General features: G+C 69.2%; 53 protein-coding genes, 1 tRNA gene and 1 pseudogene (2 of these 55 only partly in view). 29 read left to right on the top strand and 26 right to left on the bottom strand.

Features of this window, described 5'->3' with window-relative positions; all coding sequences use genetic code 11:
• The 4 genes in view from QQZ11_RS06385 to ssd are tightly spaced (at most 13 nt apart) and all read right to left on the bottom strand, a layout consistent with a single transcriptional unit that may run on beyond the window.
• Positions 1–437, bottom strand: partial view of a type II secretion system F family protein gene (locus tag QQZ11_RS06385; protein ID WP_284549351.1) — the 5' portion only. 337 nt of this gene lie to the left of the window's left edge; only the first 437 of its 774 coding nucleotides appear in the window; the start codon lies at positions 435–437; its stop codon lies off the left edge, out of view.
• Entirely contained in the window at positions 437–1237 is an 801-nt protein-coding gene (locus QQZ11_RS06380; RefSeq protein ID WP_284549349.1) for a type II secretion system F family protein, read from the bottom strand. Before QQZ11_RS06380 ends, QQZ11_RS06385 begins: the two co-directional genes overlap by 1 nt.
• 13 nt (positions 1238–1250) lie before the next feature.
• Positions 1251–2414, bottom strand: coding sequence for a TadA family conjugal transfer-associated ATPase (locus QQZ11_RS06375; protein WP_284549347.1), 1164 nt, complete (start codon positions 2412–2414; stop codon positions 1251–1253).
• A complete protein-coding gene (ssd, locus tag QQZ11_RS06370) occupies positions 2411–3454 on the bottom strand; it encodes a septum site-determining protein Ssd (RefSeq protein WP_284549345.1) in 1044 nt (347 codons plus the stop codon). Before ssd ends, QQZ11_RS06375 begins: the two co-directional genes overlap by 4 nt.
• Before the next feature lie 121 nt (positions 3455–3575).
• Between ssd and QQZ11_RS06365 the strand changes: the two genes are divergently transcribed.
• From QQZ11_RS06365 to QQZ11_RS06355, 3 genes are all read left to right on the top strand, one after another.
• Entirely contained in the window at positions 3576–4319 is a 744-nt protein-coding gene (locus QQZ11_RS06365) for a class I SAM-dependent methyltransferase (protein ID WP_284549343.1), read from the top strand.
• 353 nt (positions 4320–4672) lie between these two features.
• Positions 4673–5884: a Na+/H+ antiporter NhaA gene (gene nhaA / locus QQZ11_RS06360; protein ID WP_026378231.1), complete on the top strand. Its 1212-nt coding sequence runs from the start codon at positions 4673–4675 to the stop codon at positions 5882–5884.
• Between the two features lie 61 nt (positions 5885–5945).
• Positions 5946–6425, top strand: coding sequence for a phage holin family protein (locus tag QQZ11_RS06355; RefSeq protein ID WP_284549327.1), 480 nt, complete (start codon positions 5946–5948; stop codon positions 6423–6425).
• A 61-nt stretch (positions 6426–6486) separates the two neighbouring features.
• Here the strand turns inward: QQZ11_RS06355 and QQZ11_RS06350 are convergent, their stop codons facing one another.
• Genes QQZ11_RS06350 through nth form a run of 3 tightly spaced genes read right to left on the bottom strand, consistent with a single transcriptional unit; the run spans position 6487 to position 8407 of the window.
• A complete protein-coding gene (locus QQZ11_RS06350) occupies positions 6487–7119 on the bottom strand; it encodes an NUDIX hydrolase (protein ID WP_284549325.1) in 633 nt (210 codons plus the stop codon).
• Complete coding sequence (locus tag QQZ11_RS06345) at positions 7116–7757, bottom strand: TlpA family protein disulfide reductase (protein WP_284549323.1); 642 nt, start codon at positions 7755–7757, stop codon at positions 7116–7118. The genes QQZ11_RS06350 and QQZ11_RS06345 overlap by 4 nt, the downstream gene beginning before the upstream one ends.
• Positions 7754–8407, bottom strand: a complete 654-nt coding sequence (gene nth / locus QQZ11_RS06340; protein WP_284550184.1) for an endonuclease III — start codon at positions 8405–8407, stop codon at positions 7754–7756. The genes QQZ11_RS06345 and nth overlap by 4 nt, the downstream gene beginning before the upstream one ends.
• A gap of 175 nt (positions 8408–8582) precedes the next feature.
• On the opposite strand from nth, the gene QQZ11_RS06335 reads away from it, so the two are divergent.
• A complete protein-coding gene (locus QQZ11_RS06335; protein ID WP_026377536.1) occupies positions 8583–9332 on the top strand; it encodes a Crp/Fnr family transcriptional regulator in 750 nt (249 codons plus the stop codon).
• Positions 9333–9358: 26 nt separating this feature from the next.
• On the opposite strand, the gene QQZ11_RS06330 is transcribed toward QQZ11_RS06335, so the two are convergent.
• A complete protein-coding gene (locus QQZ11_RS06330; RefSeq protein WP_284550182.1) occupies positions 9359–9841 on the bottom strand; it encodes a RidA family protein in 483 nt (160 codons plus the stop codon).
• Between the two features lie 29 nt (positions 9842–9870).
• Complete coding sequence (locus QQZ11_RS06325; RefSeq protein ID WP_022908669.1) at positions 9871–10035, bottom strand: DUF4177 domain-containing protein; 165 nt, start codon at positions 10033–10035, stop codon at positions 9871–9873.
• 148 nt (positions 10036–10183) lie between these two features.
• Here QQZ11_RS06325 and QQZ11_RS06320 point away from each other — a divergent pair, with 148 nt between their 5' ends.
• The 4 genes from QQZ11_RS06320 (at position 10184) to QQZ11_RS06305 (ending at position 14570) form a co-directional block, all read left to right on the top strand.
• Positions 10184–12622, top strand: a complete 2439-nt coding sequence (locus tag QQZ11_RS06320) for a transglycosylase domain-containing protein (protein WP_284549321.1) — start codon at positions 10184–10186, stop codon at positions 12620–12622.
• Positions 12622–13530 carry a metallophosphoesterase gene (locus QQZ11_RS06315; protein WP_284549318.1) on the top strand — a complete coding sequence of 303 codons (909 nt, stop codon included), beginning with the start codon at positions 12622–12624 and terminating at the stop codon, positions 13528–13530. The genes QQZ11_RS06320 and QQZ11_RS06315 overlap by 1 nt, the downstream gene beginning before the upstream one ends.
• 88 nt (positions 13531–13618) lie before the next feature.
• Positions 13619–13695 (top strand) — tRNA-Pro (locus tag QQZ11_RS06310).
• Between the two features lie 128 nt (positions 13696–13823).
• The gene (locus QQZ11_RS06305; protein ID WP_284549315.1) at positions 13824–14570 is read left to right on the top strand and encodes a carboxymuconolactone decarboxylase family protein; all 747 of its coding nucleotides are present in this window, start codon (positions 13824–13826) and stop codon (positions 14568–14570) included.
• A 13-nt stretch (positions 14571–14583) separates the two neighbouring features.
• Here QQZ11_RS06305 and QQZ11_RS06300 read toward each other — a convergent pair whose 3' ends face one another.
• A complete protein-coding gene (locus QQZ11_RS06300) occupies positions 14584–15252 on the bottom strand; it encodes a trimeric intracellular cation channel family protein (protein ID WP_022908673.1) in 669 nt (222 codons plus the stop codon).
• A gap of 202 nt (positions 15253–15454) precedes the next feature.
• Here QQZ11_RS06300 and QQZ11_RS06295 point away from each other — a divergent pair, with 202 nt between their 5' ends.
• The 8 genes and pseudogenes from QQZ11_RS06295 (at position 15455) to QQZ11_RS13645 (ending at position 23874) form a co-directional block, all read left to right on the top strand.
• Positions 15455–15895, top strand: a complete 441-nt coding sequence (locus QQZ11_RS06295) for a globin (RefSeq protein WP_284549313.1) — start codon at positions 15455–15457, stop codon at positions 15893–15895.
• A 129-nt stretch (positions 15896–16024) separates the two neighbouring features.
• Complete coding sequence (locus QQZ11_RS06290; RefSeq protein WP_022908675.1) at positions 16025–16744, top strand: FhaA domain-containing protein; 720 nt, start codon at positions 16025–16027, stop codon at positions 16742–16744.
• Positions 16745–16757: 13 nt separating this feature from the next.
• A complete protein-coding gene (locus QQZ11_RS06285) occupies positions 16758–17231 on the top strand; it encodes an FHA domain-containing protein FhaB/FipA (RefSeq protein WP_022908676.1) in 474 nt (157 codons plus the stop codon).
• The gene (locus tag QQZ11_RS06280) at positions 17228–18745 is read left to right on the top strand and encodes a PP2C family protein-serine/threonine phosphatase (protein WP_446698837.1); all 1518 of its coding nucleotides are present in this window, start codon (positions 17228–17230) and stop codon (positions 18743–18745) included. Before QQZ11_RS06285 ends, QQZ11_RS06280 begins: the two co-directional genes overlap by 4 nt.
• Positions 18745–20175, top strand: coding sequence for an FtsW/RodA/SpoVE family cell cycle protein (locus QQZ11_RS06275; RefSeq protein ID WP_284549309.1), 1431 nt, complete (start codon positions 18745–18747; stop codon positions 20173–20175). Before QQZ11_RS06280 ends, QQZ11_RS06275 begins: the two co-directional genes overlap by 1 nt.
• Positions 20172–21602, top strand: coding sequence for a peptidoglycan D,D-transpeptidase FtsI family protein (locus QQZ11_RS06270; protein WP_284549308.1), 1431 nt, complete (start codon positions 20172–20174; stop codon positions 21600–21602). Before QQZ11_RS06275 ends, QQZ11_RS06270 begins: the two co-directional genes overlap by 4 nt.
• A 91-nt stretch (positions 21603–21693) precedes the next feature.
• Positions 21694–22554, top strand: a pseudogene (gene pknB / locus QQZ11_RS13650) (Stk1 family PASTA domain-containing Ser/Thr kinase); the annotation flags it as partial.
• Positions 22555–22569: 15 nt separating this feature from the next.
• Positions 22570–23874, top strand: a complete 1305-nt coding sequence (locus QQZ11_RS13645) for a PASTA domain-containing protein (protein WP_446698836.1) — start codon at positions 22570–22572, stop codon at positions 23872–23874.
• 83 nt (positions 23875–23957) lie between these two features.
• Here QQZ11_RS13645 and QQZ11_RS06260 read toward each other — a convergent pair whose 3' ends face one another.
• Both QQZ11_RS06260 and QQZ11_RS06255 read right to left on the bottom strand, forming a co-directional pair.
• A complete protein-coding gene (locus QQZ11_RS06260) occupies positions 23958–24599 on the bottom strand; it encodes an aminodeoxychorismate/anthranilate synthase component II (RefSeq protein ID WP_022908681.1) in 642 nt (213 codons plus the stop codon).
• A gap of 143 nt (positions 24600–24742) precedes the next feature.
• A complete protein-coding gene (locus QQZ11_RS06255) occupies positions 24743–25573 on the bottom strand; it encodes a DUF881 domain-containing protein (protein ID WP_284549305.1) in 831 nt (276 codons plus the stop codon).
• Between the two features lie 130 nt (positions 25574–25703).
• On the opposite strand from QQZ11_RS06255, the gene QQZ11_RS06250 reads away from it, so the two are divergent.
• Entirely contained in the window at positions 25704–25985 is a 282-nt protein-coding gene (locus QQZ11_RS06250) for a cell division protein CrgA (RefSeq protein ID WP_022908683.1), read from the top strand.
• On the opposite strand, the gene QQZ11_RS06245 is transcribed toward QQZ11_RS06250, so the two are convergent.
• Together QQZ11_RS06245 and QQZ11_RS06240 are read right to left on the bottom strand one after the other, a co-directional pair.
• On the bottom strand, positions 25966–26571 hold the full coding sequence (locus QQZ11_RS06245) for a DinB family protein (RefSeq protein ID WP_284549303.1): 606 nt from the start codon (positions 26569–26571) through the stop codon (positions 25966–25968). The two genes, QQZ11_RS06250 and QQZ11_RS06245, sit on opposite strands and share 20 nt — an antisense overlap.
• 16 nt (positions 26572–26587) lie before the next feature.
• The gene (locus QQZ11_RS06240) at positions 26588–28054 is read right to left on the bottom strand and encodes a lysine--tRNA ligase (protein WP_284550180.1); all 1467 of its coding nucleotides are present in this window, start codon (positions 28052–28054) and stop codon (positions 26588–26590) included.
• Positions 28055–28528: 474 nt separating this feature from the next.
• Here QQZ11_RS06240 and QQZ11_RS06235 point away from each other — a divergent pair, with 474 nt between their 5' ends.
• The 3 genes from QQZ11_RS06235 (at position 28529) to QQZ11_RS06225 (ending at position 30894) form a co-directional block, all read left to right on the top strand.
• Positions 28529–28936: a heavy metal-binding domain-containing protein gene (locus QQZ11_RS06235; RefSeq protein WP_022908687.1), complete on the top strand. Its 408-nt coding sequence runs from the start codon at positions 28529–28531 to the stop codon at positions 28934–28936.
• A 246-nt stretch (positions 28937–29182) separates the two neighbouring features.
• Entirely contained in the window at positions 29183–30268 is a 1086-nt protein-coding gene (locus QQZ11_RS06230) for an S-(hydroxymethyl)mycothiol dehydrogenase (protein ID WP_022908688.1), read from the top strand.
• Entirely contained in the window at positions 30265–30894 is a 630-nt protein-coding gene (locus tag QQZ11_RS06225; RefSeq protein WP_284549301.1) for an MBL fold metallo-hydrolase, read from the top strand. The genes QQZ11_RS06230 and QQZ11_RS06225 overlap by 4 nt, the downstream gene beginning before the upstream one ends.
• A gap of 51 nt (positions 30895–30945) precedes the next feature.
• On the opposite strand, the gene QQZ11_RS06220 is transcribed toward QQZ11_RS06225, so the two are convergent.
• Both QQZ11_RS06220 and QQZ11_RS06215 read right to left on the bottom strand, forming a co-directional pair.
• Positions 30946–31608, bottom strand: coding sequence for an HAD-IA family hydrolase (locus QQZ11_RS06220; RefSeq protein WP_284549299.1), 663 nt, complete (start codon positions 31606–31608; stop codon positions 30946–30948).
• Positions 31609–31630: 22 nt separating this feature from the next.
• Positions 31631–32560, bottom strand: a complete 930-nt coding sequence (locus QQZ11_RS06215) for a pirin family protein (protein ID WP_284549298.1) — start codon at positions 32558–32560, stop codon at positions 31631–31633.
• A gap of 208 nt (positions 32561–32768) precedes the next feature.
• Here QQZ11_RS06215 and QQZ11_RS06210 point away from each other — a divergent pair, with 208 nt between their 5' ends.
• The 3 genes from QQZ11_RS06210 to QQZ11_RS06200 are packed head-to-tail and all read left to right on the top strand — an operon-like array spanning position 32769 to position 37203.
• Complete coding sequence (locus tag QQZ11_RS06210; RefSeq protein ID WP_284549297.1) at positions 32769–33455, top strand: TetR/AcrR family transcriptional regulator; 687 nt, start codon at positions 32769–32771, stop codon at positions 33453–33455.
• Positions 33455–35191, top strand: coding sequence for an ABC transporter ATP-binding protein (locus QQZ11_RS06205; protein WP_284549296.1), 1737 nt, complete (start codon positions 33455–33457; stop codon positions 35189–35191). The genes QQZ11_RS06210 and QQZ11_RS06205 overlap by 1 nt, the downstream gene beginning before the upstream one ends.
• Complete coding sequence (locus QQZ11_RS06200) at positions 35188–37203, top strand: ABC transporter ATP-binding protein (RefSeq protein WP_284549294.1); 2016 nt, start codon at positions 35188–35190, stop codon at positions 37201–37203. Before QQZ11_RS06205 ends, QQZ11_RS06200 begins: the two co-directional genes overlap by 4 nt.
• A 120-nt stretch (positions 37204–37323) precedes the next feature.
• Here the strand turns inward: QQZ11_RS06200 and QQZ11_RS06195 are convergent, their stop codons facing one another.
• Genes QQZ11_RS06195 through QQZ11_RS06185 form a run of 3 tightly spaced genes read right to left on the bottom strand, consistent with a single transcriptional unit; the run spans position 37324 to position 40324 of the window.
• Positions 37324–38412 carry a Gfo/Idh/MocA family protein gene (locus QQZ11_RS06195; protein ID WP_284549292.1) on the bottom strand — a complete coding sequence of 363 codons (1089 nt, stop codon included), beginning with the start codon at positions 38410–38412 and terminating at the stop codon, positions 37324–37326.
• On the bottom strand, positions 38409–39095 hold the full coding sequence (locus tag QQZ11_RS06190; RefSeq protein ID WP_284549291.1) for a ThuA domain-containing protein: 687 nt from the start codon (positions 39093–39095) through the stop codon (positions 38409–38411). The genes QQZ11_RS06195 and QQZ11_RS06190 overlap by 4 nt, the downstream gene beginning before the upstream one ends.
• 53 nt (positions 39096–39148) lie before the next feature.
• A complete protein-coding gene (locus tag QQZ11_RS06185; RefSeq protein ID WP_284549290.1) occupies positions 39149–40324 on the bottom strand; it encodes an MFS transporter in 1176 nt (391 codons plus the stop codon).
• A gap of 255 nt (positions 40325–40579) precedes the next feature.
• On the opposite strand from QQZ11_RS06185, the gene QQZ11_RS06180 reads away from it, so the two are divergent.
• Complete coding sequence (locus QQZ11_RS06180) at positions 40580–41548, top strand: aldo/keto reductase (protein WP_284549288.1); 969 nt, start codon at positions 40580–40582, stop codon at positions 41546–41548.
• A 56-nt stretch (positions 41549–41604) separates the two neighbouring features.
• Positions 41605–42201 (top strand): flavin reductase family protein, encoded by a 597-nt coding sequence (locus QQZ11_RS06175; protein ID WP_284549286.1) that lies wholly within the window; start codon positions 41605–41607, stop codon positions 42199–42201.
• Here the strand turns inward: QQZ11_RS06175 and QQZ11_RS06170 are convergent.
• The 3 genes from QQZ11_RS06170 to QQZ11_RS06160 form a co-directional block, all read right to left on the bottom strand.
• Entirely contained in the window at positions 42170–43069 is a 900-nt protein-coding gene (locus QQZ11_RS06170; RefSeq protein WP_284549285.1) for a hypothetical protein, read from the bottom strand. The genes QQZ11_RS06175 and QQZ11_RS06170 overlap by 32 nt on opposite strands.
• A 221-nt stretch (positions 43070–43290) precedes the next feature.
• Entirely contained in the window at positions 43291–44841 is a 1551-nt protein-coding gene (locus QQZ11_RS06165) for a M81 family metallopeptidase (protein WP_284549283.1), read from the bottom strand.
• A gap of 264 nt (positions 44842–45105) precedes the next feature.
• Positions 45106–45531 (bottom strand): BlaI/MecI/CopY family transcriptional regulator, encoded by a 426-nt coding sequence (locus QQZ11_RS06160; RefSeq protein ID WP_284549281.1) that lies wholly within the window; start codon positions 45529–45531, stop codon positions 45106–45108.
• Positions 45532–45589: 58 nt separating this feature from the next.
• Here QQZ11_RS06160 and QQZ11_RS06155 point away from each other — a divergent pair, with 58 nt between their 5' ends.
• The 4 genes from QQZ11_RS06155 (at position 45590) to cydC (ending at position 51612) form a co-directional block, all read left to right on the top strand.
• Positions 45590–47080: a cytochrome ubiquinol oxidase subunit I gene (locus QQZ11_RS06155; protein WP_284549279.1), complete on the top strand. Its 1491-nt coding sequence runs from the start codon at positions 45590–45592 to the stop codon at positions 47078–47080.
• A gap of 16 nt (positions 47081–47096) precedes the next feature.
• Positions 47097–48176 carry a cytochrome d ubiquinol oxidase subunit II gene (gene cydB, locus QQZ11_RS06150; protein ID WP_284549277.1) on the top strand — a complete coding sequence of 360 codons (1080 nt, stop codon included), beginning with the start codon at positions 47097–47099 and terminating at the stop codon, positions 48174–48176.
• Between the two features lie 69 nt (positions 48177–48245).
• On the top strand, positions 48246–49847 hold the full coding sequence (cydD, locus tag QQZ11_RS06145) for a thiol reductant ABC exporter subunit CydD (RefSeq protein WP_284550179.1): 1602 nt from the start codon (positions 48246–48248) through the stop codon (positions 49845–49847).
• A gap of 169 nt (positions 49848–50016) precedes the next feature.
• Complete coding sequence (gene cydC / locus QQZ11_RS06140) at positions 50017–51612, top strand: thiol reductant ABC exporter subunit CydC (RefSeq protein WP_446698835.1); 1596 nt, start codon at positions 50017–50019, stop codon at positions 51610–51612.
• Positions 51613–51617: 5 nt separating this feature from the next.
• On the opposite strand, the gene QQZ11_RS06135 is transcribed toward cydC, so the two are convergent.
• The 4 genes from QQZ11_RS06135 to QQZ11_RS06120 form a co-directional block, all read right to left on the bottom strand.
• Complete coding sequence (locus QQZ11_RS06135; protein WP_284549275.1) at positions 51618–52619, bottom strand: hydroxyacid dehydrogenase; 1002 nt, start codon at positions 52617–52619, stop codon at positions 51618–51620.
• Between the two features lie 97 nt (positions 52620–52716).
• Positions 52717–53361, bottom strand: a complete 645-nt coding sequence (locus QQZ11_RS06130) for a LutC/YkgG family protein (RefSeq protein ID WP_284549273.1) — start codon at positions 53359–53361, stop codon at positions 52717–52719.
• Positions 53358–54839, bottom strand: a complete 1482-nt coding sequence (locus QQZ11_RS06125) for a LutB/LldF family L-lactate oxidation iron-sulfur protein (RefSeq protein WP_284549271.1) — start codon at positions 54837–54839, stop codon at positions 53358–53360. The genes QQZ11_RS06130 and QQZ11_RS06125 overlap by 4 nt, the downstream gene beginning before the upstream one ends.
• Positions 54836–55565 carry the 3' portion of a (Fe-S)-binding protein gene (locus tag QQZ11_RS06120; RefSeq protein WP_284549268.1) on the bottom strand. Its footprint extends 23 nt past the window's final position, so 730 of the gene's 753 nt are visible here — the last part of the coding sequence; the start codon falls outside the window, past its right edge — the gene reads right to left on this strand; its stop codon occupies positions 54836–54838. The genes QQZ11_RS06125 and QQZ11_RS06120 overlap by 4 nt, the downstream gene beginning before the upstream one ends.

Here is a 55565-nt window from a genome sequence, read left to right as displayed (position 1 = left end):
GGTTCGGGCGAGACGGCCGCCACTTCCGCGGCAGCCACCCTGGCCGCGCAGCCCGCAGCCAGGGCCGCGGCGAGCAGGTCGAGGGTGCCCGGGAGCTGCGAGCGTTGACGTTCCCGGTCGTGTCGGGTCGACGGCGGTTCGATCCAGCCGAGCCCAAGGAGCACCCCCACCCCCAGGACGGCCCCGGGTGCCACTCGCCAGACCGGTACCTGACCCAGGTCGGGCAGCGCGAGTGCCACCACGGCGCAGACCAGCAACCCGGCCACCGCGCGGATCGGCAAGGACAGGGCATCGGTTCGTCCGGCGAGCAGGCGTCCGAAGCGCCCCCGGCGTGATCTCCCAGGGACGGACCACGCCCCGATCCGTCTCGGGTCGGGCAGCCCCGACATCGCCAGCCACACGGCGGTCGCAGCGGCCACGGCGCAGGTCATCACCATCACAGGCCCCCACCCGACCGCTCGGCCAACCGCTCCGTCCACACGATCCCAGCAGCCGTCAACGACGTGGCGACCAGCACACACAGTCGTCCCGGCCAGGTCGTGAGCAGGAAGTGAGCCGGGTCGGCACCCACCAGGGCCGCCATCAGCACCCCCACCACCGGCAGGAACGCAAGCATCGTGCTGGTCGCGCGCACGGCCGACAGCTCCGTGGCCACGGTCTCGCGCAGACGCTCCTCCCGGGCCAGACCGTCGGCGACGGCCTGGGCGAGCGCGGCGGCGGGTGCCCCCAGCCGGGTGGACAACTCCCACGCAGCGGCCAACTCGACCAGCCCTCCAGCACCTGCCGACGCACCTGCCCTGCGCAGGGCCTCGGGGGCAGATCCTCCCACCCGGACGGCAGCCAGGACCGGACGAACGACGTCACAGTCCTCCGCCGCGGCCTCGAGAGCCCGCTGGGGCAGGAGACCAATCGTGAGTTGTCCCGCCACCACCTGGCACGCCTCGGCCACCTGTTGTCGGGTGACACGGGCCAGCCTGCGCAGCCGGGAACGACGAACCAGCCACACCCCAAGACCGGTGGACATGCCGAGCACCAGCAGCCACAACGCGATCTCGGGTCCGACGACGGCGCCGACCCCCCACACCCCGGCGATCGCGCCGATCACCGCCGCCAGCCGGCGGACCATGCCCATCGCCGCCGCCGGTTGCCGCTCGACCAGGCGGCTGACCCCGACCGGGCGCCCCGGCACCAGCAGCCCAGCCGCCATCGCGAGGCAGCCAGCGACCACCCAGGTCATGCGGCCACCCAGGTCATGCGGCCACCTGGGCGAATCGGGCTATGCCGCACAGCGCCGCCAATTCCGCCCACCCGTTGGCCGTGGACTCCGCCCCCTCTTCGTCAAGGACCAAGCCGGATGCCACCTCGACCAGTCCCCCCGCGCGCCGCAACACCCCGATCTCGGCCACCCGCCGCAGCCCCCCGACCCTGGCCACGTGCACCACCACGCGCAGCGCCGAGGCGACCTGGGCATGGCAGGCATCACGCCCCAGACCCCCGAGCGCCGCGAGCGCCTCCAACCGTGCCGGCAGGTCGGCCACCGAGTTCGCGTGCACCGTGCCGCAGCCACCTTCGTGGCCGGTGTTCATCGCCATCAACAGGTCGACGAGTTCTGGCCCCCGCACCTCGCCCAGCACGACCCGGTCGGGACGCATCCGCAGTGACTGCCGCACCAGATCGGTGAGGCTGACCCGCCCGGCCCCCTCGGCGTTCGCCGCCCGCCCCTCGAGCCGGATCACGTGCGGATGCCGCGGCGACAGCTCCCGGGAATCCTCGATCACCACGACCCGCTCACCGGGGTCGACCAGGCCCAACAGCGCGGAGAGCAGCGTGGTCTTGCCGCTGCCGGTGCCGCCGGTGACCAGGAAGGGCACCCGGCGAACGATCACCTCCCTCAGCACCCGCTCGGCCAACGGCGTGAGTGATCCGGCAGCAACCAGTTCCTCGAACCCGAAGGACCGCCGGGCCGGAACACGCAGCGAGATGCAGGTGCCCGGATCGCTGAGGGTCGAGAGCACGGCATGCACCCGGACGCCGTCGGGCATCCGGGCGTCCACCCACGGGGTTGCCTCGTCCAGCCGCCGACCCGTGCTCGCGGCGAGCCTCACCGCCAGCTGGCGCACCTCGTCCTCGTCGGTGAAGCTCACGTCGGTGAGTTCGAGACCAGCGCCGCGGTCGATCCACACGCTGTCCGCTCCGTTGACGAGCACATCGGTGACCCCGTCGAGCGCCAGCAACTCGTCGAGTGGGCCGGCGCCGACGCTGGTTCGCCTCAACGTGTCGAGCGCCTGCACCACCAATTGGTCGGAGACCACCAGCCCGAGTCGGCGCAATGCCACCGCCACGTCGTCGGGTGTCCAGCCCCGCCCCAGGGCAGCGAGGGATGAGCGCAGCCGGTCCAGGTCGTCGGGGGTCATGCGGCGCCCTCCACCAACCGACCCAGCAGCGTGCTGCAGTCACGTGCGAACCACGATCGGGCTCGCCGGGCGGGGCGGTCACCGGCCTCCAGAGCTTGGGGGACACCGCGATCGTCCCGCACCACACCGAGCACCGGGAGCGAGAGGGCACGGCCGACCTCGTCGGCGGCGAGTCTGCGATCGCGGCCCGTACGCACCACCACCCGCACCCCCTCGGACCTGCCCTCACCCGCGGCCACCGCCAGTCTCGAGCGCGCCGCCACCACGCTGCGGACGTCGGCACCCACGACCAGCACGACGCTCGTCACCAACCCGCCGGGCAGGTCGACAGCCCCGAACAGACCCCCGTCGAGCAGCACTCGTTCGTGGCTGCGGGTCAGCGCCTGGGTGACAGCCACCATGGCCGACGTACCGACCTCGACCCCCGGTCGTCCCGACGACACCAAGTCGACGTCACCGGCCCTGGGAACCTGCCCCGAGAGGTCACCGACGTGGCCTGATGCCGAGGCGAGGTCGGGCCAGCGCCAGCCCGGCTGCCGTTCTACCCCCATCAACAGGTCGAGACCACCCGAGTGGTGGGGCAGTTCGACGGCAGCGACCCGCTGGCCGCGCCGCGCCGAGGCCTGGGCCAGCCCAGCCACCAGACTGCTCACGCCCAGACCGCCCGACGCACCCGTGACCTGCACCACCTCGCCCGTACCCGGGCCCGCCCCCAGCTCCGCCAACAGTCCCGCCAGCAGACCGGCCCCATCCGGCAACACCAGCGCGGGCGCCTGCAACGGTGTCGACCAGACCAGCGCTTCGTCCGCGCTGGCGGCCACCACGTGCACCCCGGCGCGAGGAGCCAGCCCCAGGCGGAGCACCATCGCGGCGCACTCCGCCCCGACCAGCACCAGTGGAGCCGCCCGCCACCGCCGGCGCACCGTGTCGGCATCGGCCACCACCTCGACCGGCCGACCGACCGCGGCCGCCGATGCCTGCACCGCCTCGACCAACCTCGTCTGCCTCGCCACCACCAGGGCGCCCGCCACCTCGTTCACGCAACAGTTGTGCGGCGCGGAACCCGCCGTGTTCCGGCCCGCCACCAATCTGTGGACGACACACCCACCGGGACCCTGCCTGTGGACAAACCAGCCCAGCCGGACGCCTACGATGGGCCCCATGCCACGCCCCTTCACCCTGCCCACCCAGGCACTGGAGTGGCTCGTACCGGCACCGAACATGAAGGTGCTCACCCTTGCCGGGCCCAGCTTGCCCGTCGCGCTGGCGAGGCAGGGCCACCAGGTCATCGCCATCGACAAGGACGTGGCCGTCGTCTCGCGGTTGCGGGAGGCAGGCATCGTGGCCGTCGTCGCGCAGGCCGAGTCGTTGCCCTTCGATCCGTGCCAGTTCGATGCCGTGCTCGCCCACCAGACCTTCCACCGATTCGCCCCGGGGCTGGTGCTCTCCGAGATGGCGCGGGTGCTTCGTCCCGGAGGCGCCGCCTGCGTCAGCCTGTTGGCCCGCGACGACTCGGTTCCGTGGGTGAGGCGTCTGATCGCACGACTGCGGGAACTCGATCCGCACGCGATGAGCGGCGACTACGGTCTGGACGCCGTCGGACACCTGCTCGACAGCAAGTACTTCCCCGAGCACGACGCCACCAGCTATCGGCACTGGGTGCCCACGAGTCGTCCCGACATGCTGGCCATGGTCGAGCGGCTCCCCGCCGCGCGCGGTCTCGACGAGGCCGACCGGGCCGCCCTGGTCGCCGACGTCGCGGCCCTGTACGACAACGCCGCCCCCAGCGGGAGGGACGCCCTGCGGCTGCCCTACCAGCTGCGCTGCTGGCGTGCCTGGGTCGACCACGTGGAACTGACGGCACCCATCGACATCGACGACGACGGCCTGAGCATCGCCCTCTGACACCGGCGTCCTGACATCGGCGTCCTGACATCGCGGTCCGGACAGCGATGTCCTGACATCGCGGTCCCAGACATGGAGGGCGCTGATACGGTGTGCACGGCGTGTCGGGAAGTCTGGTCGACCGTCGTCAGCGGACGTTGGCGACGACGACGCCCCGTTGCACCCCGATGCCCCAGCACTCGACGCCACCCGCACTCGACGCCACCCGCACTCGATGCCCCGGCCCACTCGATGCCCCGGCCAGGGATGCAGCCCACCCGAGACAGGTGAGTTCCGTGCCCGATCCCCTCGCCCCACCCGGCCCCGCAAGCCCGCACTCCCCAAGCCTTGACTCCCCGACCGACCGCCCCCACCTGCGACGGATCGCGTTCGGTGGTCCCACCTCAGGACCCGATGCCCTCCACCTGCCCGACGTGCTCCGGTCGGAGACCGTGGGTGGCTTCCTGATGGTCGCAGCCACCGTCGTGGCCCTCGTCTGGGCCAATGTCAGCCACGAGAGCTACGTGGCGGTGTCGCACGCGCACCTGGGACCGATGACCCTCGCCCACTGGGCGTCCGACGGCCTGTTGACCGTCTTCTTCTTCGTCGCCGGCCTCGAACTCAAACGCGAACTGGTCGAGGGCTCCCTGTCCCGGCCGGCCGACGCGCTGGTGCCGATCATCGCCGCGGTCTGCGGCATGGCGGTGCCGGCCGGCATCTACGTGGCCATCAACTCCTTCGGCGCGTCGGGGAGTCTTCAGGGGTGGGCGATCCCGATGGCGACCGACATCGCCTTCGCCCTCGCGGTGCTGGCCATCGTCGGCCGCAACCTGCCGTCGCCACTCCGCGCCTTCCTGCTGACGCTGGCGATCGTCGACGACCTCGGCGCGATCATCGTGATCGCGGTGGTCTACACCTCGTCCATCTCGGTGCTGTGGCTGCTCGGAGCGGCAGCGGCGATGGCCCTGTGGTGGGCTGGTCACCACTGGCGCATCAAGGTGCTGCCCGCCTACCTGGTGCTGTTCGTGGCGGCCTGGTGGTGCATGTACCAGTCGGGCATCCATGCCACCATCGCCGGAGTCGCGTTGGGACTGCTCACCTCCATCCGCAAGGACGAGCTGCACGACCCCGCCGACCGCTGGCAGCATGCCGTCCAGCCGTGGTCGGCCGGACTGTGCGTGCCGCTGTTCGCCGTCTTCGCCGCTGGGGTCCCCATCTCGGCGTCCTCACTCTCGGCCCTGTGGTCCGACCCGGTACCGCTGGGCATCATCGTCGGGCTCGTGCTGGGCAAGATCGTCGGAGTGTTCGGCGGTGCCTGGCTCGCCACCCGGCTCACCGCAGCCGAGCTCAGCCCCGAGGTCGGCTGGATCGACCTGGCCTCGGTCTCGGCGCTGGCCGGCATCGGGTTCACCGTCTCGATGCTGATCAGTGAACTGAGTTTCGCCACGGACCTCACCAGACTGGACGAGGCCAAGACCGCCGTGCTGACCGCCTCCCTGATCGCAGCCCTGGTGGGTGGGATCCTGGTCACCTTGCGGTCGAGGGTGCACGGGCGGCGCCAGGGGCTGGCTGCATCCGGCTCCTGACGGGCGCAGCCATCGCCACTAGGCTGTTCCCGAGCACCACACACCCGAGCAAGGAGCCACAATGACTGATCGTCTGCAGGTTGGTGACGTCATCAACAACCTCAAGACCGACGTGCCACAGATGCTCAACGACAACGTGGCACTCGCGAAGGCCGAGATCCAGCCCGCCGTGAAGCACGCGGGCATCGGGTCGGGAATGTTCGGGACCGCTGGCTACTTCGCCATGAATGCCCTGTCGTTGCTGTTCCTCACCGGCGCCTTCGCGTTCTCGTTGTTGTTCAACGCTGCGGTCGGACTCGGCGTGCTGCTCAGCCTGATCATCGGCTTCGCCCTGATGGCGGTGGTCTGTCTGCTGGTCGCAGGAGTGCTCGGAATGATCGGCATGAAGCAGTTCAAGCAGGTGAAGAAGCCCGAGGCCACGATCGCCGAGCTGCAGACGACGGCCCAGGCCCTCGGCGCCGCCATCAAGCAGGGACAGGCCGCCGTCAACGGCAACACCCTCGCCAAGGCTGCCGTCCGTCACGCCCGCCGCGCCCTCTGAGCCGCGCCCTCTGAGCCGCGACTTCTGAGCCGCGACTGGGGGGCCGGACGTCTGACGCCGCTCACAATCCCGAGCGGAGGAATCTCTCGGGGATCTCGACGACCCGTCGCGGCCAGGGCCGTTCCCAGCCGCCCAGCCGCAGCAGTTCGTCGACCAGGTGAGCGGTGAAACCCCACACCATGTAGTCGCCGAACACGAAGGCCGGCCCGACCCCTCCGCGGGGATGATGGACGACCACCCGGTGCTCCGGTGAGACGAGGTCGTCGATGGCGAACCGGTGGATCGACTCCACTTCCGCGGTGTCCATCACCGCCACGGGCTCGTCCCCCGACCAGGTTGCGACCACGGGGGTCACATTGAACACGGCAGTGGTGAGTCGGGTCGGCGGCAACTCGCCCAAGGGGCCCACCGCGGACGGATCGAGACCGATCTCCTCATGGGTCTCGCGCAGGGCCGCCGCCACGGCATCGGCATCGCCGGGGTCGATCCGGCCGCCGGGGAACGACATCTGGCCCGCGTGGTTGCGCAGGGTCGAGGCCCGTTCGGTGAACACCAGATCCGGACGATCCCCGCTGGTCAGCAGGGCCAGCACCGCCGAGGGCGTGGCGCGCGAGGTCACCCGGTGCTCCCCCGATCGTTGACGGGTGCCCAAGGGGTCGAGCCTGCCCGCCAGCAGGTCGAACCAGTCGCTCATGGGGTCACGCCCAGGGTCGACGCGATCCACTGGTCGAGCGCGGCCTGCGAGGTGAACCCACCCGGGTGCCTGGCGATGATGCGTCCCCGCCGGTCGACCAGGATCGTGGTGGGCAGGTTCTTGGCCTGCAGGGGAGGCTTGTCGACCTGGTCCCCGGTGGCGTCACGCAGTTGTGGGTAGGTCCACCCCGCATGCTTGGCGAACTCGATCGCCAGCCCCGGGCGGGGGTCGTTGGTGTCGACACCGACGAAGGCGACCTTGCCGGCGAAGGTCTGCGATGCCTTCGCGAGCAGAGGCGCCTCCTCCCGGCAGGGCCCGCACCACTGGGCCCAGAAGTTGACCAGCATCGGGCCGCGCAGGCCCGCCAGGGTCGTCTGCGATCCGCCCCCCAGACACGGCAGGGTGAGCGAAGGCAGCCCCCCCTCGACCGGGGCCGCGTCGGAGGCCGTGACCGGGCAGTCGGCGATCCCGGCCGCTTTGCGTTCGGCCTGCAGGTTGGTCCCGTCGGCCACGGCGGACGGGGTGGGCAACTCGTCCACCGTTCGCGGCGCGGACGAACAGGCTGCCAAGGTCATCACCACGCCCAGCCCGATCGCGAACCAGTGCATCCCGGCACTGCGCGGGCGTCGGTGGCTCATGCGCGCGGCTCCCTCACCAGCGCCGCGGCCTTCTGCGGATCGGTCTGCCCCTCCCCGAACGAGGGGCACAGGCTGGCGACGGGGCAGGCGCCGCAGGCAGGATTGCGCGCGTGGCAACGGCGGCGCCCGTGCCAGATCACCCGGTGACAGAGCATCACCCAGTCGGAGGGGTCGAACAGCGCACCGACGGCCCGCTCGACGTCGTCGGGCTTCGTGGCCGTCGTCCACCCCATGCGCCTGGTCACCCGCATCAGGTGGGTGTCGGGAGTGACCCCCGGCACACCGAACGCATTTCCGAGCACGACATTGGCGGTCTTGCGTCCCACCCCGGGCAGGGTCACCAGTTCCTCGAGGGTTCCGGGCACGACTCCGTCGAACCCGTCGACCAGTGCTCGTCCGATGCCGATCAAGGCCTGGGACTTGGCCCGGAAGAAACCCGTCGGACGAATGATCCGCTCCAGCTCATCGGGATCGGCCTCCGCGTAGGCGCGGGCGTCGGGGTGGCGGGCGAACAGCACGGGCGTGATCGAGTTGACCCGCCGATCGGTCGACTGGGCCGACAGCACGGTGGCCACCAGCAGTTCCAGGGGGGTGGCGAAGTCGAGTTCACAGCGAGCCTTCGGGTAGCACTCGGCGAGCAGTCGGTGCATGTGGTGGGCCCGCTCGACGAGCTCGGGAGCGGGGGCTTCGGCCGGGGTTCTGGTCACCACGCGCCCAGCGTAGTCGGCCGCGACGGGGGCCATGGATGGAGTTGGCACCCCCCCGATTGCGGCGAAATGGCCGTCGATAGACTGATTTCTCACAGTTCAGCCCCAGGAGCATCCCTTGAACATTGACGTGACATCGGTCCCCTTTCTGGCCGAATTGCCGCCGGAGGGACGTCAGGCCGTGCTCGCGCACGCCACCGTGATCGAGCTGGCCAAGGGAATGACATTGTTCGTCGCCGGTGACCCCGCCGACGAGGTCTACATCATGCTCGAGGGCAAGGTGAAGCTCACTCGCGCTGCCCGCCACCAGCCCACCCCGCTGCCCCCGCTGCGCGGCAAGGTCACGGTCAAGGAACTGCGTCGGCGTGCCCAGGCGGTGCAGGTGCGGGAGTCATTGCTGTGGCTGATGGGCCCCGGCGAGATGTTCGGGGAACTGTCGGTCTTCGACGCGGGGCAACGCTCCACCACCGCGACCGCGCAGACCGCGTGCCGGGTGCTGCGCATCTCGGGGCACGCCATGCGAGACCTGGTCGACGAACGCCACGACGTTGCCCGGGCGCTGTTGCGGCAGATGGCCACGCGGCTGCGACGCAGCGACAACCAGAGCTCCCGGTTCATCCTTTCCGATGTGCCCGGACGACTGGCCTCGCTGCTGGTCTCGTTGTGCGATCGGTTCGGCACGCAGACCCCGATGGGCTGGGACGTCGCCCATGACCTCACCCAGGCCGAACTCGCCCAGGTGGTCGGCGCCAGCCGCGAGAGCGTCAACAAGGCCCTCACCGACTTCGAGCAGCGCGGCATCCTGACCGTCAACAGCCGCTCGGTCGTGATCCACGACCGCGCCCGTCTGGTGGCTCGCTCGAACTGACCGGTCGTCGGCTGCGCCGGACCGATTCAGCTGGTCTCGACGACCAGCTCGAGTTCGACCGCAGCGTCAAGGGGCAGCACCGACACCCCGACGGCGCTGCGCACGTGCACCCCGGCCTCACCGAAGATCTCTCCCATCAGCTGGGAGGCGCCATTGGCGACGGCGGGTTGACCGGTGAACCCCGGATCGGAGGCGACGAAGACCACCAGCTTGACGATGCGGGTGATGGCGTCGACGCCGCCCGCCACCTCGGCTGCGGCGGCAAGGGCGTTCAGGGCGCAGATCCGGGCTGCGCGAGTGGCCTCGTCCGCGGAGACCTCGGCACCCACCTTGCCGACGGCGACCAGCTCACCGTTGACCGAACACAGCTGGCCCGAGGTCCACACCTGGGAGCCGACCCGGGTGGCCGGGGTGTAGGCGGCCAACGGCTTGGCGACCGGCGGCAGCGTGATGCCCAGTTCGTCGAGCCGTGCACTGACCGACGCCGCACCCGTCGAACGGGTGGGCATCGTGCGGTCGGAAGCCCCCTCGTCAGGGCTCACTTCTTCTCCGGCACCGGACGCTTGAAGTAGCCGACCAGGCTCTCGGGGTTCGGGCCCGGCACGATCTGCACGAGTTCCCAGCCGTCGGCGCCGAAGTTGTTGAGGATCTGCGTCGACACGTGGGTCAGGATCGGGGCGGTGAAGTACTCCCATTTCGTCATGGGCCCAGACTAGTGGTCCAGAAATGGTCGCGGACGGCCGTCCGATCCCGCTTCGAGGGGTCCTCACGCCGATGGGGGCCATTTCTGGACCGCCGCTGCCCGGCCCAGCGGTTCCGGGATTGCCAGAACGGTCACGTACTCTGGGGCCATGAGTGCAACCAAGGCGAGCAAGGCATATGCCCTGGCGATGTTCGCGGCCGTCAGCGTGCTGTGTGGTCTGCTGACCGCCGGGCTGGCCGTGCCGTACGTCGCGATGGCCGGAGGGGTGGCCAAGGCCGGGGCGAACAGCCTCGAAGACCTGCCCGCCGCACTCGACATCCCGCCGCAGTCCGAGGTCTCGCGGGTGCTGATGGCCAATGGTGAGGTGCTCGCCACCTTCTACGACCAGAACCGCGAGTACGTCGCGATGTCGAAGATCCACCCCTACATGCAGGAGGCGCAGGTCGCCATCGAGGACCACCGGTTCTTCGAGCACGGCGCCATCGACCTGCAGGGGACGCTGCGCGCGTTCGTCCGCAACTCCACCGGCGGGGCGACCCAGGGCGGTTCAACCCTGACCCAGCAATACGTCAAGCAGGTGCTGGTGCAGGACGCTCAGAACAACAACGACGAGGAGGCCATGCGCGAGGCGCAGGCCCAGACCGTCAGCCGCAAGGTGCGAGAGCTGCGTTACGCCATCGCCCTCGAGAAGAGCCTCGGCCCGAACGCGAAGAAGATCATCCTCGAGCGGTACCTCAACATCGCCTACTACGGCGACGGCGCCTACGGCGTCCAGGCCGCCTCGAAGAGGTTCTTCAACACCACCGCCGACAAGCTGACGTTGGCCCAGGCCGCCATGCTGGCCGGGCTCGTCCAGAACCCCAACGCCACCAACCCCCGTCTCTACCCGCAGGCGGCGATGAACCGCCGCAACGTCGTGCTGCAGCGCATGGCCGACCTCGGAGTGGTCACCCAGGCGGAGGCAGATGCCGCGAAGAAGTCCGTCTTCGAGCCCGCCAAGGTGCAGCCGGCACCCAACGGCTGCATCAGCTCACCCTTCCCGCACGTCTGTGACTACGTGCGTCGCGTGCTGCTGTCGGACGCGATGCCCTCCTTGGGCAAGACCGCCGACGAGCGCGACCGCAACCTCAAGCGCGGCGGGCTCACCATCCAGACCCTGATCGACCCGAAGACCCAACGCGCCGCCCAGAGCGCCATCAGCGACCTCGTCTCCCCCACCGATCCGGTCATCTCCACCTCGGTGCTCGTGCAGCCCCGTTCCGGCCTGATCGTGGCCATGGCGCAGTCGCGGCCCAAGATGGGAACCGGACGAGGGGAGACCTTCCTCAACTACAACGTCGAGAAGTCGATGGGCGACGCCTCCGGCTTCCAGGGCGGATCGACGTTCAAGGCCTTCGGCATCGCGGCTGCGCTCGAGAAGGGCATGACCCCGAACACCAAGATGCTGGCCAAGAGCACCGTCGACATGACGGGCGTCTCCTTCATGAGCTGCCAGGGCATGATCCGCCAGATCCAGCCCTACAAGGTGAGCAACTCGGTCTCCGGCTACGGCAACCGTCAGCTCACACTCGTCCAGGCGGCGCAGGGCTCGGTCAACACGTTCTTCGTCCCGCTGGCTGCCCAGGTCGGCAACTGCGCCGTCACCCAGATGGCCGATCGGGCCGGCGCCAAATTGGCCAATGGTCAGCCCATGACCACCCAGTCGGCGAACCTGTCGTTCATCCTCGGTTCGGCCGAGGTCACCCCGATGTCGATGGCCCAGGCGTATGCCACCTTCGCCAACCGCGGGGTGCGATGCAACCCCCTCATCCTGAAGTCCGTCACCACCAAGGCGGGCAAGTCGTTGGGCGTTCCCGCTGCGAAGTGCCAGAAGGTGATGGAGGCCTCGATCGCCGACGGCACCAACTACGTGCTCTCGAAGGTGATGGAGTACCCGGGGACCGGCTACCGGGCGCGGATCCCTGGCGATTACCCCCAGGCGGGCAAGACGGGTACGACCGAGTCGAACGAGGCGGTGTGGTTCGCCGGCTACACCCCTGAGATGGCTGGTATCGCCATGATCTCGGTCGACAAGGGGACGAGTTACTGGGCCAACCGGAAACGCTCGTTGAAGGGCATCCGACTGCCGAGCGGTACCTACCTCGAGGGGTCCGGTTCGGGCGACGCAGGCCGCATCTACAAGGTGGCCATGGCCGAGGCGCTGAAGGGCAAACCCAAGACGAAGTTCGTGGCACCCACCGACGAGGTGCTCAACGGCAAGGAGGTGCAGATCCCCGACCTGACCGGTCTCACCCTGCAGGAGGCCGAGGACGCCGTCCGCAAGGTGGGCCTGAACCCGGTCGAGCGCTACCAGTACGACTACCGCTCGGTGGGCACGTGGATCGACACCTACCCGACCGGCAAGACTCGGGTGGGCCAGCCGGTCTACTTCGTGCTCTCGAGTGGCCCCCGGCCCCAGCCGAAACCCCAGCCCAAGCCGACTGCCACGGCCACGTCGTCCAGTAGCGCGTCGAAGCCTCCGTCGAGCAGCAAGCCGACTGCCACGGCCACGGCGACGGCCAGCAAGCCGGGCAAGAAGAAGCCCTGATGCGGTTGGCGACGACCGCTGCCGTGGCGGCGGTCTCCGGGTTGGCGACCGGGGCCGGAGTGCTCGCCTGGGCCAACGCCGAGACCCGGCGCTTCACCCTGCGTGAGTTCAGCGCACCGGTGCTGCCCCCCGGCGCGGCCTCCGTACGGGTGCTGCACCTGTCCGACATCCACCTGGTGCCGAGCCAACGGGCCAAGCTGGACTGGCTGTCGGGCCTGGCCTCGTTGGAGCCCGACCTGGTCGTCAACACCGGCGACAACATCGCGTCGCCGTCGGCGATCGCGCCGCTGCTGCGCGCCTGGGGTGGCCTGCTCGACGTGCCGGGCGTGTTCGTCTTCGGCTCCAACGACTACCAGGCTCCGAGTTTCAAGAACCCGCTGCGCTACCTCGGGCTGCCAGCGCTGCGCCCCGCCCCGGATCCGGTCGAACTTCCGTGGCGTGACCTGCGCGCCGCGATGACCGAACGAGGGTGGGTCGACCTCAGCAACCGGGCGGCCACCCTCGAGGTGGCCGGACGCCCCATCAGGTTCCGCGGCACCGACGACGCCCACCTCGAACGCGACAGGTACGCAGAGGTGGCTGGAGCGGTGTCGGACGGGACCCTCACGATGGGCGTGACCCACGCCCCGTACCGGAGGGTGCTCGACGCCATGGTGGCCGACGGTGTGCAGGTGGTCCTGGCAGGGCACACCCACGGGGGACAGGTCTGCCTGCCGACTGGTGCGCTGGTCACCAACTGCGATCTCGACACCGACCGGGTCAAGGGCCTCAGCCGGTACAGCGCGGGGGGCCACAGTGCCTGGTTGCACGTCTCGGCTGGGCTGGGAACCTCGCCGTTCGCGCCCTACCGCACCTTCTGCCGACCCGAGGCGACGCTGCTGACCCTGACCGCGCGCCAGCCCGCCTGAGACCGGGCGTTCAGGACGACGATCCAGTTGGTGCCACGGGCACCGGGTGGGCTACAGTGGCGGACGGTCCTCGTCCGCGAGGTCCAGTCGGGGTGTGGCGCAGCTTGGTAGCGCGCGTCGTTCGGGACGACGAGGTCGCAGGTTCAAATCCTGTCACCCCGACCATCCAGTGGTACCCGTGCAGAGCCGTTCCGGTGGGGCATCGTCCTCCCGGGGCGGCTCTCGCCATTCCCGGTTCGAGGGGGTCCGGGCAGTGCCTGTTTCCGCAGGATCTGCGGTGCTGTGATGGTGCCATGGACGCCGCCCCACGCCACGCTGACCGAGCCATCCACGAAGAGGACTTCCTGGAGACCGATCCCGAGTTCGCCGAGTACTCCACCAGGTTCGCCTTCGACGAGGTGGCGGCCCATGGGAGCCTCGACCCGCACCTGACCTGGCTCGTCAGACTTGCGGCGCTGGTCGCCTGCCAAACCCACCGGCAGTACTCCCTCACCCTGACCGCAGCCCTCGACGACGGGGTGAGCCCGGTCGAGGCCAAGGAACTGCTCTATCAGGCGGTTGCCTACCTGGGCATGGCCAAGGTGGTCGAGTTCCTGCAGCTGACCAACGCCGAACTGCTCCGACGGGGCGTCCAGCTGCCGCTGCCACCCCAGTCGACGACCACCCTCCAAACCCGGTTCGAGAAGGGCTGGGACGCGCAGTTCACGATCGTCGGGGAGCGCCTGCACTCGCTGCATGACGACGCCCCAGCAGACGAGGTCCACCTGCAGCGGTGGCTGACCGAGAACTGCTTCGGCGACCACTACACCCGCGGCGGCATCGACCTGCAGACCCGGGAATTGCTCACCTTCGTGTTGTTGGTCGCGCATGGCGGGTGTGACCCGCAGGTGGCCAGTCATGTGGCCGGCAACCTCAGGCTGGGCAACGGGCGCGCGGTGTTGATCGACACCCTGAGCCAGTTGGTCCCGTGGATCGGCTATCCCCGCATGCTGAACGGCCTGCGCGCCGTCGACGAGATCGCACCGGCTCAGGCCCCATGACCGGCCCCACGGATCAGTCGGGTTCTCGTCCGCCTCGCCACCTGCGAACGGCCGGCAGCCCACTCATCCGCAGCTCGGTCGGGAGCTTCCACCCGAACCGGCGGGCCAGCAACGAGACGCCGGCACCGACCCCCAACGAGCCGGCCACCCCCCATTGCGGCTCACCCAGCTTGGCCCCGATCACGGTGACCAGGGCCGCGAAGAAGGCGCTGGTCGCGTAGAGGGTGTTGCCCCCCAGCACCACGGGCCGTTTCACCAGCAGCAGGTCGCGGACGATGCCGCCACCGATCACGGTGACCACACCCAACATCACCGCGGCCAGCCAGGACAGTCCCGTGGCCAGACCCTTCGTCGCGCCGACGGCCGCCCAACAGCCCACCGCCAAGGCGTCGAGCAGCACCAGCGTGCGGCGTGGCAGCTTCGCCTGGAAGTTCACCAGGAAGGCGAGCGCCGAACCCACCAGGGCCATGCCCAGATAGGCGGGATTGGTGAGCGCGACCACGGTTCCCTGGCCGAGCAACACGTCGCGGATCATGCCCCCGCCCAGGCCCGACATGACCGCCACGATGGCGAACCCGACCGGGTCGAGGCGAGCAGCACGGGCGGCCATGCCGCCGAGGATGGCGTTGGCCAGCACTCCCAACAGGTCGATCACCTGCATCGACACGTCGAACCAGTGCACTCCGCTCCCTCTCGCCTCGTCCCTGGGAGGTCGCCCGGGTGGGACGACGCCTCTGGGCTGTGAGCGTACTCGTCCAGAATTGACCACCAGCCTCGGGCCGGGCAGCCGATTCGGCGCCGAACGCCGTTCCGGGGCCAATTCTGGACATCGGCCCGGGGTGAACGGGTTTGGCCGTGCGCGGGTCGGCCGCGACAATCGAGGCATGACGGCTGCACAGAACGAGACTTCCGGCGGCGCCCCCACCCCCTACGAGGCGATGGGTGGACGTGAGACCTTCCAGCGGCTGGTGCACCTCTTCTACCAGGGCGTGGCCGGCGACGAGTTGCTCCGGCCGATGTACCCCGAGCAGGACCTCGGCCCCGCGGAGGACAGGCTGCGGATGTTCCTGGAGCAGTACTGGGGGGGCCCGTCTGACTACCACGAGCAGCGCGGCCATCCCCGGTTGCGCATCCGGCACGCCCAGTTCCGGGTGACCCAGGCTGCCGCCGAGCGCTGGTTGGTGCACATGCTGGGCGCTGTCGACCAGCTCGACCTCGCACCTGAGTACGACGCGGCGATGCGCGAGTACCTGACCCGGGCCGCACAATTCCTGGTCAACACCACCGACGACCAGCCAATTCGGCGCGAACTGCCTCTGGCCTGAGTCGGGTTCCGAGGCCCAGCAGGGCCGGGGTCAGGGCCCGGACAGCCGAGTCGCAACCCCACCGTGGCGCCGGTGCTGCGTAAGATCGAGGAGTTGGGCCACACTGGGACGTCACTGAAGGGAGCACGCATGGGTCTGCTGGACAAGATCGAACAGAAGATCGAAGGCGCCGTGAACGGCGTCTTTGCGCGTGCCTTCAAGGGTGACGTCGAACCCGTCGAGATCGCCGCTCGTCTGCAGCGGGAGTTGGATGCCCGCGCCACGGTGCTCAGTCGGGAGAAGCGGCTGGTGCCCAACCACTTCGTGGTCGGCCTCTCGTCGCGGGACCACGACCGGCTCGCCCCCTACTCCAAGACGCTGAACGCCGAGATCATCCCTGAACTGCGCGAGCACGCGGGTGAGCGTCGTTATGTCTTCAACGGGCCCATCGTGATCGAGTACGAACTCGACGAGACCCTTCCGACGGGGCGGTTCACCGTCGAGAGCCAGGCCTCGGCCGGCGTGGAACGCGGCCAGGCTGCCCTTGATGCCGACGACGACCACACCCATGTCTTCGGGGCCACCCCCAGATTGGTGCTCGAGGTGAACGGGGTGCGCCACCCCCTGATGGCCCCGGGTCTGCTGATCGGGAGAGGGTCGGAGGCCGACCTGCGGATCAACGACCCCGGCATCAGCCGCAAGCACGCCATGATCCACGTCTCGGGCCCCGACATCTCGATCGAGGACCTCGGCTCCACCAACGGCATCACGGTCAACGGCCAGAAGTGCCGACAGGCACAGATCACCGACGGCACCCGCCTCGAGATCGGCACCACTCGCATGCTGGTGCACGCGCCCGTCGGGTCCTGACCGGGGAGCGTCCTTGAGCGAACTCGCCGTCGCCGCCCTCAAGGTGGCCTTCCTGGTGGTCATGTGGGGCTTCATCGTGTTCGCCGCGCACGTGATCAGGGCCGACATGTTCGGACGCAGGGTGGTGACGTCGACCTCGTCCGACATCATGGTGGCCCCGGCCGCCGGCCGCCGCAAGCGCCGCCGCGGGGCCAAGGTGCCGTCGCGGTTGACCGTGATCGAGGGGCGCCAGGAAGGGCTCAGCATCCCCTTGTTCGGTGTGGTCGGGCTCGGACGAGCCGCCGACTCCGCCCTGAACCTCGATGACGACTACGCCTCGACCCGGCACGCCCAGTTGCTGCAGGACGACCACGGCACCTGGTGGCTCGAGGACCTGTCCTCGACCAACGGCACAGCCCTCAACACCCAGCTCATCACCCAACCCCGGGCCGTCGCCATCGGTGACATCATCCGCATCGGCCGCACCCAGATGAGGGTGGAGGGCTGATGTACTCCCTCGACTTCCGCGCCCACTCCGAGGTGGGGCTGGTGCGCAAGAACAACCAGGACTCGGGCTACGCCTCCCCCACCGCGCTCGTGATCGCCGACGGCATGGGAGGTGCCGCGGCGGGTGACCTGGCCTCGGCGGTCGCCATCCACCAGGTCGTGCTGGCCGACGGAGCGCACACCGATGACGAACTGGTGCCCCGCCTGCGCGGTGCGATGCGCCGGGCCAACGAGCTGATCACCGAACTGGTGGCCTCCGACCACACCCTCGACGGCATGGGGACCACCTTCTGCGGCGCCTTCTTCTCCGGCACCCAGCTCGGCGTGGTGCACATCGGTGACTCCCGCGGCTACCTCTTCCGCGACGGCACGCTGAGCCGCCTCACCCATGACCACTCGTGGGTGCAGTCGCTGGTCGACGAGGGCAAGATCACCGAGGACGAGGCCCTCGTGCACCCCCACCGCTCGCTGGTGCTGAAGGTGCTCAACGGCCACCCCAACCACGAACCCGACACCTTCACCTTCGAGGTGCACGAGGGCGACGTGGTGCTGTTCTGTTCCGACGGCCTGTGTGGGTTCACCACCGACGCCGTGATCGCCCACGCCTTGGGCATGGACGACCTCGACGCCGCCATGGAGGTACTCGTCAGGGCTGCCCATGACGGCGGCGGGGCGGACAACATCACCATCTCGATGGCCCGGGTCGTGCCCCAGGACGACCTCATCGACGTCCGGCCGCCCCTGGTGCTGGGCGCCGCGGACGAACTGGGGGCGTCCCTCGTCCCCGGTGCGGCGACGGGGTCGCCGGTGGCAGCGGTCGCGGACGGCGCAGGGGCGGAAGCCTCCCCTGACGACGGCTCGTCCCTCACCCCACTCGCACCGTCCCCGCCCTCGTCGTCGGGGGGTGCCTCGGCCGCCGGTGTCGTACTGGACGAGACCGAGGTCGCGCGTTACTCACCCACCCTCGACCGGCCACGGCCGTGGCGAGGGATCGCGATCACGCTGCTGGGCCTGGTCGTGCTGGCGGGGCTGGGATTCGGCGGTTACCGCTGGAGCCAGGCCCAGTACTACATCGCCGACAACGCCGGAACCGTCGCGGTCTACCAAGGGGTGCGGGTGCCGGTGCTGACGCTCAGCCACCTCAGCGAGTCAACCGACATCGTCACCGCCGAGCTGCCCCGCTACCACCGGGAGCGCGTGCGGGCCAGCTTCAGCCTGCACAGTGCGGCCGAGGCCGAGAACGCCCTCGCCGAACTGCGTCGGGTGGCGGGCACATGTGCCCCCGCAGACCCCTCGGCCAGCGCGACACCCAGTTCAACACCGACCGCGACACCCAGTTCCACAGCGACCGCGACACCCAGCTCCACGGCCAGCGCGAGCACGTCGTCTTCCCCCTCCCCCTCGGGCACCCCGTCAGGGTCGCCCTCAGCGTCGGTCCCCGGCCCGGTTCCGGGCTCGTCCACCCCCGCGGCAACGGCCGCTTCGTCGGGGAGCATCACGAACGGGGAGTGCTGATGAGCGCGGCCTCCCTCCCAGCCGTCGGGCAGACGGTCGTCTACCGCAAGCGCCGCAACGTCGAACTGGCGATGGTGCTGCTCGCCTGCACCCTCGGTCTCGGCGGCTGGCTGCTGACCGAGATCAACCTGCACGGTCACGCCCCCACGAGCTGGATGCGGGTGAGCGCCCTGTGGATCGGCATGGCGGTCGCCTGCCACCTGGTCGTCCGCTGGCGACTGCCGTACGCCGACCCCCTGATCCTGCCGTGCGTCATCGCCCTCAACGGTCTGGGACTGGCGATGATCCACCGGATCGACCTGATCCCCTCGCCACCCCGCGACGACGCCGTCATGCAATTCGTGTGGACGGGGCTCGGCATGCTGCTGTTCGCGGCGGTGGCGATCTTCGTGCGCGACCCACGCCGGTTGCAGCGCTTCCCCTACCTGCTCTTCATCGCCGGAGTCGGCCTGCTGTTGCTGCCGTTGGTGCCCGGGCTGGGGGTCAGCACACTGGGGGCGAACATCTGGATCCGGATCGGCCCGATGAGTTTCCAGCCCTCCGAGGTCGCGAAGATCCTGCTCGCCTTCGCCTTCGCCGCCTACCTGGTCGACAAGCGCGAAGTGCTCGCGCTCAGCGGCTTCCGGCTCGGACCGATCCAGTTCCCACGCCTGCGTGACCTGGGGCCGATCGCCCTGATGTGGGTCGCCTGCATGCTGGTGCTGGTCTTCCAGAACGACCTGGGCACGGCGCTGCTGTTCTTCGGGCTGTTCGTGATCATGCTCTACGTGGCCACGGAGCGCCCGGGCTGGCCCATCGTCGGCGCAGCGTTGATGGCGGTCGGCGGCTGGGGTGCCTACCTGTTCACCCGCCACGTACGGGTGCGGGTCAGTTCCTGGTTGCACCCCTTCGAGAACTACGACCAGAACCTGCAGGTCATCTCCGGACAGTTCGGCATGGCCTGGGGAGGTCTGACCGGACGAGGCTGGGGTCTGGGTCGACCCGGGCTCACCCCGCTCGCCAAGTCCGATTTCATCTCCGCGGCGATCGGCGAGGAGGTGGGGCTGTTCGGTCTGGTTGCCGTCGTGATGCTGTACGCCTACATCGTCGCCCGCGGTCTGCGGATGGCGCTGGCCAGCCACGACCCCTACCTGAAGCTGCTCGCCTGCGGACTGTCGTTCACGTTCGCCCTGCAGGTCTTCGCCATCATCGGTGGGGTCACCCGGCTGCTTCCGCTCACCGGTCTGACCACACCCTTCATGAGCCAGGGCGGCTCGTCCATGATCGCGAACTGGACGATCATCGGGGTGATGCTGGTGATCAGCCATCACGCGCGCAGGCCCATGGTCGCCACGGCCAGGCTCGACGAACCCACCGCGACCGATCTCAGGCTGGACGAGACCCACGTCATCACCGCCAAGCCCCTACCGGCCAGTGGGGTGACGGCATGAACGGTCCCATCCGCAAGGTGGCGGTGCTCGCCGCCGTGATGATCTTCGCCCTGCTGGCCAACCTGACCTATGCGGCCGTGGTGCGCTACCCCGACCTCAACGGTGACGTGCGCAACCGTCGCGTCCGCGATGCCGAGTTCGCCCGTGACCGTGGCGCCATCCTGATCGGCAACACTCCCCTGGCGCAGTCGAAGGCCACCAACGGTCGATTCAGGTACCAGCGCAGCTACACGCAGCCGGAGCTCTACGCCTCGGTGACGGGCTGGTACTCCTACGACTTCGGTTCCTCGGGGCTGGAGCTGAACTACACCAGGCAACTCGCCGGAACGGACGACTCCCAGGCCATCGACCGGTTGATCGCCACCCTGTCGGGTCGCCAGCCCAAGGGTGCCTCGATCACCAGCACGATCGACCCCAGGGCCCAGCAGGCCGCGTTCGACGGGCTGGCCGGGCGCAAGGGGGCAGTGGTCGCCCTCGACTACGAGACCGGGGCCGTGCTGGCCAACGTGTCGCTGCCCAGTTACGACCCGAACCTGTTGGCCACCAACGACCTGAGCCGCGCCAAGACGAACTGGGACTCCCTGGTGAAGGATCCCGACGGGCCCCTCAAGAACCGCGCCAGCAAGGAGATCTACCCGCCCGGGTCGGTCTTCAAGCTGGTCACGGCCAGCGCCGCGATCGAACGGCTCAACCTCACCCCGAGCTCGAAGATCGCGTCCAGGCGGGCCCTCGCGCTGCCGCAGTCGACGACGGTGCTGACCAATGAGATCGACTGCGGCAACACGACCGTCTCGCTCGAGCAGGCCTTGATGCACTCGTGCAACACCGCCTTCGCCCAGCTGGGGCTCGACACCGGCGACCAGGCGCTGCGCGACCAAGCCGAGAAGTTCGGCTTCAACACCGAGGTCACCACCGACGTGCCGTGGGCCACCTCGCGGTTCCCCGACAAGACCGACCGGGCGCAACTGGCGTTGTCGGCCATCGGGCAGTACGACGTCGCGGCCAGCCCGCTGCAGGTGGCGATGGTCGCCTCGGCCATCGCCAACGACGGCAAGCTGATGGAGCCCTACCTCGTCTCGGACGTGCGCGCACCCAACCTGCAACTGGTCAGCTCCCACCATCCCACCGCCATCGGACAGGTGATGAAGCCCGAGACCGCCCAGATGATGCAGCAGATGATGGTGCGCGTCGTCGAGGGCGGCACGGGTACCCGGGCCCAGGTCTCCGGTCTGGTGATCGGGGGCAAGACCGGCACTGCCCAGTCCGATCCCGCTCGGCCCCCCTACGCCTGGTTCGTGGCATTCTCCGAGGACCCGAAGGTGGCCGTCGCCGTCTTCATCGAGGAGGCTGGTATCGAACGCTCCGACATCGCCGGTGGACGACTCGCCGGCCCGATCGCCGCCCAGGTCATCCAGGCGCTCAGATGAGGAACCACATCGTGCCCACCCGAAACCCCCCCACCCCCCGGACCCATGAGGCGATGTCGACCCGATCGGCGCCCTCGGAAGGAGGACACCGATGACCGATTCTGGAATCCTGCTCGGTGGCCGCTACCAACTCGAATCAGTCATCGGCCGCGGCGGCATGGCCGAGGTCTGGCGCGCCCACGACTCCCGGCTCGGACGAGAGGTGGCGGTCAAGCGGCTGAGGGCCGACCTGTCGTCCGATCCCACCTTCCAGGCGCGGTTCCGGCGCGAGGCCCAGGCTGCCGCCGGACTCAACCACCACAACATCGTCGCCGTCTACGACACGGGCGAGGAGAACGACGCAGCCACCGGGGTGCATGTGCCCTACATCGTGATGGAGCTCGTCCAGGGGCACACCCTCCGCGACGTGTTGCGCGACGGACGAAAGATCCTTCCCGAGCGGGCCCTGGAGTTCGTCCAAGGAGTCCTCGACGCACTGGCGTACTCGCACCGTTCGGGCATCGTGCACCGAGACATCAAGCCGGCCAACGTCATGCTGACGCCCCAGGGCCAGGTCAAGGTGATGGACTTCGGCATCGCCCGCGCCGTCGCGGACACCTCGGCGACGATGACCCAGACAGCGGCCGTCATCGGCACCGCGCAGTACCTCTCACCCGAACAGGCCCGGGGCGAGACGGTCGACCAACGCTCCGACATCTACTCCGCCGGTTGCCTGTTGTACGAGTTGTTGGTCGGACGACCCCCTTTCACGGGTGACTCGCCGGTCTCGGTGGCCTACCAGCACGTGCGCGAGCAGCCCGTGCCCCCCAGTCACGTCGACCATGAGATCACCGCCGCGATGGACGCGATCACCTTGAAGGCGCTCGCCAAGGATCCGGCCGACCGCTACCAGGACGCGCGCGAGATGCGCGACGACATCACCCGCCTGCTTGCCGGTGAGCCGGTGTTGGCGGCATCGTCGGCCTCGATGGCGCCGACGCGGGTGCTGGGTGCCGCCGGAGTGGGCGCCGCCGGGATGGGTGCCGCCGGAGTGGGCGCCGCCGGGATGGGCGCCGCCGGTGCAGGTGCTGCCGGTGCGGCCGTGGGACTCGGAGCCGCTGCCATGGCGGCCCAGGCGGCGGCCGCCAATGCCGGCGGTGCTGTCGGCATGAGTGGCCTCGCCGCAGCCGGGGGCACACCGACCGGTACCCACCAGGCGGTGAGCGACACCGGATCATTCCTGCCCGCGCACGCCGACACGGGTCCGATGACCGCGGTGCAGGATCGTCCAGCCCGCCGACGCACCGTGACCATCGTCGTCGCCCTGCTGCTGGCCCTGGCCGCCGTGGTCGGCTACGGGTTGTGGCAGGTGCTGAAGGACAGCGGACCGCAGGCACCGGCTCAGTCGAGGGTGCCCTCGGTGATCGGGGCCAACCGCGCCAGCGCCGAGTCGCAGATCATCAACGCCGGTCTCAAGGTCGGCAAGGTGACGGAGGTCAACGGCCCCGATGAGACCAAGAACACGGTCATCGACCAGAACCCGAAGCCGCTGCAGATGGTGGACGAGGGGACGTCGGTCGACATCACCCTCAACCTGGGGGTGAAGACGGGGACGATCCCCGACGGTCTGGTCGGCAAGACCCTGAAGGAGGCCCAGGACGCCCTGAAGGCGGCCGGGTTCACGAGCAAGTCCCAGGACGCGCCCGAGAACGCCGAGTCGTTGGCGCAGGCGCCCGGCACGGTGGTGAGCACCGATCCCGCCGCCGGTGCGACCGTCGCCGAGGGCTACGAGGTGATGATCAACCTCTCGCCGAAGCAGGCCACCGTGCCGAACCTGACCGGGAAGAGCCAGGACGACGCCAACACGGAGGCCCTCGCCGCCGGGTTCGCCGGGACGACCCCGCGCAACCAGGTCACCACCGACGAGACCCAGGTCGGCAAGGTGATCAAGCAGGACCAACAGGACGGCACGAAGCTGGACCGCACCCAGAAGATCACCGTCTACATCGGGGTGAAGAAGGACACCGTCGCGGTTCCACAGGTGGTCGGGCTGCCGTTGGCGGGGGCCCAGGTGCGACTCAACGACAACGGCTTCACCGACATCAAGGTGAAGGAGGTCGAGACCACCGATGCCGCCCCCGGAACCGTGCTGACGGTGACCCCCAAGGAGGGCACGGAGGTCAAGCCCGGGGCAAAGATCACCTTGGAGGTGGCCAAGGCGCCGGCCTCCCAGCCGCCCTCGTCCCCGGATCCCAGCAGTTCGCCGAGCCCGTCGCAATCGAGCGGCGGCTGAGCCTGCGGTCGTGGCCTCGGGTCCGCTGAGGGGTTGAGGCCCAACTCGTCAGCCGGCGGTGGTCATCGACCGGCCCCTGATCGTCAGCCGGCGGAGGTCATGAGGGGGCGCAGCTTCGCCCCTCGGGCCGGCGCCTCGGCGTCCCCGCAGTCGGCGAGCCAGTTGGCCAGCAATTGGTGCCCGTGTTCGGTGAGCACGCTCTCGGGGTGGAACTGCACCGACTCCACCAGGGCGGTGCGGTGCCTCACGCCCATGATGACCCCCGAGTCGGTACGGGCGGTCACCTCGAGGCAGTCGGGAAGGCTCTCGGGCACGATTGCCAAGGAGTGGTAACGCGTCGCGGTGAACGGGCTCGGCAGTCCACGGAAGCAACCCTTGCCGTCGTGGTGCACCAGCGAGGTCTTGCCGTGCAGCAGTTCGGGTGCTCGTCCGACCGTGCCGCCGTAGGCCACCGCCATCGACTGCAGCCCCAGGCACACCCCGAAGATGGGCACCACACCTGTGTGGCTGCGCACGATGTCGATGCAGGCACCGGCCTCCTCGGGGGTACCGGGGCCGGGTGAGAGCAGGATGCCGTCGAACCCCTCGTGGAACGTGGGGGATGTCAGCCGGGTGTCGTCATTGCGCCAGACCTCGACCTCGGCGCCCAACTGGTAGAGGTACTGCACCAGGTTGTAGACGAACGAGTCGTAGTTGTCGATGACGAGGATCCGCATGCTGCTCATTGTGGCGCATGTCCAGAAATGGCCACCAGATCGACCAGGGCGGCTGTTTCGGGGCCCCTGGGTGATCTTGCGTCCACTTCTGGACATGCGGGACGGGTGCCTCGAGTCAGGGGTGGAGCCCCGCATGCCGCTGACACGCCTGGTCAGGGGATGGGTTTGGCGTGGCTGAGGGTCGTGGAGCCGGTGTAGGCGGGCATGGTCACCCGGCCGACGTCCGCCTGCTTCCATCCCAACTGGTAGCGATCGGCGTACTGCTTGTAGATGCGCACCCCGTCGGAGGTGTCGAGCGCGATGATCAACTGCCCCGGGTCGCCGATGGCGACGATCTCGTAGGGCGGCGCGTAGGGGATGCCGTGCAGCACCACCGAGTTGCCCACGCACTTCACCCCGGTGGTCGAGATGACTCGTTGTCCCTGGATCGTCATCGCCTCGGCACCGGCCGCCCAGAACAGGTTCACCACCAGCTGGATGTCCTGCTGGTGCACCACCAGCAGGTCCTCGTCCACCCCGACCGGCTGCACCGACAGTGGTGCATCCGTGAGGGTGACCTTCACGGCCGGGCCGCTGACCGCCGTGGCCCCGGCGTCGAGTGAGGCCTGCTCGACCTGGGCCGCCAGTTGGGGATTGCCGGCGTCGGCCCTCGACAGTGCGTCCACGTCCTTGCGCAGGGCTCCGAGTTGGGTCTGGAGGTTCTTGTTGGTGTCGGCCTGCGCCCTCACCAGGTCGACCAGATCGGTGTTGCGTCCCGCCCTCAGGTCGCTGCCGTGGGAGGTGATGGCGCCGATGGTGGCCATCAGCGTCGCGATGGCGATCACCCCGACGGTCGCCACTCGACCCAGGCGTGTGCTGCGTCGTCGTCGTTCCCGTAACCGCGCCCACCGGACCGCGCGGACGATCCGTCGACCGACCGAGCGGGCTGCCGGACGCACCACGGAGTGGTGGTGCCCGGTGACCAGTTCGTCCGGCTCGCTCATCAAGCTCCCTCGGCGGTGGCGGGTGGCGCGAATGGGCGCCGCGCGTTGTCTCGACTAGGCTACCTGCAGCGTTGGCGCGGTCACCGGGAGTGGTGGTGCCGGCCGCGACACCAGACCAGGGAGGGACCCGGTGCCAGAGTCCAAGAGCCGAACGGCGGCCGACAAGAAGCGCAAGGCCAGCGACCAGGCCAAGCTCGCCGAGAAGAAGGCCACACGCAGGAGTGGTCCCAGCGATCGCTCGTGGGTGCCGTGGGCCTTCATCCCCACCGGACTTCTGGGGGTGCTCTGGCTGGTGGTCTACTACATCACCGGTTACCGGATCCCCGTCATGCGCGACCTGGGCGACTGGAACATCGTGATCGGCATCGGTCTGATGGCGATCGCGTTCTCCCTCACGACCCTGTGGAAGTAGGCCCCGGCCTCCCCGGCGCCTGATCGGCGAGCCGCTCGAGCTTCGTCCGATAGGCCTGCCAGTCGATCTCCGGCATGTTGTCACCCTCCTTGCGGAGCCCGACCCGTCCGTCGATCAATTCGCGGACGATGTCCATGTGCCCCGCGTGGCGGGCCAGATCGGTGAGCGTGTGCACGGCGACCTGGTGCAGCGTCACCCGCTCCCGTCCCGTCCACCACGGCACCCGGCCGACGGCGTCAAGGGGCAGCGCCTCGAGGGTGGCGCGGATGGTCTGCTGGGCGGCCCGCGTCAGCGCCCGGATGTCGTCGACCGTCTCGTCCGGTGTGCACCAGAAGTCGGCATTCAGCTCGGCACCCTCGTCGAACCAGGGCAGCGGCACCCCGCTGGGGCGGTCGAAACAGTCGCCCAGGTAGCCGAGCTCGATCGAGGCCGCGTGCTTGAGGATCCCGAGCAGGTTGGCACCGGTCGCGGTGTGCGGCCAGCGCAGCGCGTGCTCGTCCAGCCCGTCGAGCTTCGACAGCATGCCGTCGCGCGCCTCGTCCAGGTACTTGCGCAGGGTTTCAGCCGGGGTGGGGATCTGGTTCATCCCACCAGCCTGCCAGTCAGCGGGGCTTCAGCAGCGGGAACAGGATCGTCTCGCGGATGCCGGCCCCCGACAACAGCATCATCAGCCGGTCGAGGCCCATGCCCAGACCGCCCATGGGTGGGGCGCCGAGTTCGAGGGCGGTCAGGAAGTCCTCGTCCAGTTGCATCGCCTCGACGTCACCGGCGGCCGCGGCAACCGACTGTGCGGTCAGCACGTCGCGTTGGATGACGGGGTCGATCAGTTCCGAGAAGCCGGTGCCGCACTCGAACCCACCGATGATCAGGTCCCAGGCCTCGACCAGCCGGGGATCGTCCCGGTGGGGTCGGGCCAGGGGCTGCGCGATGGCCGGGAAGTCGCAGACGAAGGTGGGCTGCACCAGGGTCGGCTCGACGAGGTCGCCGAACAACTCGAGCACGATCTTGCCCTCGGACAGGCCCGGCTTGAGCTCGACACCATGCTCGGCGGCGATGGCCTCGAGCTCCTCCCGGGGGGTGTCGAGGGTGACCTCGCGCCCGAGCCGCTCCGAGAGCCCGGGGTAGACGCCCACCCAACGCCACTCGGCACCCAGGTGGATCACCTCCCCCTCGGGAGTGGTCACCTCCAGGCTGCCCACCGCCTCCGCCGCGCGCCGGATCACGGTCTGCAGCACCTCGGCGATGGTGAACTGGTTGCCCCACGACTGGTAGGCCTCCAGCATCGTGAACTCGGGGCTGTGGCTGGAGTCAATGCCCTCGTTGCGGAAGATTCGTCCCAGTTCGAAGACCCGGTCTGCACCGCCCACCATGGCCCGCTTGAGGTACAACTCGAGCGCGATCCGCAGGGTCATAGGCAGGTCGAAGGCATTGAGGTGGGTGCGGAAGGGACGCGCCGTCGCGCCTCCGTGGATGAGCTGCAGGGTGGGGGTCTCGACCTCCATGAATCCCAGCTCCTCCAAGGTGGAGCGGATGGATCGGGTGACCGCGGCGCGGCGGCGCACCATCTCGCGGGCCTCTGGGCGCACCACCAGGTCGGCATGGCGCTGGCGCACCCGCGACTCCTCGCTCAGTTCCTTGTGCAGCGTGGGCAGCGGACGAAGGGCCTTCGACGCCATCCGCCACTCGGCTGCCATCACCGACAGTTCACCCCGCTTGGACGAGATCACCCGCCCCCGCACCCAGACGTGGTCGCCCAGGTCGACATCGGCCTTCCAGTCGGCAAGGGCTTGCTCACCCACCTCGGCCAACGAGAGCATCACCTGCAGACGTTCACCGTTGTCGGTCGGGGTGAAGCCGTCCTGCAGGGTGGCGAAGGCAAGCTTGCCGGTGTTGCGGATGAACACCACCCGTCCGCCGACGGTGACCTCGTCGTCGGTCTCCTCACCGGCCTGCAGGTGGCCCCACGTCTCGCGCACCTGGGAAAGCGTGTGGCTGCGCACCAGGTCGACCGGGTAGGCCTGACCACCGGCGGCGAGGATGCGATCGCGCTTGTCGCGTCGCACCTGCATCTGCTCGTTGACCTCGGCAGCGGTGGGCTCCGGGGCGTCGGTGTGGGCCGTGGTCTGATCAGTCACGGGGGTCAGCCTACCGAGGGGCAGGCTGGACCCCTGTACGGCCTCTGCACGGGGGCGGTGGTTGGCTCGGGGTCGCCCTATCGTGGGGCCATGTCATACGGACACAGCTCCTCGGGTCAGAATCCCTACGGCCAGCAGCCGGGTGGCCAGAATCCCTACGGCCAGCAGCCGTGGGGACCCCCAGGTCAGCCATGGAACCAGCCCCCGCAGGGGCAACCGCAGCCGGGACATCAGGTGCCGCCTCAACCGGGCGCTCAGGGGCAGCCCCACCCCGCACCGGGGCAGCCGTGGCAGCAGCCCGGCCCGCACTGGGGCGCCCCCGGGCAAGGGCCAGGACCCCAAGGCCCGGGACCCCAAGCGGCGGGTCAGTGGGGCGCCGCGCCCGACCAACCGGTCCCCGCCACCCCGGTGCCCGAACCCGAACCTCGTCGGGCTGTCTTCCGGCACCGCGACCTCCCCGTCACCACGACGGACACGCTGCCCGGCCGCACCATCGACGAGGTGGTGGGCGAGGTGATCGGGGTGGTCACCCGCGCCCGCGACATGCGGGCCTCCGCCGATCTCTCGGCCGTGTTGACCACGACCCGCCAGGAAGCTGTCGACGCGTTGGTGGCGATGGCGATCGAGGCCCGCGCGGACGCCGTGGTGGGCCTGCGCTTCGACGGTGGCAAGGTGAACGACGGCACCTCCGAGGTGGCGGCCTACGGCACGGCAGTGCGATTGCAGCCGCTGCCCGACGAGCCGAACCCGTTCACCACGGCGGCGAACCCTCTTGAGGGGTCCGACCCGCTGCCCTCCGACGGCGTCGACCTCTAGTCCCCGCTCCAGACCCTGCGCTCCCCGCTCGGTCCAGAAATGGACCCAACCCGAGGCGCCGACGCCGATCTTGGTCGATCCGGCGATCGTGTGACCATTTCTGGACGGCCGGGCTCCTCGCCCGGCCGCACCCAGCAGTTGACCCCGAACTCCGCAGTTGACCCGAGCTCCGCAGTTGACCCCGAACCCCTCACTGCCCGACCCGATCCGAAAGACTGGACCGGTCGGCCGACTGAAAGGACCCGCATGTCACAGACCGTCAAGGGCGTGATCGCCCGATCCAAGGGAGCACCCGTCGAACTGGTCGACATCGTCGTGCCCGACCCCGGGCCCGGTGAGGTGGTCGTGGCCATCAAGGCGTGCGGCGTCTGCCACACCGACCTGCACTACCGCGACGGCGGGATCAATGACGAGTTCCCCTTCCTGCTCGGCCACGAGGCCTCGGGCGTCGTCGAGTCGGTCGGCGACGGGGTGACCAGGGTGGCACCCGGTGACACCGTCGTGCTGAACTGGCGGGCCGTCTGCGGCCAGTGCCGCGCCTGTCGCCGCGGCAAGCCCTGGTACTGCTTCGCCACCCACAACGCCAGCCAGCGGATGACGCTGACCGATGGCAGCGAACTCACCCCAGCCCTGGGCATCGGAGCCTTCATCGAGAAGACGCTGGTCGCCGCCGGCCAGTGCACCAAGGTCGATCCCGAGGCCGACCCGGCCGCCGTCGGACTGCTCGGCTGCGGGGTGATGGCGGGCTTCGGCGCCGCGGTCAACACCGGTGGGGTGTCCCGCGGCGACTCGGTGGCCGTGATCGGCTGCGGTGGTGTCGGCAATGCCGCCATCCAGGGCTCCCGGATCGCCGGAGCGACCATGATCATCGCCATCGACGTGGACGACCGCAAGCTCGAAGGGGCCCGACGGTTCGGTGCCACCCACACCGTCAACAGCCGTGACCACGACCCGGTCGAGGCTGTCCGTGCCCTGACCGAGGGCAACGGCGTCGACGTGGTGGTCGAGGCGGTCGGTCGTCCGGAGACGTATCGACAGGCCTTCTACCTGCGCGACCTCGCCGGCACGGTCGTGCTGGTGGGTGTGCCCACCCCCGAGCAGATGGTGGAACTGCCCATGATCGACATCTTCGGACGAGGCGGTGCGCTCAAGTCGTCCTGGTACGGCGACTGCCTGCCCGAGCGCGACTTCCCCATGCTGGTCGACCTGTACCGGCAGGGACGCTTCGACCTGGACGGTTTCGTCTCGGAACGGATCCAGATCACCGAGATCGACGAGGCCTTCGAGAAGATGCACCGCGGCGAGGTCCTGCGATCGGTGGTGGAACTGTGAGCGCGCGCATCGACCACACCGTCACCTCCGGAACGTTCTCCCTCGACGGTGAGACCTTCGACGTCGACAACAACGTCTGGGTGCTCGGCGACGACCACGAGTGCGTCGTGATCGACGCCCCCCATGACGACGCGGCGATCGCCGAACTCGTCGCCGGACGCAAGGTGCTCGCCGTGCTGCTCACCCACGGTCACGACGACCACATCAGGGCCACCCGCGAACTCACCGAACGGGTGGGTGCCCCCGCGTGGCTGCACCCGGACGACAGGATGCTGTGGGACCTGGTCTTCCCCGACCTCGGCCCCGACGCCGAACTCGCCGACGGGCAGGTGATCCCGGTGGCCGGGGTGGAGGTGCAGGTGCTGCACACACCGGGCCACTCACCGGGGGCCTGCTGCTTCCACGTCCCGGCCCTCGGCGTCGTGTTCAGCGGTGACACCCTGTTCAGGGGTGGCCCGGGAGCGACCGGACGAAGCTGGTCGTCCTTCGAGACCATCGTCGACTCGATCCAGCGTCGGTTGCTGAGCCTGCCCGCGTCCACGGTCGTCCACACGGGTCACGGCGAGTCGACCACCATCGCGGACGAGGCACCCCACGTGCAGGAGTGGATCGCCCGCGGGCACTGATCGGTCCCCGTCCGCTGACCGGTTCGTCGGCCTTCTGGGCGGCCGGCCGCGTCAGGCCGGCTGCAGCCGGATGCCGTCCGGAGTCTGCACCAGACGGATGTCGGCAAGGCTGCCGATGATCGCGTCGGCCTCCGCCAGGCCTTCCGGGCCGGAGGTGGTCGTCAACCCGATCACGGGGCAACCGGCGGCTCGGGCTGCCGCCACCCCGCCCGGCGCGTCCTCGAAGACGAGGCACTCACGAGGGTCGAAGCCGAGCAGTTCGGCCCCACGCAGGAACGGGTCGGGGTGTGGCTTGCCGTGCTCGATGTCGTCCGCGGTGACGATGATGCCCGGACGGGGGAAGCCCGCCGCCGCGATCCGTGCCTCGAACAGGGGACGGGTGCACGAGGTCGCAATCGCTCGCCGGTCATCGGTGAGCGCGTCCAGCGCCTCCTGGGCACCGGGCAGGAGGGTGACTCCGTCCAGGTCGTCCAGCTCGATCTCGTTGATCCGCGCCACCGCCTCGTCGACGCGGTCGGCCCGTACCAGTCGCCGAGCGGTGGTCTCCGCGGGAATCCCGTGGGCGGAGGCAAGGTCATCGACGTCGAGGCCGAACTCCGCGGCCCAGATCCGCCACGACCGTTCCACCGCCGGGGTGGAGTCGATCAGGGTTCCGTCCATGTCGAAGATGACGGCCGAGAAGGTGCGGTCGGCGAGGGCGCCCAGTTCAGTCACCGTCCCAGCCTAGGGGCGCGGGTCACTCGACGCTCGAGCGTCGTCCTCGGCGAACGGTCGGCAGCAGTCGTCCCGGTGGCATGGCTGGCGGGGGGATCCGCGCGGTGCCGCCGGGATGGGGTCGGTACCCCTCCACGGCGCCGAACCGCTCGGACCCCTCGTTCCACTCGCGGGCGAACTGCTCGATCTCGTCGTGACTGCGACCGAGGAAGTTCCACCACATGATCACCTCTTCCTCGAACGGCACGCCACCGAGCAGCATCACCCGCGCCGGCTGATCGCCGGTGCGGAGCGAGACGGTGGACGGGCCCGCGTCGCGGTGCAGCAGTTGGCCGTGGCCGACCGGTTCATGGTCGACCTCGACGGTGCCGCCGTCGACCAGGAACCCGTGCTCGAACTCGGGTTCGAGGTCCAGTCGGATGGCACAGTGCGAGGGCAGGTCGAGTTCGGCTCCCAGCAAGGGGGACCAGGTCGTGACCGGCGACGAGCCCACCCCGGGCAACGTGCCCGTCAGCACCCGCGCCGCAGCTCCGGAGTCGAGGTCGACCCGCTCGCAGGCGTGGTTCTGGAAGGCGCGGGGGCGGTGCCTCGCCGACTCGGGCAGGGCCACCCACAGTTGCACTCCGTGCAGCAGGGCGTCCGGGTCGGTGCTCACCTCGGAATGACAGATGCCCGAGCCCGCCGTCATCAGGTTCACCTCGCCCGGGCGTACCTTGGCCACCGTTCCGAGGGCGTCGCGGTGCTCGATCTCACCCGAGAACAGCCAGCTCACCGTCTGCAGCCCGGTGTGTGGGTGGGGAGCCACGTCCATGGCGGTCCGCTCGGGCCCGTAGTGGTCAGCGAAACACCAGGCGCCGATGAAGGCGCGGCCCTTCGAGGGGAGGGTCCGACGCACGGTCATGGACCGGTAGCCGCCCAGCGGCACCGAACGGGGGGCGATCAGCTGGCTCATGCCTCGATTGTGCCGGAGTGCGGTGACCCCGGGGCCGACGCGTCGCTGTCCAGAATTGGCCCCGGGATGCACCCAGGGCGCGTGGGTGGCGCTCCGGCGGGACCTTGGGTCCATTTCTGGACCGCGCGCCCTCGGCACCCTCGGCTGGCCGCCCGTCGGGTTCGTCCGCCGACAAGGTCCAGACCAAAGTAGGGGTTTCCACCCTTGAATGAGTGAGCACTCACTCACTAATGTTCTGCGGGTGACACCGCGCGCCAAGCCCCTTCCCGCTGAGGAACGTCGGACAGCCATCGTCGAGGTGGCCCGTCCCCTGTTCATGGAGCAGGGGGCACAACTCACCACGAGGCAGGTCGCCGAGGCTGCGGGCATCGCCGAGGGCACGCTGTTCCGGGTCTTCCCGACCAAGCATGAGTTGATGTGCGCGGTCATCGACGACGTCGTCGATCCCACGCGGGTGATCAGCGCCATCGGTGCCCTCCACCCCTCGAGCCTGGCCGAGGCCGTGCACGACGTCCTGGCGGTGCTGAACGAGAACGTCCGCACCACCAGCGCCTTCTTCGCGGCCCTCCACTCCAGCGCCGGTGAGACGCCTGCCCCGCCCCGACACCTCCCTCCCCCGCAGAACGCCCACTGGGCGCGCATCAGCCGGGTCACGGGGGCCATCGCCTCCCTGCTCAGCCCCTTCGCGGACGACCTGACGGTCTCCACCTCGAAGGCAGCAGGCCTCGTCCACACCATGGCCCTCGCGACCATGCATCCCTTCCTCTCGGTCTCACGCTTCGAAGACATCGACGAGGTCACCGAACTGATGCTGCACGGGTTCGCCCGCCCCGACACAGGCCGCCCCGAAACAGGCCGCCCCGAAGCAACCCGGCCCGATCGACAGGAGATCTGATGTTGGTCCATCTCGTGAACCGCTACGTCAAGCCCTACTGGGGCTTGATCGGGGCGGTTGCCGTGCTGCAACTGGTGGCGGTCGCCGCCTCGCTGTGGCTGCCCACCCTGAACGCCGAGATCATCGACGTCGGTGTGCTCAAGCAGGACATTCCCTACATCTGGCGCCACGGAGGGTTCATGCTCGGCGTCAGCGCGCTGCAGGTGCTCGCCCAGGTGGCGGCGGTCTACCTGGGCGCGACCGTCGCCATGAACGTGGGACGAGACCTGCGCGACGACATCTTCCACCAGGTGGTCGGCTACAGCGCACGCGAGGTGAACCACTTCGGGGCGGCCTCGCTGATCACCCGCAACACCAACGACGTGCAGCAGGTGCAGCAACTGGTGCTGATGACCCTGATCATGATGATCGGCGCCCCCTTCACGATGGTCTTCGGAGTGTTCATGGCCCTGCGCGAGGACACCCAGCTCAGCTGGGTGATCCTGGGCGCGGTCCTGGTGCTCGGCATCGGTCTCGGGGTGCTGCTGTGGCGGGCCTTCCCCCTGTTCGGCAAGGTCCAGACCCGGATCGACACCATGAACCGGGTGCTGCGTGAGCAGATCACCGGCATCCGGGTGGTGCGGGCCTTCGTCCGCGAACCCCACGAGGCCAAGCGGTTCGACGACGCCAACGAGAGCCTGGTCGACGTGCAGATGAAGGTCGGCCAGTTGATGGTCGCGTTGTTCCCGCTGGTGATGTTCGTGATGAACGCCAGCAACATCGCGGTGATGTGGTTCGGGGCCCAGCGCATCGACTCCGGTGACCTGCAGGTCGGCCAGCTCACCGCCTTCATCACCTACCTGATGCAGATCCTGATGAGCGTGATGATGGCGACGATGATGACCTTCATGGCCCCCCGCGCAGCGGTCTCGGCCACCCGCATCACCGAGGTGCTCGACACGGAGTCGTCCGTCGTTCCCCCGACCAACGGCGTCCACGTACCCGCGGGCCCGGTCACCATCGACTTCGACCATGTGGAGTTCACCTACCCGGGTGCCGAGGCGCCCGTGCTTCGCGACCTCACCTTCCAGATCCGCCCTCGCGAGACGACTGCGGTGATCGGCTCGACGGGTTCGGGCAAGACGACGCTGACCAACCTGATCCCGCGGCTGTTCGACGCCACGGGCGGGGCGGTGCGCGTCAACGGGGTCGACGTGCGCGAGCTCGAGCCGGACGCCCTGTGGGCCGAGCTGGGCCTGGTGCCCCAGCGTCCCTACCTGTTCTCCGGGACAGTGCGCACGAACCTGCAGCACGGCTCACCCGACGCCACAGAGGACCAGATGTGGGCAGCCCTCGAGACGGCGCAGGCAGCCGACTTCGTCCGCGCCATGGACGGTGGCCTGGACGCGCACATCTCCCAGGGAGGCACCAACGTCTCCGGCGGTCAGCGGCAGCGCCTCTCGATCGCCCGCGCCCTGGTGAAACGTCCGGCGATCTACATCTTCGACGACTCGTTCTCGGCGCTCGACGTGGCCACCGACTCCCGGCTGCGGGCGGCGTTGGCGCGGGAGGTCACGGATGCGGGCCTGCTGATCGTGGCCCAGCGGGTCTCCACGATCCGGCACGCCGACCAGATCGTCGTGCTGGACGAGGGTCGCATCGTCGGCATCGGACGCCACGACGACCTCGTCCAGACCTGTGGCACCTATGCAGAGATCGTCGATTCGCAGCTGAGCGCCGAGGAGGCCGCCGCATGAGCGATTCCCAGAAGACACCCGCCGCCAACCAGCGCTCGGAGATCGCCGAGACCGCCCGCAAGGCAGGCGCCCAGGGCCACGGCCCCGGCATCGGACGGGTCAATGAGAAGGCGGTGGCCTTCGGGCCGTCGCTGAAGCGCCTGCTGGGGCGGTTCGGTGAGCACAAGCCGGCCGCCGCACTGGTGGTGGTGATGGCCATGCTCGGCGTGGCGTTCAACGTCGTCGGACCGAAGATCCTCGGACGCGCCACCGACTACATCGTCGCTGGTGTGGTGGGCAAGCAGTTCCCGGCCGGCATCTCCAAGGAGGCCCTGCTCGAGCAGTTGCGGGTCGCCGGGCAGGCAGATCTCGCCGACCTGATCAGCAAGCTGCCGTTGGTTCCCGGGCTCGGCATCAACACCGACAAGCTGTTGCAGATCCTGGGCATCGCGCTCGGGCTGTACGTGGTCTCGGCGCTGCTGATGGTCGGCCAAGGATGGATCCTCAACCACATCGTGAACCGGGGCATCTACCAGCTGCGTCGCGACGTCTCGGAGAAGCTCGACAGCCTGCCACTGTCGTACTTCGACTCGCAGCCGCGCGGCGAGCTGCTGAGCCGGGTCACCAATGACATCGACAACGTGGCCACCACCCTGCAACAGACCGTCCAGCAGCTGCTCAACTCCGTGTTGATGGTGATCGGCGTGCTGGTGATGATGCTGTGGGTCGACCCGTGGCTGACCCTGATCACGGTGCTGATCATCCCGGTGTCCGGCGTGATCGCCGGTGTGATCGGCAAGCGCTCGCAGGTGCAGTTCGCCGGCATGTGGAAGGCGACCGGTGAACTGAACCAGCACATCGAGGAGTCGTTCTCGGGGCACTCGCTGGTGAAGGTCTTCGGACGCCAGCGTGAGATCGAGCAGGAGTTCTCCCGGCGCAACACCGAACTGCGCCGGGCCTCATTCGGTGGTCAGTTCCTGAGCGGGATCATGATGCCCGTCATGTTCTTCGTGGGGAACCTCAACTACGTGGCGATCGCTGTCGTCGGGGGTCTGATGGTGGCCTCAGGACGACTGCCCCTGGGCGACGTGCAGGCCTTCATCCAGTACTCGCGGATGTTCACCCAGCCGATCACCCAGTTGGCCTCGATGGCCAACCTGCTGCAGTCGGGGGTCGCCTCGGCCGAGCGCGTCTTCGAGGTGCTGGACGCCGACGAGATCACCCCGGAGTCGCATGGGACGTTGCCGGTCACCCAGGGTGAGGTGGAGTTCGAGCACGTGCGCTTCTCGTACACACCCGATCGTCCGCTGATCAGCGACCTGACCCTGTCGGTGGAGCCGGGCCAGACAGTGGCGATCGTCGGGCCCACCGGCGCGGGCAAGACCACGCTGGTCAACCTGCTGATGCGGTTCTACGAACTCGACGGCGGTCGGATCCTGCTCGACGGGGTCGACGTCGCCTCGGTGCCACGGTCGGCGCTGCGCTCGAAGCTGGGCATGGTGTTGCAGGACACGTGGCTGTTCGGCGGCACGATTCGCGAGAACATCCGCTACGGACGACCCGATGCCACCGATGCCGAGGTCGAGGCCGCGGCGCGCGCGACCTATGTCGAGCGGTTCGTCCACTCGCTGCCCGATGGCTACGAGACGGTCATCGACGACGAGGGGTCCAACATCTCGGCCGGTGAGAAGCAGTTGATCACGATCGCCCGCGCCTTCCTGGCCGACCCGGCGCTGTTGATCCTCGACGAGGCCACCTCGTCGGTCGACACCCGCACCGAGGTGCTGGTGCAGCAGGCGATGAATGCCCTGCGCACCGGTCGCACCTCGTTCGTGATCGCTCACCGCCTGTCGACCATTCGCGATGCCGACCTGATCCTGGTGATGGAGCACGGAGCCATCGTCGAGCAGGGATCGCACGAGGAACTGCTGACCTCGCGGGGTCACTACTACGAGCTCTACCAGAGCCAGTTCGCGGCGGCCGGTGTGGTCGAGGGCGAGGAGGTCGGCTCCCCCACGGTGGGACGCAGCTGATCGGCTGTGGCCGCCGAGGGGAACTTGACCGGCCCCTGGTCCAGAAATGGCCCCGATTCGCACTCGTGTCCCCGAATCCGGGGACGGGCGCGAGTCGGGGCCACTTCTGGACCGCAGGGGTCAGGAGTCGAACGGCATCGATCCGAGCGGAACCGCGGCCGGGCGCTCACAGCTGCTCTGGATGCTGACCACCCGGTCGGAGTGGGCGCTCGCGAGGATGGAGTCCATCACCTCGAAGACATGTCGGCCCAGATCCGCACCCTGCCGCGGCTCACGGCCGTGCTCGATGGCGCTCACCAGGTCGGACGCCCCGTAGCCCCGGCCGGCGTCGACGAATCCGGCCCGGTCGGCCACCTCGACCCATCCCGTTGAGGGGTGGGTGAACAGCCGGGGCGATCCTCCGAAGCCATTGGGATCGGGCACCTGCAAGGACCCCTCCTCACCGTGCACCTCCAGATGCGGAAGGGTGCTGGCTGTCATGTCGAAGCTGGTGATCACCGTGGTCAGGGCCCCGTTCGCGTGCCTCAGCCGCGCCTGCACGTGAGTGTCGACCTCGACCTGGATGGTCTCGCCCTCACGGGGGGCGTTGTCGGGGACCACGCGCTGTCCCCTCGTCCGCGAGGCCATGCCGACCACCGCCTCGATAGGGCCGAGCATGGTGACCAGGGCGGTCAGGTAGTAGACGCCCATGTCGAGCATCGGACCACCACCCGCCGCATAGTAGAAGGCCGGGTTGGGATGCCAGGCCTCGTGACCGGGGCATCCGAAGGCGGCGATGGCGCTGACGGGGCGTCCGATCTCACCGGCGTCGATGATGGCCCGCGCCGTCTGCACCCCGGTACCCAGCACGGTGTCGGGGGCGACCCCCAGCCGGGTTCCGGCCTCCCGAGCAGCGCTCAGCATGGCCGTGGCCTCGTCCGGGGTGAGGGCGAACGGCTTCTCCTGGTAGACGTGCTTGCCAGCCCGCAGCAGTTCGATGGTGGTCGGCGCGTGGGCGGCGGGGGTGGTCAGGTTGAGCACGACCTCCACCTGGGGATCGGCCACCAGTTGCTCGGGGGTGAGCGCCCGCACGCCCTGTCGGTCGGCGACGGCCTGGGCCACGTCGGGCCGCAGATCGGCCACGGCGACCAGTTCGAGGTTGCGCAGCGCGGGCAGTTGGGCGAGGTACTGACCCGAGATGTTCCCAAGGCCGAGGATCGCGAGCCTCATCGGGCAGCCCACAGCATTCCGCGCCTGACCAGCAGGTTCACGTGCTCGTTGGCCAATACCTCCGGGTCATGACCTGGAGTCGCCACGAAGATGCGGCCCTGGCCCCACTGGCGCGTCCACACCGCCGGCGAGGTGACCGGACGATGCCAGGGGTCGTCGTCCGTGCACGCCTGGGTCGTGGTGGCCAGCACGTCGAGGTAGGTGTCGGTGAGCATCCAGTACTGCTCGGTGTCGAGCTCGAAACTGGGCACGCCCCGGGTGATCGGGTGGTCGAGAGGCAGCACGTCGATGGTGTGGGGGTTGGACGAGGCCGGGTGACTCGCGAACTGGGCACCGATCAGGTGGAGGTACTCCGAGGCGTTGCGGAACGAGTCACAGATGCCGCCATGCCAGCCCGCCAGGCCTGTTCCGGCCTCGACCGCGCGCCGAAGTCCCATCACCTCGTCGTGCTCGATGGTGCCCATGGTGACGCACTGCACGACCAGGTCGACCGACGCCATCAGGTCGGCGTCGGCGTAGGCGGACGTGGAGTCGTGCACCAGCACCTCGAAGTTGTGCTGCTCGAGATGGGGAACGAACAGGTCGGTGGCGGCGACGGGATGGTGCCCGTCCCACCCTCCTCGCACGATGAGGGCGCGGCGTCTGGTGGTCGGGTCGAATTCGGGAAGGACGTCAGTGTTCACCCCTCGACCCCATCACGGACCGGGGGCACCCGAGGCCGAGTCCACGAATGGACTCAGGCGATCGCTCGCGAACTGGCGCCGACGACACGGCGGCGGGTGTGTCGGACGGCCACCAGCAGGATGAGCAGGCCCAGCACCGCCAGCAGCCCGCAGCCCAGGAAGACCGTTCGGTAGCCCCTGAGCCCGCCGGCGGCGACGGCGATCAGGCCTCCACTGACGATGGTCCCGATCCTGCGGGTGTTGGTCATCAGGCCAGCGGCGAGGCCGGGCGAAGGGATCATCTGCTGGAACAAGGTGATGCCGACCCCACTCATGGTGGCGACTCCCCAGGCATTGAGCACCTGCGAGCCGAGCAGCACCACGGGACCTTGGGCGAGCGCCATCAGGGGGTAGTAGGCGATGCTGGCGATCGCTCCGCTGACCAGCAGGCCGAGGCTTGACCAGCGCGCGGTGAGTCGTCCGAGCCACAGCAGGGCGGGCACCTCGAGTGCCGCCGCCAGCCCCAGGGCAAGTCCGGCCCACCACAGGGACAGGCCGAGCGAGTCGACCACGTGCAGGTTCATCACCGAGATGCCCGCGGCGTTGGCCGCCTGCATCAGCACGAAGGCGACCATGATCAGCGCGACGATCAGGCGGGGCAGGTCGAGGTGGTCGTCGGGGGCCTTCGCGGGACTGGCCGACCGGGCGTGCTCGCGCATCAGCAGCACGGTGGTCGCGAGGTTGCCGACCGCGACCAGGGCAAGGGCCCACAGGATGGCGTCATTCCCGAATCCGCTGATCAGGAACGTGGCCACGGGAGGCCCGATGATCCAGGCCAACGACACCATCGTGCGGGTGTGGACGATGCTCCGCGCCGGTGTGCCGGCCGCCCGCAGGTGCCCGTAGAGCATCGACATCCCCGTGCCTGCCGGCCCTCCGAGCACCACCAGCGCTGCGACGACGACCGGCAGGCTGGTCGTCGAGGCCAGGACCGCCACCAGCGCCAGCGTGCACAGCACCGCAGCGATCAGGAACCGCGGGTACTGGCGCGTCCGATCGGCCCAGGCCGGCAGCACGATGGCAGCGACGAAGCCGCCCGCGTTGGAGATCGCCAGGACCGTCCCCATCTGGGTGGGGGTCATGTCGAGCAGCGCCACCAGGATGAAGGCCAGCGCGGGCGTCAGGAAGGCGAAGTGGAGCCCCCACAGTCCGGCAGCGGCGGAGGACAGGGCTCGACTCGGTTGGCTCACTGGGGCAACGCTAGGGGCAGCCGCACCGCTGGGGGAGGGCGCACCAGTACCCCCTTCGCCGTGACCGGGTTGGCTCGTCCAGAAATGGCCCCGAACAGGGCTTCGGCCGCAGTTGTGGCGGGGACGCTGCCGGTGGGGTCCACTTCTGGACCGTGGCCCCCAAGCATCGGAAGGGCATCGGGGTCCCACCAGTGCCTCCCTGCTCGAGGACGCCAGCCCTCACCATGGAAGAGACATCACAGGAAAGGTCACACCATGGATCAGGTCAGACTGGGCAACTCAGGCCTTCGCGTCTCGCGGATCGCGCTGGGCTGCATGAGCTTCGGTGAGAAGCGCGGGTTCAACGAGTGGTCGCTCGACGAGGACGAGGCTGCACCCTTCTTCAGGCAAGCCGTCGACCTCGGCATCACCTTCTGGGACACAGCCAACGTGTACCAGTTGGGCAGTTCGGAGGAATTGGTCGGTCGGGCGATCAAGAAGTACGCCCGCCGCGAGGACGTGGTGCTGGCCACCAAGGTCTTCTTCCCCATGCACGAGGGGCCGGGGGGCCGTGGGTTGAGCCGTCGGGCCATCATGGAGCAGATCGACGCCTCGCTGGCAAGGCTCAGGACGGACTACGTCGACCTCTACCAGATCCACCGCTTCGACCCGGAGACGCCGGTCGAGGAGACCATGGAGGCGCTGCACGACCTCGTCCGCATGGGCAAGGTCCGCTACCTCGGCGCCTCGTCGATGTGGGCCTGGCAGTTCGCGACGATGCAGCACGCCGCCGACCTCAACGGCTGGACCAGGTTCGTCTCGATGCAGAACCTGTACAACCTGATCCAACGCGAGGAGGAGCGGGAGATGTTCGGGCTGCTGGCCCACCAAGGAGTGGGTTCGATCCCTTGGAGCCCGCTGGCCAAGGGCCGGTTGGCTCGTCCGTATGGGGAACACGGGACGACCCGCGGTGAGGTCGATCCGGTGGCCAAGCGATTCTTCGGCGACGGCAATGAGGCGATCATCCGCGAGGTCGAGCGGATCGCTGCCGACCGTGGCGTGCCGATGGCGCAGGTGGCACTGGCGTGGGTGCTGAGGAACCCCGTCGTCACGGCACCGATCGTGGGGGCCACCAAGCCGCACCACCTGGCAGACGCCGTCGCCGCCCTCGACCTGCAGCTCAGTGACGAGGAGGTGGCCGCCCTCGAGCAGCCCTACATCCCGCAACTGCCCCAAGGATTCTGATCGGGCCCGCAGACGCGGGTCGAGGGGCCGAGCGTCACCGGTAGCCTGAAGGAGCCATGACGATCCACAGCTCCCATCCCTTCCTCGGCCAGCAGCGCGACGCGGGCCGCCAGTTGCGGGGACGACTGGGCGCACGGGTGTCCATCTGGACCGCCGGGCTGCTGCCGGGCACCAGTCATTCCCTGTCCGAGCAGGTTTCGGCCCCTGCCGACCAGTCCCCCGGTGTTCCCATGGACCAACGTGCTGCGGGGCTGACCGTCAGTTCCATGATGGTCGCGGCTGGGGACCCCTGGCGGGTCGTGGCGCTGCTCGACCCCGACGCAGCCTTCACCGACCGTCTGCAGAGCACCGGCAGCGCCGTGGTGAACCTGGTCGACTGGCCCGACCGTCACCTCGCCGACATCTTCGCGGGCCTCGCCCCCGCGCCCGGCGGCCCCTTCGCTGCGGCGGAGTTCGAGTCGACGCCCTGGGGGCCACACCTGCAGAGCTCGGCGACGTGGGCCGGACTGGAGCTCGAGTCGTCCGTCGAGGTGGGCTGGTCGCTGCAGGTGACCTGCATCGCCGCCCAGATCTCGCTGGGGGACGACGCCGAGCCCCTCCATCACGTGCGCGGCCACTACGTCAACGGGTTCGGACGCGGCGCCTCGCACTGACCTTTGCCCGGCTGATGGCCCGACGCACCATGCGGACCAAGGCCGCAGGATCGGCCAGCATCGCCCAGGTGATGTTGAGGACCGTCCACCCGGCCTCGACATAGAGGGCGTTCCGGCGCTCCCGGTCGCGCTCGAACGCCTCACGATTGCCATGCACCGCATAGCCGTCGAACTCGAAGCCGAGACGCAGCCTTGGGAAGGCGACATCCAGGGCGACCCGGCCTGCGGAGAGGGCGACCCAGTGGTTCGCCACCCACCCCTTCACACCGCCCACCCTCAATTCGCGGTGAAGTCCCCGCTCACCCTGCGACCACGGGTTCGTCCTCGACGCCAGAACGACCGGACGACGGGCCGCATTGGCGTGTCGTCCGCAGTGGGCCCGCCATGCGTCGAAGAGGTCATCCAACTTGATGGCCCGTTCCCTCAGTGCCGTGTCGATGGCCTCACCGGAGTCATGAGCAGCGCGTTGGACGGCCGTCCACGCCGAGCGCGTGACCCGCAGGCCCTCACGAGTCACCACCTGCTCGTCCGGCACCACACTCCGCGAGAGCCGGAGCCACGCTGGACCATGGCGCTTGCGGCGGCTGTGCACCTGCACCCGGTCGACCTTCGCGCTGGGCCAGAACGTCAACTTAGCTGCGGCCAGACCCGAGACGACCGCATCCGGGTCCCAGAGCCGGATGGCGGCGCACCTGACCCGCAGGTCCCCGGCCACCGCAGCCGGGGCGTAGATCCCCGGCAGCACTCTGGCGATGGCCCCTTCCTCCAGCAGCCGAGACAGCATCCGCCGTTGCCGCGGCAGACAGTCTCGCGAGGCGACGACGCCGTCGGTGGCGAACAGATGGTCGAGTTCGGTGCGGGAGTTCACCCGAAGGTTGTGCTCCAAAGCGCCGGGTCGGTCCCAGCGGTTCGGTGAGCTTGTGGACAACTGTCCAGAAGTGGTCCCGGCTGTGGACAGTTCGCCTGCTCCACGGCCCAGCGGGGCATTCGGGGCCACTTCTGGACAGGCCGAGTGCCTGAGGGGCGAAGCCGGACGAGCGCGCTCACTGCTCCCTGTCACCCAGAGAGCGGCGAGGAGACCGCGAGCCCTCACCGACCGCGGAGCACCTCCGCCTGGAGCGCCGGCCGATCCATGTCGGGGTCGAACGGGAACATCGGACGCTCGATGCGGTGGTGACCCAGCCGGATGAGGTCCTGGTCGACCCCCCCGGGGGTGAGCGCCATCATCCAGTCGGCCGCCATCGTGTACAACTCCGGCTCGAGATAGCCGATCTTGACCAGCACGATGTCCGCGTGGCGCGGGTCGAGCCCCAGCTCGGTGAAGTCACTCTCGTGGTGGTAGGGCTTGCGTCGTTCGGTGACGACGAAGTGCAGGGAGTCGACCTTGATCACCGCGATGGTGCCCCCCACCGGGTCTCCCTCGGTGATCGAGAACACCTCACCCGCCAGCGGGACGGGACCAGCGGTGGTGTCGTCCACGCCGGCGCCCACGTCGAGCGACACGTGTCCGCCGACGCCGGCCGCGACACAGGCTGCCACCGCGGCGGGGTCGAACATGGAGGCGTGGATCACCGTCAGCCCGGAGGTCCGCACGGGGTGGGCCAGCAACTGATGGGCCGTCCAGGTGACGTCACCCGAGCCGCCGGCGGTGGGGTTGTCGCCGGAGTCGGAGATGAAGTACGGACGAGCCGCACCCTCCGCCAACGCATGCTGAAGGCACACCTCCAGCGAGTCGGCGGGTGCGACGAACTCGAACTCCTCGTGCCGGTCCCAGATCATGGCGGCCACGCGCTCGGCCTCGCGACGACACAGCTCAGCGTCCTCCCCATAGACCACGACAGCGGCCTGACAACGGGGTTCGTCAGCCCAGGCGTACCCGATCCAGTAGGACGCGTCGATCACCGCGTCCATCGCCTCGATCTTGGGCAGTTCGTTGTAGATACTCGTGGCCGGCTCGAGCCGGGTCGAGGTCTTCTCGCCGGGCAGCAACACCGGGACCTGGACCCAGGCCTTGTAGGGGCGGCGGGCCTCGACATCCGACCCGAAGCGACCGTGGAGGCGATTGAGGAGCGACCGGACGAGGCGCTTGCGGGTGTTGGGTGCGTCCTCGTGGGGAGCCATCCGGTAGCAGGTGAGCATGTCGACCTGGGTGGCCAGCTGGCGCGAGACGTTCCCGTGCAGGTCCATGGAGGCGGCGATCAGGACCTCGTCGCCGACCACCTCGCGGATGCGGCCGATCAGGTCACCTTCGGCGTCCTCGAGACCCTCGACACTCATGGCCCCGTGGATGTCGTACCAGAGGGCATCGAGCTGCCCGGCGGCGCGAAGTCCCTCCACGATCTCGTCCGCCATGCGCTCGTAGGTCGCACGCACCACCGTTCCGCCCGGCAGTGACCGGCCACGCGCCACCGGGATCCACTCCGCCGCATCGCGGTAGGGGTGGCCAGGGGCCAGGAACGGATTGAGCCCGCTGAGCAGGTCCTCTCCGCGCCACATGGTGAACGCCTCATCACCCGAGCGATGGGCCGAGAAGGTGGAGGACTCGATGGAAATGCCTGCGATGGCGATGCGGGGCCTCTCGATCCCGCCCTGCTCACGCTCGATGGTGTCGGGAACCCAGATCTCACTCGCCAGTGCCATGCAGCGACTCTGTCAGTCGGCCATTCCAGGTGTCCAGAAATGGACCCGATCGCGCTCAGGGCCGACGATCAGTCGACCTCGCGGCCGTTGGGGGCCAATTCTGGACCGCCGGGCGACCACACCCTCACTGAACCAAGGTTCGCCGGAGGCGGCAATGCGCAGGATCACGGAAGGCGGCAATACGCAGGTTCGCCGAAGGCGGCGGTACGCAGGGTCACAGAAGCGGCGACGACACTTTCAGGCACGAGCGCCGAGGCCGGCTGCTCACCTCAGCGGACGCGAGCGCACCCCGGCCGCACTCCCACCCGGGCGTCGCCGCACGGGAGCCACCTCCGCCGGACGCACCCCGAGACACAAACGGGCATGCTCCACCAGCTCGGGTGGCAGCCGGGCCACGAACTCCCCGATCACACGCATGCCCTGGTCACCCGACTCCTCCAGCAACGAGACGATCTCGTCGGCAACCATGGCCGCCTGGGTCTGCGCGGGAACGTACAGCCAGGCGCGACCCTGTTGCTCGCGCGTCAGCACTCCCTTCTTGGCCAGCCGGTCCATCACGGTCATGACCGTGGTGTAGGCGAGCTCACGGTGCGTCACCAGGGCTTCGTACACGGTGCGCACGCTGACCGGCTCATGGGCGTCCCACACGACCCGCATCACTTGGTGCTCAAGCTCTCCCAGCACAGCCACGCGACACCCTCCCTTCACCGATTCTCAAGTTACGACGCCTCGTAGTAGATTCGCGCCCATGGACGCACAGGTGCTTGCCCGCTGGCAGTTCGGGATCACAACGGTCTACCACTTCCTCTTCGTGCCGATCACGATCGCGCTGTCGATGCTGGTCGCCGTCCTGCAGACGATCTGGTACCGGACAGGGAACGAACGCTACCTGCGACTGACCAAGTTCTACGGCAAGTTGTTCCTGATCAATTTCGCGATCGGCGTGGTCACGGGCATCGTGCAGGAGTTCCAGTTCGGCATGAACTGGTCGGAGTACTCCCGTTTCGTGGGTGACGTCTTCGGCGCTCCGCTGGCGCTCGAGGCCTTGCTCGCCTTCTTCCTCGAGTCGACCTTCCTCGGGCTGTGGATCTTCGGCTGGGACCGCCTCCCCAAGAAGTTGCACCTCATGTCGATCTACGCGGCCGCCTTCGGCACCATGCTGTCGGCCGTGTTCATCCTTGCCGCCAACTCCTGGATGCAGAACCCCGTCGGCGCGACCTTCCGCAACGGGCGCGCCGAACTCACCGATTTCGGCGCCGTTCTGACCAACCCCGTCTTCCTGGCAACCTTCCCGCACCAGATCGCGGCCTCCTACATGGTGGCCGGGGCCCTCGTGGCCGGCATCGCCGGCTGGCACCTCGCCCGCCTGCACGGTGCCGCGGACGACCAGACCTCGGCCCACGGCGACGCCGCCACCTGGCGCTGGGCCGCGCGGTTCGGGGCCGTCGTCCTGCTCGCCGCCTCGATCGCCGTGATGGCTTCCGGGGACTTCCAGGGCAAGGTGATGACCCGGGTCCAGCCCATGAAGATGGCCGCCGCCGAGGCGCACTACAACACCGCCGACGGCTCCAACTTCTCGATCCTGAGCATCGGCAACCTCGAGGGCACCGAGGCCACACACCTCATCCAGGTGCCCGGCCTGCTCGGCTACCTGGCCAACGGAACCTGGGGTTCACAGGTCAAGGGCATCAACGACATCAATGCCGAGTTCGCACAGTCGGGCTACCTGCAGGACAACGGCACCCAGACCGCGCTGCAGAAGGCCTACTCGGCCGAGTTGGCCAAGCAGGGCATCACCGACATCGGCCCCAACGTGCCCGTCGCCTACTGGACCTTCCGCATCATGATGGGCCTGGGCTTCGCCGGCATGGCCCTCGGCCTGTGGATCCTGTGGGCCACCCGCCGCGGGCGCACCCCTCGTCCGTCGAAACCGTGGATGCTGGCGATGGCCGTGCTGCCGTTCCTGCCGCTGTTCGCGAACTCGTTCGGCTGGATCTTCACCGAGATGGGACGCCAGCCCTGGCTCGTGGCCGGCGTCATGCCGACCGTGACCGGGGTCTCGCCCGGCGTCAGCGCCGGTGAGGTGCTGTTCTCGATGATCACCTACACGGTCGTCTACGGTGCCCTGGCCGTGCTCGAGGTGGGCCTGTTCATGAAGTACCTGAAGCTGGGCCTGCCGGACGTGGCCCCCGTCGAGGTCATCGAGGACGAGGACGCCCCCTTGTCCTTCGCCTACTGATCGGCCAGGAGAACTGATGTTCACTCTGCTTGAAACCGCCACCCATTCCGCGCTCACACCGGTCTGGTTCGTGCTCGTTGCCGTGTTGTGGGTCGGCTTCTTCTTCCTCGAGGGGTTCGACTTCGGTGTCGCCATGCTGCTGCCGATCCTGGGACGCACCGACAAGCGCAAGCGCGTCATGGTCAACACCATCGGCCCCACCTGGGACGGCAACGAGGTCTGGTTGTTGACTGCCGGCGGCGCGACCTTCGCCGCCTTCCCGGGCTGGTACGCCACGTTGTTCTCGGGCATCTACCTACCGCTGCTGCTGGTCCTGGTGGGACTGATCCTGCGCGGTGTCGCGTTCGAGTACCGCTCGAAGCGTCCCGAGATGAGCCACCGCAACCTGATGGACTGGATGGCCACCATCGGATCGTTCCTGCCCTCACTGGTGCTCGGGGTCGGCTTCGCGAACTTCGTCAAGGGCCTCGAGGTCGGTGGGAACCCGCCGCTGGTGACGACCGGCTTCTGGCAACTCTTCACCCCGTTCTCGTTGCTCGGCGGGGTGCTGTTCGTGGTGCTCTTCTGTGCCCACGGTGCCGTGTTCGTGGCCCTCAAGACCAAGGGTGAGGTGCACGACGACGCCCGCAAGCTCGCCATCGGACTCGCCTTCGCCGCCGCGGGGCTGTCGATGGTCTGGGCCGTCTGGATGAACGTCGTCCACGCGCCCACCCATCCTGCCGCCCACGCGATCACCTGGGTCCTCGGCCTGGTCGCGGCCCTCGCGGTTGCGGGGGCAGCGCTGCTGACCGCCCGTGGACGCGACGGATCGGCGTTCATCGCCACCTCGATCGGGGTCGTCGGCCTGATCGTCCCGATGTTCCTCAAGATGTACGGCAACCTCGGCTTCATCAGCAGCGGCGACCCGGGGCTCGACATGTGGTCGGCCTCGTCCTCTCCCTACACGTTGAAGATCATGACCATCGCGGCCGCGATCTTCGTGCCGATCGTGCTCGCCTACCAGGCCTGGTCGTACTGGGTCTTCCGCAAGCGGATCAGCGTGCAGAATCTGCCGGTGGAGGCTGCCGAGCCGGTCCCGGCAGCGACCGGGGCCTAGTCTGAGGCCGTGCCCGGACCCATCCACCCACGCCTGCTGCGACACGCCCGTGCGACCAGGAACTACCTGATCGCCGGCGTCGCGGTGGGCGTGGTCACGTCGGGGCTGATGATCGCCCAGGCCTGGTTGCTCGCCCACGCGGTGGTCGGCATCTTCACCACCCGTCAGGTGGCCTCCTACCTGGCCACGTTCGGAATGCTCGCGGGTGTCTTCCTCGGACAAGCCCTGCTCGCCTGGCTCAACCAGGTGCTGGCGCATCGGGCGGCGGCCGAGGTGAAGTCGACGTTGCGCCGCGAGGTGCTGCGCGCACGACTGGCCAGACCCACGGCGGACCAGGCCTCGTCCGCCACCTTGGTCCACGTCGTCACCGACGGCCTCGATGCCCTCGACGGGTACTACTCGAAGTACCTGCCGCAGCTGGCGCTGGCGGCGGTCGTCCCTGCCGTGGTCGGAGCCGCCATCCTGTGGGCCGACTGGGAGTCGGCCCTGATCATCGCGGTGACGCTCCCGCTGATTCCGGTGTTCATGTCGCTGATCGGCTGGACGACCCAGCAGGCGGTGGCGCGCAGGTTCCGGGTGGCCGACCGGCTCGCCAACCACTTCGCCGATCTGATCGAGGGGCTGCCGACTCTGCAGGCGTTCGGGCGTGCCCGCGCCCAGGCCAGGGGTGTCGAGATCGGCGAGGAGGCGAATCGACGCGAGACGATGCGCACCCTGTCGGTGTCGTTCCTGTCGGCCTTCGCGCTGGAATTGCTGGCGAACCTGTCGGTGGCAGTCGTGGCCGTCACCGTGGGGTTCCGGTTGGTCGGAGGGCATGTCGGTTTCGAGACTGCCCTGTTCGTGCTGGTGCTGGCCCCGGAGGCCTTCCTGCCCGTCCGGCAGGTCGGGGTGCACTTCCACGACTCCGCTGACGGGGTTGCCGCAGCCGACGAAGCCTTCGCCATCATCGATGCAGGAGCGGTGGCGCCCACCCGGCCCAGCTTGCCTGCCCCCGATCTCGCCTCGTCAACTCTTCGGGTGCGCGAGGCCGGATACACCTACCCCGGGAGCGCCGAGCCGGCGTTGGACCCGGTCTCGTTCGAGGTCACGCCGGGATCGATCATCGCGTTGCGGGCCCGATCGGGTGGCGGCAAGACCACGCTGCTGCGACTGCTGCTGGGATTCGAGGCGCCCACCACCGGTGAGGTCTCGGTTGACGGGGTGGCGGTCACCGACCTGGACCGCGGCGAGTGGTTGAGGCAGATCGCCTTCGTCCCCCAGAACCCCGGGATGGTGGTCGGCAGCATTGCCGACAACGTGCGCCTGGGAGCGCCCGATGCCTCCGGCGACCAGGTCGTCGAGGCGCTGACCGCCTTGGCCGCTGACTTCGACCCCTACAGGTCCGTGGGTGACGACGGCGAGGGTCTCTCCGCCGGCGAGCGGCGCCGGGTGGCCCTGGCCAGGGCGCTGGTGCGGGTGCGGCACGGGCATGCCCGCCTGCTCGTGCTGGACGAGCCCACGGCCGGTCTCGACGCCGACACCGAGGCCACCGTCATCTCCGCGGTCGCGGCCTCGGGTGCCGCCGTCGTGCTGGTGTCGCACCGCGAGGCCGTGATCGCGCTCGCCGACCGGGTGGTCGAACTGGCTCCCGCTGTGGTCCCCGGGCTGGCGGCAACGGAGGGGGTCCGATGACCCGGCGGTCCAGAATTGACCCCCAGCTCGCGCCGGGCACGCGGTTGGCGCACCAGTTCGCCAGTCGCGTCCATCTCTGGACACGCCCCAGTCTTGAGGGGCGCCGATGACCCTGCAGACCCGCACCGGTGGGGCCGTCACCACCCCGACGCGGACCACCTCAGGGGGCATGGCTCGCGCCCGGTCGACCCGTGGGACCAGCACGGTGGCCCTCTGGCGAGAGGTGATGGCCGCGGTCCGACACGGACACTGGCGGCTGCTGGCAGCCATCCTGTTGGCCGGAGCGGCATCCGGGGCGTCGGTGTCGCTGATGGGGGTCAGCGGTTGGCTGATCTCGCGAGCCGCCGAGGCACCACCCGTGCTCTACCTGCAGGCGGCAGCGGTCGGGGTGCGCTTCTTCGGCATCAGCCGGGGCTTCTTCCGCTACCTCGAACGGTTGGTCGGCCACGACCTGGCGTTGCGCATGCAGGCCGCCCTCAGGCTCGATGCCTACAACCATCTGGCCCGCACCACCCTGATCGGACGCCGCCGGGGCGACCTGCTCAGTCGCGTCATCTCCGACGTGTCGGCCATCCAAGACCTCGTGGTGCGTGTCGTCGTCCCCTTCTGCTCCGCCTCCCTGGTCGTCGTGGGCACGACCGTGATGCTGGCCCGGTTCTCCCTCGGCTCCGCCCTGGTGCTGTTGGCCAGCTGTCTGGTCGCCGGGGTGCTGCTGCCCTGGCTGACCCAGCGTGCCGGGCTGCGCCATGACAGCGCAGCGGTGCCCACCCGCGGGGCCCTGGCATCCGAGGTGCACGAACTCGCCCGGGCCGGGCAGGACCTGGTCGCGAACGGGGCGGCGGACGACCGGATCTCCCGGGCCCTCGCCCTCGACTCCGAACTGCGACGGATCGAGTCGCGGGCTGCTTGGCTGCGGGGGATCGCCACCGGCGGCCAGATCATCGCCTCAGGAATCGCAGTCGTCGCCGCCCTGTGGATCGGCGGTACCGCAGTCGCTGAGGGCACCATGGGCCCGCGACTGCTCGCGGTGGTGGCGCTCACCCCGCTGGCCATGCACGAGGTGCTCGCCACGTTCACCCAGGCGGCCCAGACCTTCACCCGCAGCCAGACGGCCCTCAGCCGCCTGTCGCAGACCTTGGACGAACCCCCGGTGGGCTCCGGCGACGCCAGCCAGCAGGCGTCCGGCAGCCCCGGGCTGCGGGTGGTCGGGCTCGACGCCGGCTGGCCCGGTCACCGTCCGGTCGTCCGCGGGCTCGACCTCACGGTGGGCGCCGGCGAGAGGGTGGCCCTGGTGGGCCGGTCCGGCATCGGCAAGACCACCGTCGCCGCCACGGTGATGGGCATGATCCCGGCGCAGGCGGGCCGGATCGAGACCGCCGGTCGCGTCGGCTACCTGGCACAGAACGCGCACATCTTCCGCACCAGCGTCGCCGAGAATGTGCGCATCGGCAGGCGGGACGCGACCGATGCCGAGATCGTCGAGGCCCTCTCCCGGGCCGGTCTCGACCTGCCACCCGACCGGCTGATCGGCGAGGCAGGCACGACCCTGTCGGGCGGGGAGGCCAGGCGGCTCGCCCTGGCCAGGGTGTTGGTGGGGGAGAGGGACCTGTGGATCCTCGACGAGCCGACCGAGCACCTCGACCACGAGACTGCACAAGCCCTGATGGACGACCTGTGGGCCGCAGCGGACGACAGCCCTGTGCTCGTGATCACCCACGACGCGGACGTGGTGGCCCGGTGCAGTCGGGTCGTCCGATTGGGGTGAGCAGCTCAGGCCTGACGGTCGTATGCCTCGGCATCGACGGCGTGGAGGAGGGGTTGACCCGTGACGGCGCGCACCGCCTCGTCGATGGACCCGCGCCCCAGCAGCCCGAACTCCGTCCCCTGGGAACCGGCGATGTGCGGGGTCATGAACACGTTCGGGAGCTCCCACAGGGCTGAGTCAGCTGCCGGGGGTTCGGGCCACGTGACGTCGAGCACCGCGTCCAGGCGTCCGGTGCGCAACTCGGCCACCAACGCCTCTTCGTCGACCAGGGCACCGCGGGCGGTGTTGATGAAGTGGCTGCCGTCGGGCAGGGCGGCGAGCACCTCGGCCGAGATCATGCCCTCGGTCTGCGGCAGCCATGGCGCGTGCACGCTGAACACCTCGCTCCACGCCGCCAGTTCGACCAGGCTGTCGAACAGCCGCACCCCCAACCCGGCCGCCTCGTCGGCGCGCAAATAGGGATCGAAGAGCCCGATCTCGACCTCCAGAGGGCGCAGCTTCTCGATCACCCCTCGTCCGATCCTGGAGGCGCCCACCAGACCCACGCGGCGGAACGGGACGCCGTCGGCTCCCCAGCTGCGGGCGTCGCCCGTGGACGAGCGCTCCTGCCGGAACCGCTCCCGCAGTTGGAAGGCGTTCTTCAGGCTGAGCACGACCATCGCTGCGGTGAAGTCGACGACGGGCAGGGCGTTGGTGTCGGACTGGCAGGAGGCGATGAAGCCCTCCCGCCGGTAGCACTCGGGGTCGAGGACCGCCCGAAGACTGCCGGCCGAGTGCACCAAGGTGGTCAGCCCTGGCGCGGCCGAGGCCAGTTCTGGGGTGAGCCGGGCCGTGCCCCAGCCGGTGACCAGCACGTTGGCACCGGTCAGGTCGTCCGCGGTGAGCTCGCCCGCGTCGGCCACCCGACGCACCCGCGCGACAGCCTCGAGTCGCTGCAGTTCACCTCGTCCGAAGAAGGGCTCGACGAGGGAGTCCTGGACGGCCAACACGACGACGGGTGCACTCATGGGTACCATTCTGGCCCATCGATCGACGTTGTGAAAGCGCTTTCCGCGAGCTGGCTCCCCTTCGCCACCACTGCCCCCATGGTCAGACGACGAGTGCTCAGAGGACGAGCACCACGTGCAACTGTCGGGGACCGTGCACTCCCTCGACCCGGCTGAGTTCGATGTCACTGGTCGCCGAACCACCAGAGATCCAGGTGACCGGCCTCCCCTGCCTCACGGAGGCTTCGAGCACCGCCACCGCCTCCGGGATGTCGGAGACCACCGACCGCGCCGTCACCACGCAGACGTGACGGTCGGGAACCAGCGAGATGGCGCGGCGCCCCTGACCGGCCCCGTGGTCGAGGCAGATCGTCCCGGTCTCGGCACCCGAGACCAGTGACCCGGTGACGACGGCGTCGATGGCATCAAGGTCGCGGGCCGACAGGTCTCCCGAGTCGACGACCACACGCAGGTCGTCCCAGCCCTGCAACCAGCCGGCTGGCAGGTCGGCGGGGATGACCACCGACCCGGCGCCCATGCCGCGCAGTGCCGCCGCCACCGCGCGACCCACGTCGTCGGGCGACACCCGGGACATGCTCGCGCCGTAGTCGAGGATGTTCTCCTCGAAGGTGTCCAGCACAGAATGCAGTGGCGTCGGCTGGGCGTAGGTCCAGTCGACCACGATCTCGTCACCGGCGGGAACGTCGCCCAGTGACCGCCGGACCCGGGCCAGGATCTCGTCGCGAGCACGTGACCCACTCATGGCCGCTCCTCCCGTTCACGTTGCTGCCACCAGTCGCGGAAGGTCTGCTTCGCCGGTGCCGCCAGGTCGCGGTCGCGCAGCCACAGCGAGGCTGGCCAGGGCAGCCTCGGGAGCCGACGGCGGCCCACCAGACCCAGGGCTCGTCCGACGAGTTCGGACCCCCGCTGCACCAGACCCAACCGCCGCGACGAGGCCATCGTCGATGCCACCGCCGCGAAGGCGATCGACTCCGGGGTGGGGTGAGTGGCGGTCTTGTGCTCGACCACCTTGCCGCGCAGGTGGACGAGGATGTCAGAGATCGGGATGCGGACGGGGCAGACGTCGTTGCAGGCCCCGCACAGGGACGAGGCGAACGGCAGCGCGCGGTCGACCGGGGAGTCGAGCCCACGCAGCTGGGGGGTCAGGATCGCCCCGATCGGCCCCGGATAGACAGACCCGTAGGCGTGGCCCCCGACCCGTTCGTAGACCGGGCAGACGTTGAGGCAGGCAGAACACCGGATGCAGCGCAGGGCGGCTCGTCCGACCTCGTCGGCGAGCACGTTGGTGCGGCCGTTGTCGAGCAGCACCACATGTCTCTCCTGGGGCCCGTCGCCGCTGGTCACCCCCGTGATGAAAGAGGTGTAGGGGTTCATCCGCTCCCCGGTCGACGACCTCGGCAGCAGCCTCAGCATCACCTCGAGGTCGGCGAAGGTCGGCACGATCTTCTCGATGCCGACCACGGAGATGAGGGTCTCGGGCAGGGTCAGGCACATGCGTCCGTTGCCCTCGGACTCCACGATCACCAGCGTGCCGGTCTCGGCGACGATGAAGTTGCCGCCCGAGATGGCCACCTTCGCGCGCAGGAACTTCTCGCGCAGGTGCAGCCGGGCGGCTTCGGCGAGCACCGCCGGGTCGTCGGTGAGGTCGTCGGGTGCGGGACGGCCCCACTGCCCCATCTCGGCGCGGAAGATGTCACGGACCTCGGTGCGGTTGCGGTGGATGGCCGGCACCAGGATGTGGCTGGGCCGGTCATGCCCCAACTGCACGATGAGCTCGGCCAGGTCGGTCTCCCACGCGGCGACACCGGCGGCCTCCAGGGCCTCGTTGAGATCGATCTCCTGGGTCACCATCGACTTGATCTTGATCACCTCGTCGGCCTGCTTGGCGCGCACCAGGTCGACCACGATCCGGTTCGCCTCGTCGGCATCGCGCGCCCAGTGAACCGTCACCCCGGCCTCGGTCATCGCCTGTTCGGCCTGCACCAGGTACTGGTCGAGGTTGCGCAGGGCCCGGTTCCTGATCTGCATGCCAGCGGTCCGCAGGTCGTCCCAGTTCGACACCTCGGACGCCCGGACCGCCCGCTTGGCTCGAATCGTTCGGGTGGCGTGGCTGAGGTTGGCGCGTTGGGTGGCGTTGGCGAGCCCGGCCGGGGCGGCCTCGGGGAAGGGCGGCATCCCCAGGAAGGCGGGAAGGTCGGGAGCGGGTGTGAGCCGGGTCATCGGGGGTCCTCACGGGTCGAGGCGAGGATCTCGGCCAGGTGGATGGGAGTGACCGGCGACTTCGACCGCGACAGAAGGCCCCCGATGTGCATCAGGCAGGAGTTGTCACCCGCCACCAGGTACTCCGCACCGGTCGAGACGGCGGAGCGGGCCTTGTCGGAGCCCATCGACACGGAGACGTCGGGGTTCTTCACCGAGAAGGTGCCCCCGAATCCACAGCACTGGTCGGCGTCGGGCAGGTCGACGAGGTCGATGCCGCCGACCTCCCTGAGCAGACGCTGGGGACGGTCACCGACGCCGGCGACGCGGATCGAGTGGCAGGTGGGGTGGAACGTGACCCGGTGCGGGAACCACGCACCGACGTCGGTGACCCCCAGCACGTCGACCAGGAACTCCGACAACTCGAACACCCGCTGGTTGAGGGTTTCGGAAGCCCGCCGCAGACCCTCGTCCCCCACCTTCGAGGCGATCATCGGGTGCTGGTGGCGGGCAGACCCGACGCACGATCCCGACGGCCCGACCACGTAGTCGGCGCCCTCGAAGGCGCGGACGAAGGTGCGCACCACAGGTGCCGCCTGGGCGATGTAACCGGTGTTGGTGAGCATCTGCCCGCAGCAGGTCTGCGCCTCGGGAAAGGTGACGGTGCAGCCCAGTCGCTCGAGCAGGCGGACGGTCGCGATGGCCGTTCCCGGGAACATCGTGTCGTTGATGCAGGTCGCGAAGAGC

The organism is Aestuariimicrobium sp. T2.26MG-19.2B, from assembly GCF_950101875.1.
GTDB classification, from domain to species: domain Bacteria; phylum Actinomycetota; class Actinomycetes; order Propionibacteriales; family Propionibacteriaceae; genus Aestuariimicrobium; species Aestuariimicrobium kwangyangense.
The sequence above is the reverse complement of the archived record's forward strand: the minus strand, read 5'-3'. Positions and strand labels throughout refer to the sequence as shown.

Bases quoted from the DNA above. Each gene is read 5' to 3' on its own strand.
- QQZ11_RS06380 (WP_284549349.1), bottom strand. From the start codon at position 1,237: ATGACCTGGGTGGTCGCTGGCTGCCTCGCGATGGCGGCTGGGCTGCTG.
- QQZ11_RS06375 (WP_284549347.1), bottom strand. From the start codon at position 2,414: ATGACCCCCGACGACCTGGACCGGCTGCGCTCATCCCTCGCTGCCCTG.
- QQZ11_RS06365 (WP_284549343.1), top strand. From the start codon at position 3,576: ATGCCACGCCCCTTCACCCTGCCCACCCAGGCACTGGAGTGGCTCGTA.
- QQZ11_RS06355 (WP_284549327.1), top strand. From the start codon at position 5,946: ATGACTGATCGTCTGCAGGTTGGTGACGTCATCAACAACCTCAAGACC.
- QQZ11_RS06350 (WP_284549325.1), bottom strand. From the start codon at position 7,119: ATGAGCGACTGGTTCGACCTGCTGGCGGGCAGGCTCGACCCCTTGGGC.
- QQZ11_RS06345 (WP_284549323.1), bottom strand. From the start codon at position 7,757: ATGAGCCACCGACGCCCGCGCAGTGCCGGGATGCACTGGTTCGCGATC.
- nth (WP_284550184.1), bottom strand. From the start codon at position 8,407: ATGCACCGACTGCTCGCCGAGTGCTACCCGAAGGCTCGCTGTGAACTC.
- QQZ11_RS06330 (WP_284550182.1), bottom strand. From the start codon at position 9,841: ATGCCCACCCGTTCGACGGGTGCGGCGTCGGTCAGTGCACGGCTCGAC.
- QQZ11_RS06325 (WP_022908669.1), bottom strand. From the start codon at position 10,035: ATGACGAAATGGGAGTACTTCACCGCCCCGATCCTGACCCACGTGTCG.
- QQZ11_RS06320 (WP_284549321.1), top strand. From the start codon at position 10,184: ATGAGTGCAACCAAGGCGAGCAAGGCATATGCCCTGGCGATGTTCGCG.
- QQZ11_RS06315 (WP_284549318.1), top strand. From the start codon at position 12,622: ATGCGGTTGGCGACGACCGCTGCCGTGGCGGCGGTCTCCGGGTTGGCG.
- QQZ11_RS06305 (WP_284549315.1), top strand. From the start codon at position 13,824: ATGGACGCCGCCCCACGCCACGCTGACCGAGCCATCCACGAAGAGGAC.
- QQZ11_RS06295 (WP_284549313.1), top strand. From the start codon at position 15,455: ATGACGGCTGCACAGAACGAGACTTCCGGCGGCGCCCCCACCCCCTAC.
- QQZ11_RS06290 (WP_022908675.1), top strand. From the start codon at position 16,025: ATGGGTCTGCTGGACAAGATCGAACAGAAGATCGAAGGCGCCGTGAAC.
- QQZ11_RS06275 (WP_284549309.1), top strand. From the start codon at position 18,745: ATGAGCGCGGCCTCCCTCCCAGCCGTCGGGCAGACGGTCGTCTACCGC.
- QQZ11_RS06270 (WP_284549308.1), top strand. From the start codon at position 20,172: ATGAACGGTCCCATCCGCAAGGTGGCGGTGCTCGCCGCCGTGATGATC.
- QQZ11_RS13645 (WP_446698836.1), top strand. From the start codon at position 22,570: ATGGCGCCGACGCGGGTGCTGGGTGCCGCCGGAGTGGGCGCCGCCGGG.
- QQZ11_RS06260 (WP_022908681.1), bottom strand. From the start codon at position 24,599: ATGAGCAGCATGCGGATCCTCGTCATCGACAACTACGACTCGTTCGTC.
- QQZ11_RS06255 (WP_284549305.1), bottom strand. From the start codon at position 25,573: ATGAGCGAGCCGGACGAACTGGTCACCGGGCACCACCACTCCGTGGTG.
- QQZ11_RS06245 (WP_284549303.1), bottom strand. From the start codon at position 26,571: ATGAACCAGATCCCCACCCCGGCTGAAACCCTGCGCAAGTACCTGGAC.
- QQZ11_RS06240 (WP_284550180.1), bottom strand. From the start codon at position 28,054: ATGCAGGTGCGACGCGACAAGCGCGATCGCATCCTCGCCGCCGGTGGT.
- QQZ11_RS06230 (WP_022908688.1), top strand. From the start codon at position 29,183: ATGTCACAGACCGTCAAGGGCGTGATCGCCCGATCCAAGGGAGCACCC.
- QQZ11_RS06215 (WP_284549298.1), bottom strand. From the start codon at position 32,560: ATGAGCCAGCTGATCGCCCCCCGTTCGGTGCCGCTGGGCGGCTACCGG.
- QQZ11_RS06210 (WP_284549297.1), top strand. From the start codon at position 32,769: ATGAGTGAGCACTCACTCACTAATGTTCTGCGGGTGACACCGCGCGCC.
- QQZ11_RS06205 (WP_284549296.1), top strand. From the start codon at position 33,455: ATGTTGGTCCATCTCGTGAACCGCTACGTCAAGCCCTACTGGGGCTTG.
- QQZ11_RS06200 (WP_284549294.1), top strand. From the start codon at position 35,188: ATGAGCGATTCCCAGAAGACACCCGCCGCCAACCAGCGCTCGGAGATC.
- QQZ11_RS06195 (WP_284549292.1), bottom strand. From the start codon at position 38,412: ATGAGGCTCGCGATCCTCGGCCTTGGGAACATCTCGGGTCAGTACCTC.
- QQZ11_RS06180 (WP_284549288.1), top strand. From the start codon at position 40,580: ATGGATCAGGTCAGACTGGGCAACTCAGGCCTTCGCGTCTCGCGGATC.
- QQZ11_RS06175 (WP_284549286.1), top strand. From the start codon at position 41,605: ATGACGATCCACAGCTCCCATCCCTTCCTCGGCCAGCAGCGCGACGCG.
- QQZ11_RS06165 (WP_284549283.1), bottom strand. From the start codon at position 44,841: ATGGCACTGGCGAGTGAGATCTGGGTTCCCGACACCATCGAGCGTGAG.
- QQZ11_RS06155 (WP_284549279.1), top strand. From the start codon at position 45,590: ATGGACGCACAGGTGCTTGCCCGCTGGCAGTTCGGGATCACAACGGTC.
- cydB (WP_284549277.1), top strand. From the start codon at position 47,097: ATGTTCACTCTGCTTGAAACCGCCACCCATTCCGCGCTCACACCGGTC.
- cydC (WP_446698835.1), top strand. From the start codon at position 50,017: ATGGCTCGCGCCCGGTCGACCCGTGGGACCAGCACGGTGGCCCTCTGG.
- QQZ11_RS06135 (WP_284549275.1), bottom strand. From the start codon at position 52,619: ATGAGTGCACCCGTCGTCGTGTTGGCCGTCCAGGACTCCCTCGTCGAG.
- QQZ11_RS06130 (WP_284549273.1), bottom strand. From the start codon at position 53,361: ATGAGTGGGTCACGTGCTCGCGACGAGATCCTGGCCCGGGTCCGGCGG.
- QQZ11_RS06125 (WP_284549271.1), bottom strand. From the start codon at position 54,839: ATGACCCGGCTCACACCCGCTCCCGACCTTCCCGCCTTCCTGGGGATG.